This is a genomic window from Pediococcus acidilactici DSM 20284, assembly GCF_000146325.1.
In the GTDB taxonomy this organism is placed as follows: domain Bacteria; phylum Bacillota; class Bacilli; order Lactobacillales; family Lactobacillaceae; genus Pediococcus; species Pediococcus acidilactici.
Map to the genome: position 1 here is coordinate 780261 of NZ_GL397067.1, position 57671 is coordinate 837931.

Sequence of the window (57671 nt, forward strand, 5' to 3'; positions counted from 1 at the left end):
AATTGTCGCTGTCCTTGCGAAATGTTAGATGCCGCCTCATTTAAGACCGTGTCATAGCCGTCTGGTAATTGGCGGATGAAGCCGTCCGCGTGGGCTGCTTTGGCTGCCGCGTACATTTCTTCGTCAGTAGCCCCTTCCCGACCATACTTAATATTTTCCCGAATGGTTCCGGTAAACAGCCAGGTATCTTGCAATACCATGGCAATGTGTTTCCGCAGCTCGTTGCGGGACATGTTACGAGTATCTTCTCCATCTAAATAAATGGTCCCGGAGTTAACGTCGTAAAAACGTTCTAACAGGTTAATGATGGTGGTTTTTCCAGCCCCAGTTGGTCCAACAATTGCAACCATTTCGCCCGGTTCAACCCGCAAGTTAAAGTTACGGATCAACGGTTTGTCCGGCACGTAACGGAAATCAACGTCATCAATAATTACCTTAGCACTCGTATCAACCTTGGCAACGTCCGTATGGGTTTCTTCCATTTCAGGTTGATCCAGCACTTCAAAGACCCGTTCTGCAGACGCCATGGTCATTTGCAAGGTGTTGGCAATGTTGGCCACTTGCGTAATCGGCTGGGAAAACTGTTGTGTGTATTGCAGAAATGCTTGTACGTTACCTAATGATAACCTTCCGTGAGCTACCTGAACACCACCTAATACGGCAACCATCAAGTAACCCAAGTTCTTAACAAAGTTCATTAACGGCATGATCAGCCCACTGATAAATTGGGCTTTCCAAGCTGACCGATAATACTTAACGTTTTCTTTTTCAAAATCTTCAATGGCTTTTTGCTCGTGGTTGTAAGTTTTAATTACCGTGTGTCCGGCATAAGTTTCTTCAACCTGGTCGTTCATCAATCCTAGATGCTTTTGTTGGGACTTGAAGTAACGTTGTGACTTAGGAGCAACGATCGTTACCACAATCAAACTTAATGGAACGGTAGCCACGGCTACTAAAGTCAATTTCCAACTAATCGTCAACATCATGTACAAAACACCGACGAATTGCAAAGCACTCGTGACCAACTGGGTCAAACTTTGTTGCAACGTGGAACTGATATTATCCATATCGTTAGTCATTCGACTCATGATGTCCCCGTTTGAATGGGTATCATAGTATGAAATCGGTAATTTTTGCATCTTGTCTTTAAAATCGCTCCGCAATTGGGCAACTGCCTTTTGCGAAACCCGGGTCATTACCACTTGTTGAATAAAGCTGAAGGCTGCGGAGAGTCCGTAAAGAATTCCTACCGTAACCAAGATTTGGAAGACTTTATCAAAATTAACCGGAAAATGATGAACGGGCATCCCCATCTTCATTTTCATAGCGCCCTTCATCACGCCTTTAAAAATTTCGGTAGTTGCTTCTCCTAAAACTTTCGGTGCCCGAATTTGCAGAAGGGTCGAAAGTGCTGCGAGGATCAACACGACGATAAAGCCAAACATCCAAGGAGATAAATACTTTGCTAACCGAACCGCTGATTTCCAAAAGTTCTGCGGTTTTTCAATTACCCCACCGGGGCCGCCATGTCGTCCAGGACGAGGTGCATTTACTGGTTTTGTTGGTTTAGCCATTTGCTTGGTCTCCTTTCTTGATTTGGGAATCGATAATTTCTCTATAGGTTTCGTTGTTAGCCTTCAATTCAGCATGCGTTCCTTGGCCAACAACCTTTCCGCCGTCCAAGACGAGGATTAAGTCAGCATCCGCAACCGTTGCAATCCGTTGGGCCACGATAATCACAATCCCCTTTTTGATTTCTGGATCTTCGCGTAACGCCTTCCGTAAGTTAGCGTCGGTCTTAAAATCGAGTGCTGAAAATGAATCATCAAACACGTAAACTTGGGCCTTTTTAACCAACGTGCGGGCAATCGACAAGCGTTGCTTTTGCCCACCAGAGAAATTATCCCCGTTTTGTTCTACAAAGGTATCCAATCCATCGCCGTCCCGACTAATAAATTCGGTTGCTTGGGCCACTTCCAAGGCGTGCCAAATTTCCTCATCGGTTGCCTTAGGGTTACCGTAACGCATGTTTTCACGAATCGTTCCCTTGAAGAGCACGGCCTTTTGTTGTGCAAAGGCAATTTGATCGTGCAATACGTGCTGGCTGAGCTGGCGGATATCAACTCCGTCCAGTTCCACCTTTCCTGCCGTCACGTCAAACAACCGTGGTAGTAAACTAATCAAGGTTGTCTTTCCTGAACCAGTTCCCCCAATGATTGCCACGGTATCACCTGCTTTAGCTTGGAAATTGGCGTTATCAATCGAAAGTCGTTCTGCGCCAGGATAGCGGAATTCTACATTCTTATAAGCTAGCGTAGTTGCTGGTTGGGCTGGTAAATCCGTTGTCTTTGCTTGGTCGTTAACGCTGTTTTGGGTTTCCAAAACTTCGTTGATCCGGGCTGCTGAAGCAGAAGCCCGCGGAATCATTACGAAAACCATCGAAAGCATCATAAAACTCATTAAAATTTGAGTTGCGTACGTCATGAAGGCCACTAGGTTACCAACTTCCATCGTCCGATCGGCAATTAAATGCGCCCCGTACCAAACGATTCCAATGTTAGTTCCGCTCATGATTAACGTCATGATTGGGAACATGAACGAGACGATGGTAAATACCTTAATTCCGGTGCGCATGTAATCATGGTTAGCATCGGCAAACCGGTCTTGTTCAAATTGGTCTTGGTTGAACGCCCGGATTACCCGCACACCGGTTAAGCCTTCCCGGAAAACCAAGTTAATCCGGTCAATCTTCTTCTGTAATCCTTTAAAGAGCGGAACCGCGAAGTACATTACCAAGCCCACAAAAATTGCCAGCACCGGTAACGCAACGAGAAAGACGCCCGTGAGTTCTGATTGTTTCTGGTAAGCCATGAAGCCGGCACCCACTAACATAATTGGGGACATCAGCATCATTCGCAAAATCATTACCACTACGTTTTGAATTTGAATAACGTCGTTAGTGGTCCGGGTAATTAATGAAGCTTCCCCAAACCGTTCGAATTCATAGTTAGACATGAAGGAAATCTTTTTAAATAAAGAACTCCGCAACTTATTGCCAACCTTTTGTGCTTGGGTTGCGGCAAAATACACGTTCACCGCGGCACCAATTAACCCAATCAAGGAAACGCCTAACATTTTAAATCCTGAGTTCCAAATGTAGTCGATATTGTTCTTAGCAACCCCGTTATTGATAATGTCCGAGGTGATGTTTGGTAAAATTAAATCGCCAACAATTTGAACGACTAAAAAGACGGTGCCGATTAAAACAGCTCCCCAGCTTAACCGTTTTTTCAATATTTTCCACATAAACTACTTTTCCTCCGTTCTTCTTACGCCATATTCTAGCCAATCCAAGTTATGTTCAATTTCTTTTTGCACCGTAGCAGGTTCTTCATCCGTTTCATCAGCGTGGATAAAATAACTAGCAAATGCATGAAAGAAAATCATCATGATCAACTGTTGAATCATGGCTTGGTCTTTTTGACTGGTAACTTTCAATTGATCCCAGTCGACTACCTCTCGTAATTGGGAACGCAATTCCCGCATCCGTTTGGAGTGGAAGACGTTAAATCCGGTGCCCGGGTGATGATTTTCACGGGCGCGAATCGAAGCGTTAGCTCCCAAAAAGAAATTCCGGTAGAAATCGCGGTGCTCGCCCGCAAGGATCTCTTCCAAAAAAACGCCCGCGTACTTTCGCACCGCAGCAAAAATGTCTCCGTGATTTTGGCGAACCTCGTCAATGAGTCTCGCTTGAATATCTTCCAAAATCAAACTAAAATAATAGCCATATAAATCAGCAATATCCTCAAAATATTGGTAAAAACTCCCCCGGGGAATTTTAGCTTCTTTAATGATATTGTTGATGGAGCTTTCATATAAAGGGTGGTGACTAAATTCACGTCGCGCCGCCGCGATAATTCGGCGCTGCTTTTCATCCTTTAAATTAAAGAAAGTTTGTTTTGGCATGTTGCACCTCCCAAAAATGACAACTTGTCATAAACAGCTATTATACACTGGTATACACGAATTGCAACAACTTTAAGCCAAAAAATAACCGTTACAGAAAGGAACTTACCATGGCCACCAATTCTGATTCTTTGTACAATGTTTTATACCGGATCGACAATAAACCTGAAATGGCACGGATCAATCCGCTAGGCTACCGAAACGTTTTAAACATGACTTTCCCAGATAGCACCCCCGTCGCTAATCCGGAGGTTTATTTCCCGGATAATAGTTTGCTAGTGGACCGCTTTGCTGACGACTTTGTGGCCAAAAACGGGGCATTATTGGGACGGTTCCTTGCTAAAACTGAAGCACTTGATCACGGACTTGATTCAGTTTGGGTCACCACTTCGCATATTGTTGACCAACATGAATACATGATTGAACTAACTTTTGAATCTTCACCAATGTAAAGGACCTGAGCATATGCAACCCCAATTCGTACCGATGACTAAAACCGGATATCAAAAGATTCAACAAGAGATTGCTGATCTAAAAAAGACCCGCCCCGGCTTGATTAAGGCGTTAGCGGACGCCCGCGCACTGGGTGATTTATCCGAAAATGCGGAATATAGTGCAGCCAAACGGGATTTACGCCGAATGGAAGGCCGCCTACGCTATCTGGAACGGCAGATTAACTACTCCAAGATTGTGGAAAACACGGATCGTACTAAAATTGACCTCGGCAGCAACGTCACTCTCCGATTTTTGGATGACGACTTCACCGTCACTTACGAAATTGTGGGTAAACATGAAGCCGACGTGGCTCAGCAAAAAGTTTCTTATCAATCTCCGCTAGGCGCTGCCCTACTACACCACCACCTTCATGACGTGGTGACGGTTAACGCCCCCGATGAGCAATATCAGGTGGAAATTTTAGCAATTAATTAACCATTTTTCGCTTAGTTTATTGACGAAATGCAAAATTTAGTGTAAATTAATATAGTAATTTGCCCGCTGGTCAAATTGGTTAAGACGTCGGCCTCTCAAGCCGGAGTTACGGGTTCGATCCCCGTGCGGGTGATTTATTGGCCATTCGCCAAATTGGTAAGGCAGCGGACTCTGAATCCGTAATTTACTGGTTCGAACCCAGTATGGCCAATCATTTAAAAAGCTGTCATCCTCAAGATCAGAGGGTGGCAGCTTTTTTGTTTAACCACAAAAAAATCCGTTGGCATTTAGTTTACACGCTTAATACCAACGGATTTTATTTTCGCTTCCTAAGCCTTCCGTTCAGCTCCCGCAATTTTTAGCTGAACGCCGACTTGTTGACTTAACTTTTCTAATAATGCCTCCCCGCTTTCCAAAGAAGGGTTATCTTCTGACATGATTGCAATAGTACAACTGTTCTCGCCCTTGCCTAAGTAACCAACGCTGTTAACAATCCAGTGCCCGTTAGGCATCTGTTTCCAACCATTCTTTAGCCAAGCATACTCGGAACCTGCTGAAATTCCCCAGTCTTGGTCGTCGGCAACGTTAGCCATCAAATTTTTAGTATAGGCCTTTGACTTATTTGAGATATAGCCGTTCTCGTAAAAAATCTTGTTTAACACCTTAATTTGGTCACGGGGGGTGGTGGGTGTCAGCGCCCACCCACTTGCTAACGCAGTCGAGTTAGTCATTTTTAAGTTGTTAAACAATTGCCCTAAACCTCGCGCGCTGCCGATATCATTGTAGATACTCGTGGCCGCATCGTTGTCACTATTTTCAATCATCTGTACCGTCGCGTTTTGCTCTCCGGTGGTTAAAGCGCTGGCTTTTTGGTGACGCTGATGTAACAGTTCTACTAAAAAGTCGGTTTTAATAATACTTGCCGAAGGGAAAGTAGTCTGCTTGGTATTGGTTGCCTCATAAAGCTGATGGTCTCGTTTTGAATACACTGCAACCGCAACCTTTGCATTTGTATTCGCTAAAAACGGACGTAATTGTTCAGCAAATCCCTTAGCGGTCGCTTTATTGACGGCTTTCTTCATTGGAACTTGTGGGTTTGTCGCGGGTTGATGCTTAGCCGAACCCTTTTTGTTTACTGGGCCGCGTGGCGATTGTGATTGCGCAACTTCTTGGTGTGCGCTAACCCGTAACATTTCTAAGCCCACTACACTAGTTATCAAGACCAAGATGGTTACCATTGAATAAAATCGCGTCCAATTTAATCTTGGGGAAGGCTTTTGCCAATTTTGCTTCATTTAATCTAAACTCCTACTCAATAAACTTTAATACTGGATCCCAAGCGCAACAGCTACTCAAGTTGTTCAATCACCCGCACAAATTTAAGAAACTTTTGCAAAATTTGTTCAAGAAAAGCCACCATTCTTGCATCCCGCAAATCACCGGCTTCATTGAAAGCTGTTTTTGCACTACTTAGCAAAAACTCATTGCCCGATATAACGATCCCATTGACGTATAAGCGCCTCTAGGATCTGTTTCAAATGCAATTGAGTGCAGGAACCCCCTTGTCTATACTGTCACCCGGATTGATTTCCCATCGGGTAATTTAAACGAAAACCATTTAATAAGTTTTTTCAGAGCTGCAGGGATAGCATGATTATGTTCTGGAGCGGCGAAAATTATCCCATCGGTCGCATTATTTTTTGATTTAACTCCTGTAAAACGAGGAGGGCGCTTAGGTCTTGATCCTCGTTAAATAGGTGAACTTGCCGAAGATCTAGCACTTCAATTGTCACGTTTTTTGAAAATATTGCCGTAAATGCTCCACTAACATTCGTTTATATGATTGCTCGCCAATCGATCCGGCAATTACCCCAAATTTTATTTTATCACACGCCCTCTCGAGGGCTATCGCCATTTTGGCGCACAAATTACTTTAATTCTGTTTCATAGCTTGATGAGCATGGTTTAACTGCTGGACATTTTTAGTTTGATCAATTAAATCACCACGTTCATCAAATACTTGTGGAGAATTCTCCAACAAAAATTCAGTACTAGGCAAAATCCGGGCTTTCAGTTCTGATGCGCCTAAAATTTTCCGTAGCTGAGTATACGCTCTTGAAGCGCCCAAATTACCGTAAGCGGCAGCCGTGATTATTAGTGATTTATCTAAAATGCGATGAATGCCGTGCGTTAATCCCCATATCGCAACAAGTTGTTTCATTTCGCTAACCTCCTCCAAATTAGCTTTGTCCATCAAACCGCTTTACACTTCATTACCATTATACGACTCCTAATGTAAACGCTTAACCTATTTTTTGACGAATTCGATTTTTTATAAAGTTAACCCCATTTACAAAGTTAAAAAAACGTGGTACCTTGATCAACAAATAACTACTAACATTGCTGGGGTGCCACGCGGCTGAGATTATACCCATTGAACCTGATCTAATTAGGATTAGCGCAGGGAGCAGTGCATTAGCCAAGCTACGTATAATTGTGTTTTTACTGATTTTATGTAACCAGCGGTGTCCTGCTTTGCGGGAGACCGCTTTTTAACTGGGCTTTTTAGGTAGCATCCCCTAGCTAAAATTAATTTTGGAGGAATTACCATGCAAAATAAAACCACTTTACGACTGGCCATCGCTGCTTTACTGATCGCCATCGACGTAGTTACTTCCCCGCTTTTTCGGATCGAAGGAATGGCACCCATGTCGAGCGTGCTAAACGTAATCATTGGCTGTTTGGTCGGCCCCTTTTACGCATTCGCGATCACTTTGATGACCGGAATAATTCGGATGCTCATTCTGGGAATTCCCCCGCTCGCCTTAACTGGCGCAGTATTTGGTGGCGTTCTTTCCGCCCTCTTTTACCGGTGGACTAACCGGGTCGGCGGCGCTTGGCTAGGGGAAATCATCGGTACCGGAATTATTGGCTCCCTGCTAAGCTATCCGGTGATGATTTTATTCACCGGCAGTAGTAACGGCTTGTATTGGTTCATTTACACTCCGCGTTTCCTCGCTGCGACCCTTTTTGGCGGCTTAGTGGGCACCATTTTAACTAAGATTCTGCTTAAGAGTCCGCGTTTTCTACGATATCAACAGCTGTTTAGCAAATTAAAACTGTAAATAAAAAATCCTGACCACAATTTTTAAATTGCGATCAGGATTTTTAAATACTAGCCTAGTTTAAAATTATTTTAAACGAGCATTTAATTCTTCAGTCTTATCTTCGTAACCTGGTTTACCAAGTAAAGCAAACATGTTGGACTTGTATGCTTCAACACCTGGTTGGTTGAATGGGTTGATTCCGTTCAAGTAACCAGAAACGGCAACGGCTGCTTCAAAGAAGTAAATCATGTAACCAAGCGTGTAAGCAGTTTGGTCAGGGATGTTAAGCGTCATTACCGGAACGCCACCATCGTTGTGTGCAAGGGTAACCCCTTGGTAAGCTTTCTTATTAACTTCGTCCATTGTCCGACCTTCTAGGTAACGGAGACCATCAAGGTTTTCTGCTTCCTTAGGAATGTCGATGTCATGGTTTGGCTTTTCAACGTTAATTACAGTTTCCATCAAGTCGCGACGACCTTCTTGGATGTATTGTCCAAGTGAGTGTAAATCAGTTGAGAAGTTTGCTGATGAAGGGTAAATGCCCTTTTGGTCCTTACCTTCGGATTCACCCATCAATTGCTTCCACCATTCGCCAAAGTATTGTAACGTTGGTTCGTAGTTTTCAAGCAATTCGGTAGTGTAACCCTTCCGGTAAAGGATGTTCCGCAATGCGGCATACTTGTATGCGTCGTTTTTGTTAACGTCAGCATCTGTGTATTCCTTGCTTGCGTCTTCGGCACCCTTCATTAATTGATCGATGTCGCCACCAGCTACGGCAATTGGAAGTAAACCAACTGCAGAAAGTACTGAGAAACGTCCCCCGATGTCATCAGGCACAACAAATTCTTCGTAGCCTTCAGCATCTGCTTCAGTCTTCAAAGCACCTTTTGCACGGTCAGTTGTAGCGTAGATCCGTTTCTTAGCTTCTTCTTCACCGTATTTTGCAATCAATTTTTCCTTCAAAACGCGGAAAGCAATTGCAGGTTCGGTAGTTGTACCCGACTTAGAAATTACGTTGATCGAGAAGTCACGGTCACCAATCAAGTTCAAAACGTCTGCAAGGTATGTGGAACTAATTGAGTTACCAGCAAAAATTACTTGAGGTGCACCGTTACGTTGTTCCTTAGTCAACATGTTGTAGAACGTGTTGTTTAAGAAATCAATTGCGGCACGGGCTCCCAAATATGAGCCACCAATTCCGATTGCAACAAAGACTTCGGAATCTTCGCGAATCTTTTCAGCAGCTTTCTTAATCCGTGCGAATTCTTCCTTATCGTAGTTAGATGGTAAGTCTAACCAGCCCCGGAAGTCGCTTCCTGCACCAGTACCTTTGCGAACTAATTCGTCGGCAGCGGTAACCATTGGTTGGATTTCAGCAAGTTCATTTTCATGAACGAAATCAGCCACGTTGGAACTATCAAATGAAATGTGTGCCATTTTAAATACCCCTTTTATTTAGAATTCCCTACTATTATACAATAGTTTGCCAGACTTTGAAGAACTTTGGACAACTTGAAGCGGTTAAATTTTCCTTAAACAAATTAGCGTCCGTCAGCAAGTCACTTTAAAAATTAAGTTTTTCTAAAGAAAATTGGTCTATATCTTTTGTTGAATTCTACGCAAAAACTCCTCATGTTTTTATATGATTGCATAAAAAAGACTGAGAATTTTATAATCCCAGTCTTTTTTCTTCATATTAAGATTTCTATTTTAACGTTGCTAGTAACGTTTCACCGATAATAATTAAAATCGAGCCGATAATCACGAACTGCATTTCGCGATGGGTCTTACGCTCGCCTAGTAACCAAATTGATCCGAAAGTAGAAATTACAATTCCAGCTTGTGCTAAAGAGTAGCTAATTGCTAGTCCAACTGATGGAATTGCCAAGAACATGAAGATGTTCCCGATTCCCCAAATCAAACCAGTAGTAATGTTTAAGAACGTTGGTTTCTTTGCAATTTGATCCGTTTCTTTAGCAAAGAAAACAAATAAGAAAGCTCCGAGCAACATTCCAACTGCTTGTGGGAAAATAATTGCCTTCGCATCAACATTTGCAAAACGCACGATTACCGTATAACCGATGTACCCAATCGTCGAAATTGTCAGCGCTTGAATTCCGGCTGGCATATTTTCGTCATCGTTTTCCGTCGTGGAATCGCTCTTATCTTTTAGCGACGTTAATGCCGCACCAACGATTAAAGCGATTACCGCGATGGTACCAACCATAATCATATTACCGGAAGTCCATTCGTGCCAAATCAGTACCCCTGCAAGGGCGTTCCCTGCCAACTGTAAGCCGGTTGAAATTGGCACTGTCTTAGAAACCCCAATGTGCTTCATTGAACTAAACTGGTTAAATTGCCCAACTGCCCAAAAAAGGCCGGAAATCAAACCAGCAATCCAAATCTTACCGTTTAACGTTGGCTGGTAAATCACGAGGGTCACTAAGGAGAAAATCACCGCACCCATCGTCATTCCTAACGTTTGCTGCGACGCACTCCCGCCTAAGCGGCCACTCACTAAACCAATACTTCCCCACATAATTGCGGGAACCAAAGCGAGTAAAATATTCATATCAATATCTCCTATATATTTATCAATCTCTGTCTCTCTCATAAGACAAAGTATTATTGTACCAGTTATGAAAACGAATTCCAACATTTTTTTTGAAATAAAAATGGTATACTTCATTTTTCATTTTTTGAAACTCGTTATGAAAATAACCATTAGATGCATTAAAAGTAATCGAGTAGTTTTATGAAAACTCGTATAAAATTTTAAGGTTTTGTGCTAGAATAGAAGTGTTGCGAAGAGGAGAACTCTTTGTCTGTATAAAAATATTGGGAGGAACCAGTTTTATGTCATTTATTAATGGTACAGAAACATTTGCAGCTGCTCGTAAGGGCCACTACGCTGTAGGTGCTTTCAACACAAATAACCTTGAATGGACTCGTGCTATTCTAGCAGCAGGTCAAGAAACACACACACCAATCTTGATCCAATCATCAATGGGTGCTGCTAAGTACATGGGTGGTTACAAAGCTGTTAAGAACCTTGTTGAAAGCGAAGTAGAATCAATGGGCATCACTGTTCCAGTTATCATGCACTTAGACCATGGTAACTACGAAGCTGCTAAGGAAGCTATTGCTGCTGGATACAGCTCAGTTATGTTTGACGGCCATGACCTTGATTTCGAAGATAACTTGGTTAAAACAAAAGAAATCGTTGCTTTGGCACATGCTCAAGGTATTTCTGTTGAAGCTGAAGTTGGTTCAATCGGTGGTGAAGAAGACGGAATCGTTGGTGCTGGTGAATTAGCTGACGTTGAAGAAGCTAAGACACTTGCAGCTACAGGTGTTGACTACCTTGCCGTTGGTATTGGTAACATCCATGGTGTTTACCCTGAAAACTGGAAAGGTTTGAACTTCGATCGTCTTCAAGAATTAGCTGACGCTATCGACACACCACTTGTATTGCACGGTGGTTCAGGAATTCCTAAGGAACAAATTGTTAAGGCAATTTCAATGGGTATTTCAAAAGTTAACGTTAATACTGAACAACAAATTGCTTGGTCAGAAGCTGTTCGTAAGTACTACGAAGAAGACAATGACAAGAAGCCTAAAGGATTTGACCCTCGTAAGGTTCTTGCTTCCGGTACAGAAGCTATCAAGAACACTGTTAAGGAACGTATTGAATGGTTCAATACTCCTTCAATGTGGTAAAAATAAACCTTTAATTAAAAAGCTTGGCGGATTTATTCGTCAGGCTTTTTTCTTTGTCACAAAATCAAGCCCCACTGTTTAACTAAATGGCAGCAAAAATAAAAGGAGTTGTCCAAGAACCTAAAGATTCTCGCCAACTCCTTAGTATATTGCCTTTAACGATGTTGCCACGTACCCTATATTTACAACCCAAGCCCCTATTGATCTTCGGATGCTTTAGGAAAATGCAATTTAAAGGTGGTCCCCCGGCCTGGCGCGCTTGAAACTTCAATTTTACCGCCGTGAATTTGGACTAGTTCGTGCACGATTGCCATCCCCAAACCAGATTCACCCTTCGTCTGGATTCGCGAAGCATCTGCTTTGTAGTACCGTTCCCAAATATTTTTAATTTGATCCTCGGTCATTCCAATCCCGTTATCGCTAATTTGAATATTGGTTCCGTCACTTGCATTCTGCGCACGCACCGTGATTTGGCCGTTTTGGGTAAATTGAATCCCGTTTTGCACAATGTTGAATAGAATTTGAATTAACCGGTCGGGATCTGCGTACACCACCACGTCACTATTCATCTCTACTATAAGCTGGTCATTTTCCTTTTCCGCCTTTTTGCCCAGCTGTTCTACTACGCGAAGAACAGCTTGTTTTAAGTTAACCATCTGGCAATCTAATTTAATTTTATTGGTGCGAATTCGTTCATAGTCTAAGTTGTCGTTAACCAACCGAATCAATCGCTTAGTTTCCCTTTGCATCAGTCGAATGCTTTCTTCCTTACTATCTTCCGGAATGGCGTCGTATTCTAAGCCCTCTAAAAGACCGTTAATTGTCGTTAACGGTGTGCGCATTTCATGAGCCGCATCCGCCATAAAAGCTCGCCGTCGTTCTTCTTGACGCTTAATTTCATCATTAGATTCTTTAAGTGACTTAGTCATTAAGTTAAAATCGGCACTTAATTCGCCAATTTCGTCCTGTCGACCAGGATCTAATTGCACCTCGAAATCTCCTTCGGTAACTCGGTGAGCTGCTTGACGGATTTGTTGAATCCGTCGAACCATATATCGTGACAAAAAGTAGGAAGCTACGATTGCTACCAGGATTGCTAAACCAAACGTGACCAATAAGTTCTTTTGTACCTGTTGAATATCAGCCTGCACCCTTGCCAAGGGGGAGCCCACCGCAATTACACAAACTAACTTTCCTTGACGGTCAAAATACGGTTTTTTAAGCTCCGTCATGGTGATTCGGTGTTTTACCTGCCCGACCGCCATGCGGGATTCTTGACGAAGAATATTACCCTTGTTCAACTCTTTCCACTGTTTTTTACTGATTTGCGTCGCGGTATTGTCATTAGGGTAGCTAACCCGTTCGCCATTTTCCGTATAAATGGTGAAATGAATGTGCTGATTATTTAATAAACGCTCCATCCCCATCAATTGATCTACCCGAACGGTCGTCACCGACGAATCTTGTGGGTCTAGGACTACCGATTGCTGGAAAATGCTATCTGCATATTCTTGCAAAGAATGCCACTTAGTGCGGTAAACTGAATCACGTGTAAATTGAATAAATACTAAACCAACAATTAGTAGCGTCGCCACGGTTACCGCTAAGAAGGCCATCATTTGTTGAAAAAACAACTTCATTAGTTATCCCTCGTCAATTTTACTATCATCGAATTTGTAACCAACGCCCCAAACCGTTTGCACTACTTGTGGGCCTACTGCCTCAAGTTTTTGTCGAAGCTTTTTAATGTGAGCGTCCACGGTTCGTTCATCACCATAATACTCGTAATCCCACACCATTTGTAATAATTGCTCCCGGGAGAAAACTTGCATTGGCTTTTGCGCCAAGGTTTTTAGTAGATCAAACTCTTTCGGCGTCAAATCTGAAATTAATTTTCCGTCTAAGTAGACTTCGCGGGTTGCCGTGCTAATCTTTAAGTGCGCCGTCCGCACGTCGAATTTACCAGCCTGTTGCTCCGCATTACTATTGTGTTTATTCATCAAGACCCGGCGGTGTAATGCCTTAATCCTTGCAATCAGAGTAATTGGGCTAAATGGTTTAGTAATGTACTCGTCTGCTCCCATTTCTAACCCTAATACTTGGTCACTTTCAGAGTCTCGGGCAGTCAACATTATTAGCGGCACTGTACGTGAAGTCCGTCGTAATTCTGCTGCCACTTCCATTCCATCTTTTCCTGGTAAATTTAAATCCAGCAAAACAATGTCCCATTGTTGCGGATCCGCCTTAAAAATTTCTAACGCCTTGACCCCGTCATAAGCAAAAGTAACTTTCCACTTTTCCTTCTTAAAAAACATTCCCATCATATCAGAAACTGATTTATTATCTTCAATCATTAATATCTGCATTGAAATTCCTCCAATTTCATTTACATCACTCAGTATAGTCTTTTTTAATCGAAAAATTTATGAAAAATACGGAAAAAGACCCTTAGTTTTGGCCGTCCCCTTTTATGATAACGAAATTAAAGGCGCAAAAACACCTTAAAAAAGTCGCTTTTAACGTTCAACAAGTGGGCAGATCACGTAATGCTTCAATTGACGCAAACCGTCCGAATACAGGCATTATCGCTAAAATATTATATTAGACTCCTTACTAAATCGTTCTCCATCGCATTTTCTTTAAAATCTAGATAAAATTATAAAAAGCTAAAAATCCTTTCAAGAACGAAAATTTTCCAAAAATCATTTTGCCGTCTTGGCTTTAATAACGCCCAAACTTACGTCAAAAGGCATTTTATACTGCTTAACTAAAAATCGACCATTATGCCCAAATTCGGCATAATGATCGATGTCTTAGTTAGTGCTCACAAACTTCTCTGACCTTTTTTCCACTCTACAATTATTAAATTTGTTGACAATTATGCTTGATCTAAACATTGATTGTCACATAATTTCGACATAATTTTCGTTAGCAATTATCGGTTAAATTTAATTCTTACTTACGAGCGTTACTATTCAAAATAGCTTTGCACCGTTTATTAATCGAGTAATGCTATTTTGGAAATCCTACACCGTCCCTAAAAACCCCATTACCTTATCTAAAAGTTGCTCGGTTTCCTCGCTGGGTAAAAATGCCCTTTGTTTAATTACTTTTTTCCATTTTGTTTTTGGCTCCAATTTTCTCGAATAAAAGTTGATGACGTCTGGCGCTAAGACTACCCGAAATTCCGTTTCTCCAAACTGATTACCAGTTTCTTTCATGATTAACGCCTGCAAAAGCAAGTGTTCGAATAGATCGCAATAAACTAGTTGTTCTTTTTGCTGGAGTTCGAAGGAGTATTGATATTTTTTTATCCATTCTAGATCCGCTAAATGCTCATGATGATTTTCATTTATGTGATGACAATATAAACCTAACGCTGTTTTTGAAAAATTTCCTTTTTCTGGGAATTTTATTTTCCCATTCAAAAACCGCTCATAAGACTTCTCGCGAAAATAGTCGTCTTCCACCATTCCATACTTTTCTTTTAACTGTGCTACCGCTTCCGCGTAGCTATTTTCCAACAGTGATTCGTAGTACGCAAGTTTAACTCCATATTCCTTATCCATCCACGCATCTCCTAACGGGTTATTTTAAAACTATTTTTCCTAGGCACAGCCAGCAACCATTACTATCTCAGCATTGAAGTGCCTTCTTTGATAACCAGGTTTCCACTTCTAAACGAAAACAGAGACCAGAATTTCGTAAATTCTGGTCTCTGCCATGGTTTGGGACTATTTTCCCAGTTTTTAACGTATAAATATTTTTATTTTAGTACCAACCTTGTGACACCCAAGCGTTCTTAGCAGCACTCCAGCTACCGTAACGTGACTTAACGTAGTTGTCAGCAACACGTTCTTGGTTAGCTGCGGAGTAGTCACCATTTAAGTATGATGAAGATAATTGATACTTACCAACGTATTGCCCGTTACGAGCTGTGTATGAACCACCTGATTCGCGCGCAGCGATCCAAGCTTTAGCAGCAGCTTCATTGCCAGTTGCGTTTGATGAGTATGAGCGATTGTTGTTAGTTGTGCTTGCTTGACGAACTGGAGCAGCCTTTTGAACAGGTGCTTGGCTAGTTTGCGTTTGTGCTTGAGTTTGAGTTTGAGTTGTTTGTGCTTGGCTTGCGCCAGCAGCGTTTGTGTTTTGCTTTACTTCAGGAAGTTGTTGAACATCTTTGTTTGTAGCTTGCTTGATGTCACCATCGTTAGTGATCTTCAACTTTTGACCAACGTAAATTACGTTTACGTCAGCAATGTTGTTAGCCTTAGCGATGGTGTTGTAATCACCGTTTAAGCCAAATGAGTAACTAATTTCTGAGAGTGTATCGCCAGATTTTACTGTGTAAATTTCATCAGCGCTAGCACTACCACTGGTAGTAATCATAGCAGCACCAATTGCGGCACCAGAAAGTAATGCGATTGACATTTTAGAAATTTTACTTTTAATTGACATTTAATTATTTCTCCTTATTTTTAAAAACACTTTTTTCTTCTTTGTTTCAACATCAGTAACTTTACACGATGATTATTACAGAACTATTTTCGAATTCTGATAAATCACTGAAATTTTGTAAAGTTAAGTAACATTTTGTAACAAACCAACCCGTTAGCCTTGCTATCATTGCTTTTTTACGCTTAGGTTAATTGTCAAAAATGAAATATTATTTTCTAAGATCCGATATTTATCAGCTTATTCTCCCCAAGCTGATAAACCTTGTGCGTTATAAACGTTAGTTGCCATGTTGATTTGTTCAGCAACTGACATTCCAGCATGTTCACCGTGACCTAATAATTGGAACAAACCGTAAGCTCCGGAAGAAGCGTTAGATACGTTAGCGTTCCCGCCAGATTCACGCATGATAATTTGTTGCCACTTAGCAGCAGAAACTCCCGTCCGGGATGCCATTTCGTTAGCAACTGAAGATACTGAGCTGTTTCCACTGTAACTTGCTGTTTTAGTAGAAGTTGCCTTTGGTGTAGCAGTCTTTGCCGGAGTTGCTTGCTTAGTAGCTGCTGCAGCATTAGTATCTTTATCAACTTCTGGAAGCGACTTGATTTCTGACTTAGTAGCCTTTTGAATGCTTCCGTTATCCTTAATTACTAATTTTTGACCAACCGTAATGAAGTTAACGTCTTTAATGTGGTTAGCTTGTGCGATTGCATCGTAGTTACCGTTAAGGTTAAACGCGTAGCTGATTTCTGAAAGAGTATCACCAGATTTTACAGTGTAAATTTCGTCCGCATTTGCACTACCACTTGTAATTGCCGTTGCACCGATTGCTGCACCCGCAAGTAAAGCAATAGATAGTTTTGAAAATTTACTTTTGATTGACATATAGATTAAATATCTCCTTTATGTTTAAAAAATCATGTCCGTGTTTCTTTCGTTTCAACAGGTTATTACTTTACCGAACCTATATTACAAACATATTGGGATATTTTGGGAAATAGGGATATTTTGTAAGATTCTGTAACATTTTGTAATAAAAACTCCGTCATCCCCCAACAAATTAGGATTCCATCCTTTCAGAGATATTTGCAAAATGAAATATTTTTTTTGCAAAAAGCCTTATTTCTGCCTTTTTTCTCCTAAATTTCCATAAATAAAGCGTTTTCTGTACAAGACTTCTTAGCGGATTTTTTATAAAAAAACGTGATAGAGAAACTAAAAAAGACTTCCCAAGAAGCTAAAAATCCTTGAAAAGTCCCTCTAATTTATCAAACATCACAGCGCTAAACCTTGTATCCATAGTCAATTTATATTGTATTAGACGGTCGCCGGCTAACCAGATCCACCAGCTAATCTAAGTTTTTTAAAAAATCTTGTGTATTCTCGAAACATTCTTTACCAGCCCGGCTATCCAAATCAAACTGGTATTCATGGTTAACTTTTCGTCCTTTACCGAAAAATAACGCCTGCGTAGCCACTCCTTCCTCACGTAATTTATGGTATAGCTCTTTTCCTTGGGCTTCAAAAGATCCATTATTACCATCTGTAATAAAAATCGGTGGGAATTGCTTATTCACGTAATTCACCGTGGAAACCAACCGCCCCTTTGCCGAACTTTTCCAATCCTTGTCGCCTAGGTATGCCCAGCCGACTTGATTAACAAAAAGTTTCGTCATGGTATCTACGTGCTTTTTATTTACCATTTGTTTAATATCATACGGCCCACAGTATAATAATCCGCCAACAATTTTTACATCTCTCAAATGATGATAATTTATTGCGGTAGCTAGCTGATGGTTACACTGCGCGGCAATTACTTGAGACGCAATATGGGCCCCAGCTGAATCACCACCGACGACTACTTTTTGCACATTTAATTGTTTTGCATAGTTACGATGCACGAATTGAATGGCTTCCCGCATCTGGTTCACTTGGGTGGGATACTGGCGATCCGGAGCAAGCGTGTAGTTAATTGACACGACGTTATACCCATTTGCCGCCATTTTAGTAGCCCAATAAGTGGTTCCCGACTTATCGCCAGCAACAAAGGCACCCCCGTGCGCCCAAATAATCGTTGGTTTAGTACGGTTATCCTTTTTATAAAAAATATCCATGGTGTTTTTAGCGGATTGCGATGAATATCTGACATCCTTTTTAATGGAAATCTGATCCCGATAACCCTGATACGCGCGTGGCCTAATTGCAGCTTCGTCTTTTGCAGCGTGATTTAAAAAGAAGACGAATGGTCTCGGAGAAACATTAATTGCAATAGCAATCGCTAAACCAGCTCCCCCAATTAAGATTAGTAAATATTTGATGATGCGCTTAAAAAGCTTCATGCCTACTCCCCTAACTTTACTACTGTATCCTAAATAAATTATTCACCGTTCTTTGGATTATTAAATTACGTTGATTGTTCCGTAATAACGTAGTTTTTAACTCTAAAATCCATCTTATCAAAAACTTTCTTTCCTATATAGTAGTCTCCAACAATATGACGATTTTTTGCTAAACACCCTTTGTTGATGTAAATAGTCGGCTTGATGCAAATTAAAAGGACTTGGCCATTTTTAACCAAATCCTTTAATTTTTCTATCTATTAAATTATTTTTTTAGATTGTAATTATTTTTCAACGTGAGTACCATCTGTAATCGCGTTATACCACTAAACTCAGAACTAATACTCCTGCTAAGCCTACTACGGAAATTACCGTTTCGAGCATCGTCCACGTTAGGAGGGTTTCCTTAACAGTTAAATCAAAATACTCTTTAAACATCCAAAATCCAGAATCGTTAACATGACTAGCCGCTAAACTACCTGCTCCAACAGAAAGAACCATCAGTGCGGGATCGATTCCCGCTCCTTGCATCAAAGGTAGTACCAAGCCTGCCGCGGTGAGGGCTGAAACGGTAGCTGATCCTAGTGCTACCCGCAAAATCACGGCAATTAGCCAACCTAAAATTAATGGTGAAATGCTTGAAGAAGCAAACGCCGTTTTAATGGCGTCGCCCACTCCCCCGTCAATCAAAACTTGCTTGAAGGCACCGCCCCCACCAATTACGAGGAGTAACATCGCGATTGACTTTACCGCGTCTTCTAAAGTATTCATAATCTCACCACTAGGAATGTTACGGTGATAACCCATTGACCAAATTGCGAATAATAAGGAAATTAACATTGCAATACTTGGCGAACCGATGAAACTAATTAAGTTGTCTAAGAAGTTTGGATGTGTAGGTGTGACCCCGTTGTGAACCACAAGGTCATAAATCGTTGTGATGGCCATCAAAATTACTGGAAATAGCGAGGTTAACACCGCCATTCCAAAACTTGGCGTCTCTGACAACTTAAATTCCTTTTGGGGACCCAAAGCCTTTAAATTACCCGTCCGTTCAAAAGCGCTTGGCACCATTTTACGTGCAATCTTAGTAAATAAAATTCCCGCAACGTAAACCGTTGGAATGGCCACGATAATTCCGTAAAGCAGTACCTTACCCGCGTTAGCATTCAAAACTGTCGCAATTGCGGTTGGTGCTGGATGGGGTGGTAAAAACCCGTGGGTAACTGATAAAGCCGTTGCCATTGGAATCCCTAGCGCGAGAACTGAAACCCCGGCTTCAGTAGCAATTGCAAACACAATTGGAACTAAGAGTACAATGCCGACTTCGAAGAACAACGCAATCCCAATAATAAAGGAAGCCACTACTACCGCCATTTGCAAGAAGCGCCGGCCAAACTTATTAATTAAGGTATGGGCAATGCGATAAGCACCACCTGCGTTGGCAACTAACCGTCCTAACATTGCCCCAAAACCAAAGACTAGTGCTAATTCGCCCAGCTGACTGCCAATCCCGTTTTGAATGGTGTCCGCGATTTTACTTGCGGGCATTCCCAGTCCCAGTCCCACTACTACTGACGTAACGATCAATGAAACGTATGTGTTAAATTTAAATTTAATAATTAAAGTGAGTAATAAAATAATTCCAACAATTAGAACTATAAACTCCATTGTTTTCACTCCTTATCAGCGCTAGGTAAGCGTTTGCATGCTTTTCCAAAAATACAGGAGACTGAAAAACTTCCTATTTATAATAGTTCATTCAGTCTCCAGTTTTTTGAATCGCGGTGCTGGTAGCTTACGATTGCTACTTTTTAAAATTTCTGACTAAATTACGGCCCTACCTTGACAATTAATCTTCTTCCGCAATTCGCGCGTGAGGGTTAGGGTGTTTGCGCTGGAAGTCCGCAATGCTGTCATATTCGCCTGCTAATTCGTCCGTTAACCGGATCCAAATTGGTAATAGTTCCCGGTAAACCCCGAAGTTTTCTTGGTTAGGATGGTGTTGGTGTGTAACCCCCACCATTGATTTAACGGCACTGAGATCGTCAATAATTCCCAAACTCTTCATTCCGATTACAACCGCTCCAAGTGCTGAACTTTCAAAACTTTCCGGAATGTTAACGTCTTGCTCGAAAATATCTGCTAGCATTTGCCGCCATAATTCGCTTCGCGCAAATCCGCCGGTGGCTTGAATTGATTTCGGTTTCCCCGCAACCCCTTCGATCATCAGCATGACCATGTAAAGGTTATAAACAATTCCCTCTAGTGCAGCCCGGACCATGTGTGCTCGGGTATGTTGCCGCGTAAGTCCAAAGAAACTACCCCGGGCGTTAGCGTCCCAGATCGGTGCTCGTTCGCCACCTAAGTACGGGTGGAATAATAACCCGTCAGCGCCGGCGGGAATCTTAGCGGCAATGTCAGTTAAAATTTCGTACGAGTTAACTTGCATTTGTTCTGCAGTAATTTTTTCTGGAGAAAACAGCTGGTCGCGAACCCACCGGAAAACAATTCCGCCGTTATTTACCGGTCCACCAACTACCCATTTGTTATCGTCAAGGTAGTAGGTGAACAAGCGTCCACGGGGGTCAACTACCGGGTGGTCAACCACTACCCGTACCGCACCCGATGTACCAATTGTGACCGCCAAAACTCCTGGATCAATGGCGTTCACACCTAGATTGCTTAAGGTTCCGTCACTGGCTCCTAAAATAAATGGAGTATCAGGATTGATTCCGGTCACCTCTGCGTAAGAACGGTCCATTCCAACTAATTGTTCTTCTGGGGTAACTAACTCAGGAAGTTGTTCCCGACTAATTCCAACGGTTTCTAAGGCTAAACTGTCCCAATCCTTTTCAAAAATATTAAATAAACCAGTTGCGTTGGCTAGTGAATAATCCTGGACGTATTTGCCGTATAGGCGGAACAATACGTAGTCCTTAATGCCAATAAAATGCTTAGCTTTTTTAAATAATTCTGGTTGATCTTTTTTTAACCAAAGTAGCTTAACCATTGGTGACATTGGGTGGGTAGGTACCCCGGTGCGCGCGTATAACTTGGCACCTAAGCCGTTTTCCTTAAGTTCTTCAGCTTCTCGGCTAGCCCGGTTGTCTGCCCACGTAATCACCCGAGTTAACGGTTGGTCGTTTTGATCCATTAAAATCAAACTGTGCATCGCACTGGAAAATGAGACCCCAGCAATTTGGTCAGCCGCAACTCGACTTTTCCGCATTACTTCCGTCAAGCCACTGATTACCGCGTCAAAAATTTCTTCCGGATCCTCTTCCGCCATGTCAGGAGTTTCTTGATACAAAGGATATGGATTATTGGCGTACGCAATCGATTTTCCCTTTAAATCAAATAAAACTACCTTGGTACTGGTAGTCCCCAAATCAACACCAATCATGTACTTCATCTGCTTCATCCCCTATTTTTCCTGATGGTCAACTGCATGACCGCCGAATTCATTTCGTAATGCCGCAACTACTTTTCCGGTCATCGTATCGTCTTTTTCCGAACGGTAACGCATCATCAATGCACTCGAAATTACCGGAGTAGGCACTCGCAACCGCAACGCCTCTTGTACCGTCCATGCTCCTTCACCAGAGCTATGCATTACACCCTTAATTTCATCTAAGTTAGCATCTTTACTAAAGGCATCTTGGGCTAGTTCCATAAGCCAGCTCCGGACCACCGAACCGTGGTTCCAAACTTTAGCAACCGCTTCGTTATCATAGTCAAATTGGCTTTCACTCAAAACTTCGAAACCTTCCCCAATTGCTTGCATCATGCCGTATTCAATTCCGTTATGCACCATCTTTAAATAATGTCCTGAACCTGCTTTACCGGTATACAAGTAGCCATCTTCAGCGGCAATCGCTTTAAATAGGGGTTCAATTCGAGCAAAGATTGGTTGAGGCCCCCCAATCATAAAGTTACCATTTTGCCGTGCCCCAGCCTTACCACCTGAGGTTCCAACATCAAAGAAGTGAATTCCTTGTTCCTTTAAAATTTCTGCATGGCGAATCGAATCTTGGTAAAACGAATTTCCACCGTCAATTACCACGTCGTCTTCGTCTAGCAACTCACTGAGTTCTTTAATTGTATCGTCAGTGGGTTTGCCAGCTGGTAGCATTGACCAAACGATTCGGGGCTGCGTTAGTCCCTTTACTAAAGATTGAAGGTCGGTAACCGTCTTGATTTGGGCCTTGGTTGCCGCTTGGCGCGCCTCGGCAAACAGATCAAAAGCAACCACCTCAATTTGGTGGTCACGCATATTCTTAGCTAAGTTAAGTCCCATCTTGCCTAAACCGATTAATCCAATTTCCATAATAACCCCTCGCTTATCTTCGTATAATTAATTCCATATTCATTCTATGAAAATATTTTACATAAATCAAGCGCTTTCATGAAATTATTTTTCTGAGCTAGATTTAGTGATATACTGAACATAAGTAAACTTGATGGGAGTATCTACACAATGTCAAATTTTGCGTTACGTATTCAGGCGTGCCAAAGCAACTTTAGCGATAAAGAACGCCAATTAGCGACGTTTCTTTTAAAGAATCAAAGTCAAATTAGTCACGCCACCATTTCTGAACTAAGTCAAAAAACTGCGATTTCTACCGCGACCATTTCACGCTTCGCTAAAAATTTGGGGTTTAAAAATTTTCAGGAGCTAAAGTTAAGTCTCGCTCAGACCGAAAATTCCGATAACCTTTTTGCAGAGATTAGTCCTAGTGATTCCCCAGTCACCGTTGCCGAAAAGGTTTTTGCGGCTAACGCAGATGCTTTAAAAGCCACGGTGAAATCCCTTAGCGAAACTGACTTAGCAATCTGCGTTCAACTCTTATTAGACGCCCAGCAGGTGGGCATTTTTGGACTGGGAGCTAGTAACATTGTTGCCCTGGATGGCTATCATAAATTCCTGCGAACCCCGCTAGACGTGGTTTACGCAAATGATTTTCATATGCAAATCATGGCAGCAACTCGTCTAACTGCTAAGGACGTAATGCTTTTGATTTCGCATTCGGGCGAAGACCGGGATGCGATTGCCTTAGCTAACTTAGCGTTACAACACCAAGTTCCCTTAATTTTAATCACTAGCTCTGCAAACGCCACCCTAGCTAAAATGGCGGACGTTACCCTAATTTCGGTTGCTGAAGAAGCACTATACCGTTCCGAAGCTCTTCACGCACTAATTGCGCAGATGAGTATTATGGACGCCCTCTTTATGTCGGTAGCAATCAAGACCAACCATAAAATTGCTTTGAAAATTCACCAAGAAATTAAAAAAACTCGTAAAAATGACCCGTTGTTTTAAAACCAAAAGAGTACGAGACCAAAATTGAGTAATTTACGAGCGTTAACTAAAAATTGACCATCACACCTGAATTGGGCATGATGGTCAATTTTAGATTACGCGGAACAAACTGACTTTTGGCTCTCCTGAAGTTAAATCACAAAACAACTTTTTAAAAATCTTTTCATCCTTGAAAAGCAATCTTCAGTTTTTCCCAGCTGCTCCAGAACTTTGAAACAAAAAAATTAGCGTTTTTTAGTCGAGGCGTAATCCTTCAAGCGCCTTAACCAGCATTTCACGATCCGCCTTCTTAAAGAACTTAAATTGGCTTGCTTCTAGTTCGTTAAATTCTTCAATCAACATGTACGCCGTTAAGTAACGCTTTAGTGCGTCCTTGCTTGCGCGAACATCATCGGGATTATCTAACTTAGAGCCGCTGATTACTGCCAAAGCGAATTCATTCGGGTTAATCTTAATTTTTTTCTCAGCCATCCTTCATTCTCCTTAACGTATATATTTGTGTCTCCGGTATTATATTCCTTAGTTTCTCACTTTTCAAGTAACCAAAAAAATGAGTGGACCTTCCTCACTAACTAAGGATTGCACCACTCATTAATTTATTGTTTAGGTTCGACTTTAGAAACGTCTAAACCTAGATCAAGCATTTTTTGGTAGTCTTCGCTACTTACCACTACGCGTTGAATGTAGTCGATATGATTTTCCATGATTAGTTTAAGATTTCCCTTTACTTGCCCACCTTCAAAAGCCGGTTCTTCCAGATAAAGTGTATTTTTAGACTGGGTATTTTTCAGAGCATCTAATTCAACGCCTAAATAAGTAATTCCGACTTCGTCTTCAGGTTTAACAATTTTGGCAACTTGTGCAGCTTGAAATTGCGCCATGTTATCGTACTTTTCAATAATTTTCTTAGTTTTGGGATTTTCTACCGTAATAAAGTTAATTTTCCCTTCATAAAAATAAAACCGCAAACGAACGTCACCATTATCATCAAAGAAATCAATTTCTTGCACTTTATCCTTATAATAGAACAAGTTACTAAAGAGTTTTCCATCAAAAGTGTACTCCTCTACCATATCCCGAGTACCGTCTTCATTAAAAAATTTGATATCTTGAACTAAACGACGTGAACGAGGGAAAGTACGCATTTCTCCGAATGTAACTCCATCTTTAATGAGGGTAATTACACCATCATGGTTCATAAAAATTTCGGCACCATCTACTGTAGGCACTTTGTCGAAGAATAGAGAATTATTTTCGTCGTACGTCCTTTTGGTAACATAATCAACGATGTTAATCATCTTTGGATATTCTTCTTTTTTTAAACGAACGAAAAATGGCTCCGGTAATAAAGTAATTAAGGTGCTGTTATTCTTTTCTGCACGTTCCTTTTGAGATTTCCAATTATCCGTTCCTGGTCGTAAAATACTTACTAACTCATAGTTCATTAATCAAATTCCTCCATTTATCAGCAATCACATGATCACGGTAATTATCAACAGACTTATAGATATCATCTTTCATTTCAGAGATGTCACGTTCCATTAATTTTTGGATACCCTTTTCTAATTGACTAACATCAAATTCGTGATCTTCTCGTTTAAAGGTCATCAAGTAACCATTCTTTCCATCTTGAATTAATTCTAGAGAACCAAAGCGTGCAGCAAAAGTAACAACTGGTAGTCCTGCATTCAATGCTTCAATATAAGTTAATCCAAACCCTTCAGAGAAGGACGCTGAAACAAAGGCATCATATTTAGGATAAACTTTATCGGCATGATGCGTTAAGCCTCGTAATTTAATGTATTTCTTAGCTTGAACTTTTTCGATTAATTCCTTCAGTTTCTTCTCTTCTTCACCGGCGCCATAAATATCTAGGCTAACTTTATGACCTTGCTTATGTAAGTTAGCTACCGCTTTAACGACTAAATCGATATGCTTTTCAGAAGCTAGTCGAGAAATCGTAACTAATTTAAAGCCCTTATGTGGAGTTGACTTAATCTGTTTAGTTTCATCATCAATGCCACCAACCGGAATCGTTACAATTTCTTTTTCTTTATTTGGAAAATCAACCAATAAATCTTTTCGCTGTAGTTCAGTAGAAACCACTATCCGGTCAATTCGGTCTAAATGACTAAGGGAGTACTCGTAGTAATTGTTCCAAAATGGTGCCTTAGGATCATCACGATCAGCTAAGTGGTCCGCATGTACAATTTCTACCAATTTCCGGTTTACATTCGGTACGTCTTCATCCATTAAAGCAACCTCATTCATTTCCCCACGATCCAAGACAAAAACATTTTTACCCGAATAAAGGCGTTCAATTTGATGAAAAAAATATCTCCGTAATTGTACTAGATTGGGGAAAAATAATTCTTCAGGCTGGTTATATAAATGAATGTTTTTAATTACAAAACTCCGGTCGTCGTGTGGATTAGCAAGAAATTCAAACGCAACTTTTCGCAAGTTAGTTTCCGTATCAAATAATTCTACACGGTCAACGCTAACCAGTAATGCTGGATTTTTCTTAGGATTAGGATATTTTACATAGTGCCGAACAATCCTTACCCCTGCTGAGGTAACCTTATTCTCCATACGAAAAGTATTAGTACCATCAATCACGGTCTCACTGCTCAACTTTGTTCGCTTTTTTAACCCGTTTAACGCATAATCATCACCATGCACAAAGTATTCCCAAATATTAATTACTTGATCATCACGCAGATCCCATTTGTCCATTGCTTCATGTAAGTTATCAACTAGTGCCATAAAAATAAATTTATAATCTAAATTGGCTTGGTCAAAACGTTTTGCCCGATAAAATTGGGCATGTTCAACTCCCGAATTACCAATTCCCATTGCTTCATTAACAAAAAAATTCATGTTTTTCCTCCAGATGTGGTTCTAAAAATTTAAATTGCTTTAACGCCGGTAGAAATGCAGGATTTTTGCTAGTTCCATAGTTGTGTAATTTTCTAGTTTAATCAAACTTTCTTCTGGTTCTGATAGTAAGATGGTATCTGGCGATAAAGCATCAAAAGCAAGCTTTCTTTCCTTAACCACTTTTTCAAGCGACTTAGTTGCATGGGCAATTGCATCATGCAACTGTCCTTTTTGCCAATTAGCCCTACTATCGTACTCTACAAAAATTCGCAAAACATTCTGCTTCCCTAAATAAGATCCTGAATACAGCAGTCTTCTACGTAAATATACTTCTACTTTTTCAAAGAAATGGTCCCGTCGGTCCCATAAACAAATCACATTCATATTGCCATCAATCGTTGCAATCTCAAAAGTACTTTCTACTGGTCTGATTATTAAATCTTCGAACTCCAACGAACGATTATTTAAATTAACCAAACTTAATTGGTAATGATCCATCTCTTCAGGGACTTCAAATTCGCCATCTAAATCAATTGTTAATGGACCATCAATAATTTCATTCTTTACATCAAAAAAGTCTAGTTGAATTTGAACCGAATTTTCCGGTGCTATTATTGCCTTAGTAATAATTTGATATTTAGCTTTTCGCTTCAATAAGGGCAACTGCGAATATCCTGTATCTAGTTTGTCGAAAACAACTTGTGATTTCCAAGTATGGATGCGTTCACCAGGGCTCATTCTTTCGTTTTTAAAATAGATTTTCCCATTTTGATAATTAATCACTGAGCCATAGCTATACGTATCATTCATATGAACTGGCCATCTAATTACAAAGTAACTACTCTTCATCTTCGTCATCCTCCTGCGGACTAAAGTCTCGACCGTAGTTGGTTTCAAGAATATTTCGATATTGATTTATAAACCAGCTACTGAGAGCCCCAGACTGATCATTATGCCTTCCAGTAAAGCCCTTATGAATAATCCGAGAAGTTGGTGAATGCTTTCGTAAAAAACGTTCCAGTTTTTCAAATGCATCTCCATCATAATCGTCATCTTTCATATAAACGATCACAAAATTTGTTTTGGAATGATCATGCTTGGTAAATGAACCCCAAAAAATATCATTCGCTTGCTTAATATTTTCATCCGCAATTCCACCAGTTAGTCTTAACACTACATCCAAAGAAGTTGGAAATCCACCAGGGCGATTAATACGCTCATTAGCGGCAATGTCCCCTAAACTAGTTAGTGGTTTACCAACAATTACCCAATCTGGATTAAGGAATGATGAATAGTATAAGCTAGCGAAAGTCCCCATCGACAATCCTGAAAGAATTAGTTCGTTTGGTTTAAATCCCAGTTTCTTTAAAGTTGTTTGAATCAACTTAATAATTTGGCTTTCCAGTTTTTCACCACCAACGTAAAACGAGCCCCCTAGGATACGAAAATCTTCAATTAAAAGCGTCGGCCCTTTTAATCCTCGCATCATGAACATCCCTTCTACTCCGGGGTTAAACCGAAAACCAGAAAAGTAAACCATCAACGGTGGTTTAAAATCACCTGGATCAAAGTAGTGGTACAAGGGTTCCCCCATTGCTTCGTCATCGATTTCTACATCTTCACCAATTAACAAGGTTCCTCGACCACCACGGCTTTCGTTAAGGGTAATTGCTCCCATTGTTAAATCAATATTTTGACCCTTAACTAGTAATTCAACAAGGATGAAAGCACCATTATGATCAACTTTTAGCGGAATCAAATTTTTTAAATCATCGTTATCCACCTCTGTTGAATAGTAGATTTCACTAGTAAATGCACTTATTAACGAAACTCTTAAACGTACATTAGTTGAAGGCGTATTTCTCTTAAATTCGGTTCGTATTTCCCAAATTGAGTTTTTAGCTACCCCCAAGGGACCTCCCCAATTAGCTACTCGTTGATAGTCCTTAATGTCATTATCTATGATTTCTAAATAATTGTGTCCCAATTGTTTTACAGTACCCTTAAAAAAAGAGTCAAATTGGATATTATCAAATTTATATTTATACCCTAATTGATCGTTATAAAATTCCTCATTAAGTTGCTTTGCTAAATCCTGTTCACTTTCAAAGTCAATAAATTGAACATTCTTTAGAAAAAAGGCTTGCTTAGCTTCTTCGCTCAGCTGAAGCCTGCTATCGATGATAATGTTGTTAGCCGGCAATTGCCTCAAAAAAGAACTTTGACCAGATTGTAAATATTCCGATTGAGTAATAAAAAACAAATCATGGCGAAAAACTAGATTTAGTTCCCCTTTAATAAGTAATTTATTCTTCTCTTCTCCAATTGGTTGATCTACAAACTCAAACGGAACATCGAAAATATCGAACTTCCCCTCAATTAACTCTGCTAATCCTTCAATTTCGGGACCCAGATGTATAATTTTACCTTTGCTCATAACGCATCCTTCTCTCCCACCAATCGGATTGGCGTCCAAATTCTAATTGTTCCATATACTTAGCAGTATTCACCAACGCAATATTCCAATTACCTAATTTTCCTAAGTAAAAATCAAGTCCATCTGTCAAACTGTGCCCTTCTTTAACAATCCATCCATTCTCGCTATGGATAACGAACGGACTCTCAACCTTAATAATTTGTGGTATTCCAGCACTAATAGCATTAAATTGTGTTCTAGTATCATAGGGTTCTCCCATATCCACTACAATTCGAGCCCTAGCCAAGTCAGCAAAAATTTGGTAATCACGAGACCCTACCCGAAATAAAACGTTGGACATATCTTCAACAAATTGTTCCCAATCGATTTTTTGACTCTCGGGAATTTCATCTACCGTTATCGTCACTTCTCCATCTTTAATTGGATGCTTAATTTCCCAGGCTTTCCATAGTCGAAGTTTTACCCGATATATCAGTTTTTGCATTTCTTTTCCATTGTTTTCGTTGAACATAATCTTATTTATGATTTTCCAGTCTTTTTCACCATCCAGAAAGTCATAATGGTTTAATAATTTCTGCAAAACTATTGAAAATACCTGATCAGCCATTTCATTATTAAGTGTTGAAATTATTAAGCCAGCACTCTCATGCTTTAGGTAATAGTCTAATAATTCATCACTTACGCCACGAACACTTTGGTCATCATTTGTATCACCAATATTCCAGTAAATAATTAGTTTTCGTTCTTCATTACTGTTACCTAAACGCATATCTGCACCATAAGGATAACCTAAATCTAGATGTGCTCTACACAATTCATTAACTTCGAGTTGAAATTGCTCGAATATTGCATAATTAGGGATTACAAAACTGCTGCAACCCTCCATTTGTGGGACCAGTTCTTGAATATCTACTGAACTAATTTTTCCAGGGTGATCTAATAAATAAGTAATTGGTATTTGTTTTTGCATCTTTATCATTAACGAACGCATTCTTTTATTGCTACTAGCAATTACCCCATCCGTACGTTCATCAAATTCATTAGCAAACTTTTTGTTAATGAATTCCATGAGTAAATCATCTAAACTATCATACTCAGCGCGGTCAAAATTACTGTAATTACTTAAAATTTTTACCGTTACTTCAGCCTGTGGCTCATAGCGTAGAATACATTGTCCGACTTCGTTGAACCAAATCTGCTTTATCAAACGGTCATCCTTAAAATATTTGGTTGCAGCTTTAAAACCTCGGTCATCATATATGTCCACATGATAAATATCATCATCTAAATACTCCACCGCTTGAATAAAGCCCTGTTCATTGCCAATCACTCTTGCTGCCAACTTATTCCCACGATACCCCACAACCGAACGAGTTCCTTGGGCTGTACGAATATCGGCAGGCCACTCCAAACTTTCCGGGCCAAGAGGCATGCCGTCGGTCCGTTCAATGTTTAGAATTGCATCCCACAGATTCCAAAATGGAAGGTTAGTTAGCCCGTTTACGTGTAAAAGATACCTTAAATTGGGTAAAAAATTTAACACCAATAATTTCACCGGTTTGTCGCCGTCAACTAACAAACTCATTACATTTTTTAATGGGTCGCGATTTAATTCCTCAATATTATTTGTCCATGCTGGGGCAATATAAAACATTCGCTTAACTCCTTATCACTTACAAAAGATCATATTGGGTTCTTAAGTACATTGTCTTCAATTGATCTAACGTAGTATCCATAATCGTTACCAAAATCAATATGCTGGCATATGCAAACGTAAAGTTAGTAACTCCCGGTACGTATAACCCAATTATCAGCGGAGTGGCAACTACTACTAAAAAGTAACCGTTAGCCGCTGTACTTAATCTCACCACATGATGATTCAAATATCTTTGTGTGTCTTTTCCTGGAGTAATCCCAAAAATATAATCTCCAGATTTTTTTAAATTCTCTGCCTGTCGTTCTGTTTGAAGATTCATAAAACTAAATGCATAACTTAAGAACACAACAACTCCACAATAAATCGTAATTCCTACGGGGTTATTAAAGTTAATATATGCTTGAGTAAACCTACTAAACCCACTATCAGGACTAAAGTTAGCAATATAACTAGGAATCATAAATACCGTGGTAGTAAACATAAAGGGCATGCTTCCTGAGGTTAGAAAACGAATTGGCAAATACGATTCGGAAAAATCATTCTGGACATTAGGCCTCTGTAATGGGATTCTTAATTCTGCCTTATTGAAAAATACTGTAGCAACAAAAACCACTAACACCGAGATTCCTAAAGCTATCCATAAATTAGTCGAAAATGATGTTACTTGATTAGTACCTAGCCCTGGTCCTCGAAAAACCATCAATGGTAAATTAGTAATAATACCAGGCATAATTAGAACACCAGCGCCTCCTACTCCAAACTTAGCCGTCATATCTGACATCCACGCAACAATCATTGCACCGGCAACCAAGATCATAAAAGACACTACTAAATTAAAATCAAACCCAAAAATTTTGTCACCTGCGAGAGTAATATTTTTTTTGATTGCAAAAATAAATTGCAGAGTTTGCAATATTGCAATTATTAATGTTATCCACCGCTGAATAAACCCTCTTTTTTGGTCGCTAATCTTGCTCATTGCATCAACATTAATCAATTGGATTGCTTGGAACAAAATCATTCCAGTCATGTATGGACCCAGTCCAATTGAAAATAGTGATGGAAATCTAGACTGCCCACCAGTAAGCATAGTAACGTTTCTTAATAGTGGCGAAGCATTAAGTGCTTTACGACTTAAGTCAGAATCCAAAGCCGGAATAGCAATCTGTCGCCCCAGCTCCATTAAAACAATCATAAACAACGTAAACATGATGCTAGCAATTAACTCGTTTTTTTCACTTCTTTTTCTCATGGAAATTCCACCCTAATTGATTCATTTTTTCCAACAATTAAATCTGACAGTAGCATATATTTAATTGTATTCTGCCAAAATGCTTTTCTCATTTGCCTAAACGAATTCATAGCCTCTTTTTCATATTCAAATATTGGATTATGTTGGCCTGTAGAACGACTACTTACCACAGTTTTTAACTGTGATAAATTGTCTACCTGTTCAATCCAAGCCACATCCAGCGCTTTCAAAATTGATAGCCGCTTTAAATAGTTCTGCTTAAATTCATTATCGAGAATTAATTTTTGGTCTTCCCACTTCTGTTTTGCAACTTTTAAAACGTATTGTTCCACTTGTTCTGGGTCCTCTAGAATTTTTGAGTCAAATTGCTCGTCGCTATAATTGTAATCTAAGTTATTAATTATAAAATCGCTTAGTTTATCTCTTGTAATACCCTTACCGCTCGAATATAGTTTAAAAAAGTCATCCCAAATTCTTTGGGTAATTTCACCTAAATCCCCGTTAGCCATCACGTAGTCACGAAAATCGTAAATCATTTCGCGTTGGATCCGTAAAATATCGTCCATTTTAACGGAACTCTTACGCGCTGATTCAGCCTTTGTATCTGCAGCTTGTTGGGCACGTTCTACGATGTTTTTAGCACGTCGTCCTCTTAGTGGCTCCCCATACTTGCGTTTTCCTTCTTTAAGAGCCTGCGCTAACCGCATCCGATACTTATCTACCCAGTCAGGAGCATTCTCAATAACCACTTTATCTTCAAGAGAAACCAAAAAAATACTCTCTCCTGGATCTCCTTGTCGCCCTGCACGACCACGTAACTGATCGTCTACTCGACGACTATTCATTCGTTCCGTTCCGATTACCAACAAGCCACCCTTTTCTTTCACACCGGGGCCGAGCTTGATGTCAGTACCACGACCTGCCATCGAAGTAGCCACAGTAATCGCTCCAGCTTGACCAGCATCAGCAACGATCATAGCTTCTTTAGATTCACTTTGTGCATTTAAAACGTTATGGACAATCCCATTTTTCAATAAAACTCTTGAGTAAAGTCTCGACAACGACAGCGAACCAGTTTTTAGTAGAACTGGCCGTTGAACTTCGTATGCTTTTTTAACCAGCTTCACAGTAGCTTCGATTTTTTCATCCATAGTGGCATAAACAATGTCTGGCCGGTCAACTCGGATGTTAGGCTTATGTGTGGGAACCTTTAAAACCGGTAAGTTATAAACATCCATGAATTCTCGTGCGGATGTAACCGCAGTTCCGGTCATCCCAGAAAGCTTTTTAAACATTTTAAAGAAATTCTGTAAAGTGATTGAAGCCATTGCTCGGGTTTGCTCGGTAAGTGGAACTTCCTCCTTGGCTTCCATTGCTTGATGAATCCCGGATTCCCGTTTCATTCCAGTCAGCGCTCGTCCATTTTCACTGTCTAACAGCAGTACTTCATCATCTACAACAACATAATCCTGATTACGCTTTATCGTATAATTAGCTTGCAACGCTAACACTAAATGACGATACAAATCAGACCATCTTTTGGAAACTAAGTTAGTTATCCCTAAGTAATCCTCCAGGTGTTTAATGCCTTCTTTCGTAAACCATACGCTCGTTAAATCTTCACTAAACTCATAATCCTTATCTTTTTGTAAACTTTTTACAATACGATCCGTTGAGTTAAAAAGATTAGATTGTACTCGGGGAGAACCCGAAATTACTAGCGGAGTTTGTGCAGCATCAAGTAACACTGAATCTACTTCATCAACTAGTGCAAAATTTAAATCATTAAGTTTCTTATCCGTGGCGTTTTCCACAAGATTATCAGTTAAGTAGTCAAAACCTAATGCACTATTGGTTGTATAGACTATGTCATTATTGTAAATAGCTTGCATATCTAATTCTTCTTCATCAGGACTTACTCCCGCAGCACTAGTCAGTCCCATCCAATGGTACACTTTACCAATTTCTTCGGCGTCTCGGTTAGCTAAGTATCCGTTGACCGTAACTAAAAAATTCCCTGGACCAGTCAACCCATTCAAATACATTGGCATCGTTGCAGTTAAAGTTTTACCTTCTCCAGTATTCATCTGGGCAACCATTCCATAATGAAGAATTACCCCACCTAACACCTGATTTTCAAAAGGCTTTAATCCTAAGATTCGGTAGTCGGCCTCACGAATTGTGGCATAAGCCTCAACCAAAATCGATTCTAAGCTTGCTCCTTCTGCTAATTTTTCTCTAAATAGAATGGTTTTGGCTTGTAATTGTTCGTCCGTCAACTGCTGATATTCTTTGTCTAAAGCTAAAATTTTTTTAGTGATTTTCGAATACTTTCTAAGTCGAAAGTCATTAAAATCGAATCTCATCTGTCTACCTCTATTCTTTATCGTACATCAAATGTACCACAATGCATAAATTTTTTATAGCCGCTATGTTACATAGGATTAATTTTTAACTTTTTCAATTATCCTATTTACTTTTAAGAAAAAAATTGTTTAAATAGCATCAAGAGCAACTCACAATAAAAGGAGGTCTTTATCATTAATAATTCATCTAATCAAAAAAGCCACCTACTTGAAAAAGACATCGAAAAAAGGGTATCTTATGAAAAGGATATTCAAACTCCTCCACATTCACGAAACAAATCTCATACTAATGCGCCGGAAAAAGTTATCTCTATCGTTTTCTTTCTAATTATTTTGAGTAACTTAGTTTACATGGGAGTTTCCTTTATGAACCACTAATCGCTAAGCTAATTTTCACTTACAAGCCACTCTTAGTTAGTGGTTTTTTTATTACTACTTAAGTTTTTTATGCAAACCAATAAACGTTTCTATAAATTAACATTCTTAAATTATATTACCCTTTAATGTTACACCCGTGATTAAGATCTTCTGTCTCAAATTTTAAAAAAAAGGCATAAAATAGAAAACTAATTTTTATTAACATCTAAATCTCCCCTCTTGAATTACTTTGTTAAGCAAAAATAGCTTTAAAATTATTGGCATCTACGCTAGTTAATTTTAAAGCTATCTGATTCTAGTAATATTAATGCAATAGCTAACCTAATTCATACCGATCACTAAATTGTGTTTGTAGTACTGCCTGAAATATTTCTTCTTCAGCCCTATTATCTTCAGAATTAAGTAGATGCTGATTATTTTCCATCAGAACAGAACTTAGCAATTCTAGGATGGGCGCTCGATTACCTGTCAAATAAGCTATTGATGAAGGTCCACAGTCCTTGCTAATTAATAATTGATGATTCTGTGGTAATTTAACTTCTAGTTTTCCTGTATTGCTAATAATAATTTTTTGTAACTGAGGATGTTGGATAATATATTCAAAAGTATCACTAAAAAAGTTGTATGAAGCAACTTGATGATTACTTATTTTAATATTAAAACCTAACCGGCTTAAATCGTGGATTAAATCTAAAGTTACAAATTTACGAGATGTTATAAACACTTGAGTGCCACCTAAAAAGTACGGATGAGACTTCCTCTTGTTAGTGCTCTTCTCACAAACTAACGCATCCCCCTTTGCTTCACCAGTTAAAAAGATTCTTTGAATGCCATTAATCCATTCTATTGGTATATCAACACGTTGATTTTCGTTTCCATTTTTATCTAGAATGACGATTTTTTGTTCTTCTTCATCAAAGTCCCACATCGAATATTCGTTAGGTTTAAAGGGGACTGCCCCTGGGAAAAGTATTCTTCCATCTTGTCCAAACTGAATCAAAAAATACGCTCGCAGAGAGTCTTTCTTAAGAAATATCGCTACAGAATCGTTTTTTTCGGTATAATGCCGGTATTCCCAATAACGGTCGCAAATTAATTCTTTTACCGTTTTTTTATTCATTGCCGAAAGCCTCACTTATGCTTAAACCAAGCACTACTTATTTCTTGATGTCCATTAAAAATAGTACTAACCTCACGCCCGTGAATTAAGCGGTTACTAAAGTAACGGTATGCCACGTAATTGGAAATCAGCATCTCAAATTTTCCTAATCGATAAGAGTCATCACCCTGCTTGATTTTTACCTCTGCCTCGGTAATTAACTTAACCATAATTCCCAAATATTCAATTAACACATCGCGAGTTCCCACCATTATTCCTAGATTTAGAATTGGTAAATTGTTATTTTCCCAAATAAAATCCTTCATATATGTTGGAGCATCACTATTGATGATGATTGCAGTATTAAATAATGAGCTGGTTTCATCGCCGATATAAAGGATTCCTTCTCGGACACTATCAAAAGGGTAATTGAGCATTGTCACATCACCGGCATCTGTTAACGCGGCCTTTTCAATTTCGGGATGGTCCTTTAGAAAGTCAAAAGCCATTAGAATCCTATAAAAATACAAAGTCAAATCTGGATAATGCTCAAATAAATCAACATGAGTAATTGTTAGCCCCTTCTCTAAATTTTCCTGACTTGGTCCGTTCGTTAATACATAATAAGGGACTTTAAAATTCGCTAAAGAGTCTGCCTGTTTTTTCACTTTTTCAGAAATATCTATTTTACTATTGTCTTTGTGATACAGATCGTCAGTCATGTTGACGATGAATTCACTTATCACAACATTTGGTTCAACCTTCATGTAAAACTCCCTCATTTATACTTCGGCTTCAAAATTGTAATGGCCGTTAAAATTCTATCTCGTTAATTATAACTTCTATATAGTGAATTGTCCACGTCACCAATAAGAAATCCATTTTTTTAATATAAAAATGTACTTTGTTACTTGCAAACCCAATTTTTTATCTTGTAATAATAAATATGTATTTCCTAATAAAAAAGCTAGGAAAGTTTGTCAACTCTCCTAGCTTAATTAATCGTTATTACCCTTGGTAACCAATTGTCATCCCGATAATTAGAATAATTAAAACAATTGTCGTAATCGTTACGTACAGTCGATCCCCTTCCTTAGCAAAGGCGTAGATTGACACCACGACTCGCAAGACAGGGGTTAAAATTAGCAGAAAGATTCCCAACATTAAAACTGCGTAGGGCTTTAATTGCATAGCTCCTTGGAAAATTATTCCCAATCGGGTTGGTAAGGCACCGGCATAACCCGAACCATTTTTTACTAACCATAAACCGATTCCGCAGATAATGACGATTGCGGAAATATAAACCCCAACTTGTAAAATACGGCCAATCAATAATTCGACGTGATTCATTTCTTTTTGTTTAGCGTTCATCTAAAAGTTCACCCCAAATCCTTTTAAAACCATTTGTAAGCCCATGTATAGCAATACCGGAATGAAGATTAACCGAATCCACCGGGGACGAAGGCGCTGCATAATTCGGCTCCCTAATTGGGCACCAAATAAAATTCCAATTGCTAAGGGACCCGCAATGTCAGCATGAATCGAGCCGTTGAAGAAGTAAACCATCGCACTAGCCGCAGCGGTGACTCCCATCATTAAGTTGCTAGTGGCGCTAGAAGGTTTTAACGGCATCTTCATGATGTTATCCATCGCCATCACCTTAAACGCGCCGCTTCCGATTCCTAAGAGTCCGCTAGCTAATCCAGCGCCAAACATCACTGCCGAACCTCCTGGAACATTTTCCACTTGGTAATCAATTTGTTTTTTCAGCGCCTTATCGTAGTAACTGCCATTAAGGTTAAGTTGGTTAGCTAAGCGATCATTCTTTGCGCTACCTTCTTCACTGCCCCCTTGACGGAGTTTTCGGTACATGTTCCAACTCGAAAAAACGAGAAACGATCCAAACAGTACGTAGAGGACCGTCGAATTAAAAAGCCCGGTCATGATCGCCCCCACAATCGCTCCGACCGTGGTCGCAATTTCCAAAAACATCGCTACCCGCAAATTAAGCATCTCGTCCCTTAAGTAGGCAATGGTAGCACCTGAACTAGTCGCAATTACTGCGATGATACTTGCCCCAATTGCGTATTTAATATCGAGTCCCATCCCAATGGTCAAGACCGGGGTGATAATCATCCCGCCCCCAATACCAAGGATGGCGCCAAACACTCCGGCCAATAGACCGACCAGCAGTAAAATGATTAAATGACTTGCCATAAATCAAAGTCTCCTTCTAACTTAATTAAATTTTTAAAGCTCCACGATTCTTAACTAGTATTTTAATCTAAAAAACAAAAGAGGTTGGGAAAAATTTCCCAACCTCTCCATGCTAATTCTTAATTTTGTTTGGGCTAATCGTGAGTCCCTTAAATTGTTAATATCTATTTATCTTCTTGGGTAGTAGTGTCTGCGGAACTACTTCCTGAATGACTGCTATCTTCCGAAGAATTGTTGCTTGAAGAACTCGAACTAGCCGCCTTCTCTTCATTTTCTGGTAATTCCGGTGCATCGGTTACGTAATCGTCAATCGTTGACCGGCCGTGATTTTGTTCGAGCAAACTAGTCTTGGATTTTTGCGCCTTCTTTAGATTCTTCAAGGCAGTTTTCTTAGTGTAGCTGTAATCCGCCTTATTGACCTTCTTAAACCAGTCTAAGTCTGCAAAGCGCAACAAATCACCATTAATGATTCGATCGGAATAATTCAACTCATTATTAACGTACTGTTGAATTTGTTTAACCTCCCGTTTTTGACTAGCCGTTTCGTCAGTAATCTGCTCCCCAGTAGCCGTGTAGTATAAATCACCACCGTACTTGGTGTACTTCTTAGAAACGAAATCCCCGTTTCGGAACGCCACAATTTGGTTATACTGCTTAGAATTAATGTCGTGACCAAATTGATAAGCTCCTGGCGTATCAATTCCTAAGAGGTTCAATAGGGTTGGCATCACGTCAATTTCACCACTGTAGTTGTGGTTGACGCCTCCCTTTAGACCCGGAGCATGAATCATGAACGGTACCTTTTGGAACATAGCCAAATCATAATTAGTAACCCCTTTTAGACCTAAAATCTTGGCAATTGCGGGTTTATGATTGTTTGAAATTCCATAATGATCACCGTACATCATGATCAAACTCTTATCGTAAAGTCCGGTCTTCTTCAAGTAACTAATTAGTTCCCCAACCGCTTGGTCAAGGTAATGGGCCGTTTGAACGTACGGGTCAACGGTTGAATCCCCCGTCTCCCACGGATCAATAGAAACGTTTTTCTTTTCGATTCCGTAAGGATAGTGGTTAGAAACCGTGATTAATTTTGCATAGAACGGCTGTGGAAGCTCTTCAAGGAATTTCGCGGACTGTTGTAAGAACAACTTATCCTTCATTCCATATCCACTTACGTACCCCTTCTTCAACGAGTAGTATTGCTTACTGAAGAAGTACTGGTAACCAAATGATTTATAAGCGTTATCCCGGTTCCAGAAACTAGCTACGTCCCCGTGGAAGGCTGCGGTAGTGTAACCGTGCTGATCCATAATTGCGGGCATGGATTGGAAGGTGTTGGTAGTACCATCCGTAACCATCGCTGATCCTTCAGGTAATCCAAACAACGAATTTTCTAACATCATCTCGGCGTCGGCCGTCTTTCCTTGTCCAACTTGGTTAAAGAAGTTGTCATAAGCTAGCGTGTTCTTATCATTGTAGAACTTATTGATGTTAGGAGTAATTTCCTTTCCCTTCCACTTTTGGTTAATGACAAATTGTTGCAAACTTTCCAAGTGAATAATAATTACGTTCTTACCCTTCGCAACACCCTTATATTCGATGTTGGCGGGCACGTTATTCTTCTTTAAAAACTCGTTAATTGGTTTTAATTGAGAACTTTTGGCTTCTTTCTTTTTATTACTATTCTGAACGGTCTTAACGCCGTCATACAGGGTGAAGCTTTGTAATCCCAAATACTTAACAATGTAGTTATTATCAAACGTCCGGGTCAGCAATCCGGAACGGTTTGAATAAGCAAGGGCTAAGTTAGCGGCTAGGACTCCAATTGACAAAATCGTGACCGCTAATGAATTAACCAGCTTGAAACGCTGTTGGTCAATTTTAACAAAACCAAACGCTAAAATTGCAATGACGAAGATTACATCCACAAACACTAAAAAGTCGGTTGGTCGTAAAATTCCCATCAAGCTTTTTCCCAGGTTATCCGAAGCGGCACCCGAGCCCTTGATTAAGTTAAAGGTGATAAAATCTGAAAACTCTCGGTAGTATAAAATGTTGGCAAACAGCCAGGTTGATAAGATTGCATCCATTACAATCATGTACCAATAGGCCCATTTACCCCGGATATATAATCCAATTCCAAATAATAGAATGGCAAAGCCAAGGGGGCTGATGGCTAAAATTAATTCCTGCATCCCACCTTGAACACCCAACGTAAACTTAGTTTGGTACGCAATGTATGATTTCAGCCAAAATAGCCCGGTAATCAACATAAAGAACCCAAACTTGGTGTTCACACCCCGGCGAAACTTACCCCATAAACGATTCATGCTATCGTTCCTCCACATGATATTTCTTAAATAACTTATCCATTATAGCCCATAATTTACCTAGTTGGCTGTTTGAATCGGTTACTTTAGAAAGTTTTATTTTTTAAAGTTTTGCGGTGAGTTCTACGTCAGGATACTTGCCTTTGAACCAACGTTCCGCGAATTGATTTTCGAATAGGAAGAGCGGTTGTCCAGCGCGGTCCTTCACCAACAAATTCCGGGAAGACGACATTTTTTCGTCCAGTTGTTCCGGATTGATCCAGCGGGCAATTTTCTTGCCCATTGGTTGCATTACCACTTCCGAATTGTATTCGTTTTGCATCCGGAATTGGAACACTTCAAATTGCAATTGACCTACGGCGCCAAGGATGTAATCCCCCGTAGTGTAGTTTGTGTACAACTGCACCGCACCTTCCTGCACCAATTGCTGAATTCCCTTATGGAAGGATTTTTGTTTCATTACGTTCTTTGCAGAAACGCCCATGAATAATTCTGGAGTAAATTGCGGCAGCTTTTCAAATTGTACCGGTTGCTTGCCAGCGTAAATTGTATCCCCAATCTGGAAATTCCCCGTATCGTATAAACCGATAATATCTCCAGCAACCGCACGTTCAACATTTTCCCGTGCATCCGCCATAAATTGAGTTGAATTGGAAAGCCGCAACGTCTTACCAGTCCGGTTTAAAGTAACGTCCATTCCCCGATCAAATTCTCCGGAACAGATCCGTAAAAAGGCAATCCGGTCCCGATGGTTAGGGTTCATATTCGCCTGAATCTTAAAAACAAATCCGGAGAATTCTTCGTCAGTAGGTTGAATTTGTTCGCCGTCCGCCACTTTATGCACGGATGGTGCCGGAGCAAATTGTAAATAAGCATCTAGGAAAGTTTTTACCCCAAAATTAGTTAAAGCTGAACCGAAGAAAACCGGAGTCAATTCACCCTTGGCGATCTTAGCCTCGTCAAATTGGTTCCCCGCTTCCTTCATCAAGTCCACTTCCATCATTGCGTCTTGGAAGACACTTTCTTCTTCAATGGGATTAGGTTCTTTTAGTTCACCATTACTATCAAGCGCTAAATATTCGGGCTCGTCAGTATGTAGTTCAATCCGGTTGTTGTAAATGTCATACAAGCCTGCCAGACCTTTTCCCATCCCAATTGGCCAATTCATTGGGTAAGCGTCAATTCCGAGAACTTCTTCTAGTTCATTTACTAGGTCGAGAGGTTCACGGCCGTCGCGGTCCAACTTGTTCATAAAGGTAAAAATTGGAATTCCACGCATCTTACAAATTTGGAATAACTTTTTAGTTTGGGGCTCAATCCCCTTTGCGGAATCGATCACCATCACCGCGGAGTCCACGGCCATTAGGGTCCGGTAAGTATCTTCCGAAAAATCCTCATGTCCAGGAGTATCCAAAATGTTGATTCGTTTTCCTGCATAATCAAACTGCATCACTGAACTAGTTACGGAGATTCCCCGCTTCTTTTCAATTTCCATCCAGTCTGACTTAGCGTAGTTGCCCGTCTTCCGAGCCTTAACCGTTCCGGCTTCTCGCACTACGCCCCCAAACAATAGTAATTGCTCGGTAATGGTGGTTTTCCCCGCATCCGGGTGAGAAATAATCGCAAAAGTGCGTCGCTTATCGACCGCCGCTTTTAATTCTGCCTGGTTCATATTCGTTCCTTTCCCTCTAAAAAATAAGATTGGAATCATTTTGATATCCCAATCTTAACTGTTGTCTTAATCTTTTTTATAATCACCAAGACCTAAATCACGCTTGATTTTAGTTGTCGAGATTCCTTCGGTCCGTGGTAAATAAATAACTTTACAGTAATCCTTGAGAAAATCAAATTGACCCTTCCAGTCGTCGCCCATTACGAAAATATCAATATCATTTTCCTTAACGTCATTTATCTTTTGATCCCATCCGCGTTCTGGAATCACTTCGTCAACATATTTAATCGCTTCTAAAATATACTTTCGGTCTTCGTACGGGGTGTAAGCTTTCTTGCCCTTAACCGCATTAAACTCGTCCGTTGATAAACATACTGTCAAATGGTCGCCTAATTCACGTGCCCGCTTTAACAACCGGACGTGTCCTTTATGCAACAGGTCGAAAGTCCCGTAAGTAATTACTCTTGTCAAGATTTTTTTCTCCTTGAAATAATTTATCTAACTCTGTAGATATTACCATATTAATAGCAAACTACCAAATTTAGCCTATTTTTCTGGCTTAACCTTTTCTTCAATCTTATCTCGGTCTAAAACCCAGATATGGTGGATAAAGTTAATTAAAACTTTAACAATTGCGTAAGTCGGTACCGCCAAAATCATTCCCAAAATTCCTGCAAGTTTTCCCGCTACCAACAATAAAATAATGATGGTTAACGGATGAATTTGCAAGGACTTGCCAATCACGTTCGGGTATATTAGATTTCCGTCCACTTGTTGGACAATTAAGACCACGATGATCACCGAAATCACCTGTTCGGGAGACTGGGCAATTGCTACTAGTAGCGAAGGAAAAATCCCAAAATAAGGTCCGACATACGGGATGATGTTGCAAATCCCCGCAATCACGCCGAGCACCAACCCATACGGCTGATGGATAATCATATAGCCAATCACGGTAAAGGTTCCCACGAAAATACATTCAATTACTTGTCCAGAAATGTAAGAAGACAGCGTGTCACTCATTGAATAAAATAAATTTAACACACTTTTGCGGTTGTGTTCTGGGACAATCCGCGAAATTGTCGGGATTAATTTGTAACCGTCCTTTAACATGTAAAACAGAATAATGGGCACCGTAATCACGATGACTGTGATGTTAGTAAGCGCCGCGATAATATTACCGATGCTGTTAGTCATGTTCGCCAAAAATTGCTCTGCGTATTGGCCAATCTCATTATTAAGATTTTTTAAATACGGGTCAAAATCAACCTTGCGAAGCCAGGAATGGTCGACTAGCTGAGGAATGGCAACCTGCAGTTTCTTGGCAATCATTGGTAAATTCCCTAACATTTGGGAAATTTGATCGATCAAACTGGGCAAGAAAGAGCTGATTCCCCAAACAATTAGGAGCAGGAATCCCACAAATACCAACACCACTGCCCAGGTACGCGATATCCGAAACTTCTTATAATGGACCTTCATCAACAACTTCACCAACGGATGGAGCATGTAGTATAAGAAGGTCGCCAAAATTAACGGCATGAATACCGTGCTAATAAACGTTCCAATCGGGCTAAACAAAAAATCAATTTTAGTACAAACCCACAGCAAGGTCGCAATAATTAACAATTCCAACGACCAGTACATTAAGGGCGTTTTACGAAATTTCTCAAACATTTACCAGACTCCTCATTTTCATCTATGTTCAGTGTATTCTTTTTTAAAGAAAAGGGAAGTGCTCTTCACACCTCCCTTTTTACCGAGTATTGCGCTCCGCTATATTCAGATAACGTTTGTACCAAATATTAATAAACTCAACCGAAAACGGTCCACGCTTTTTATTTATCCAATCCGTCAGTTCCCGTACACTATCCAGCAAAATCTGAATCGTGTCCGCGGAATAGTGCCACTGCCGACTGAACTGCTCGAATTCGTCCGTATCCAAAAGGCGCCGTTCGCCATTGGGAAACACCTTAACATCTAAATCGTAATCAATGTACTTGAGGGCTTCGCGATCCAAAACATATGGTGACGCAATGTTACAGTAATAGGAAACTCCGTTATCCCGAATCATCGCCACCACGTTAAACCAAGTATGCTTATTAAAATAAACCAGCGCCGGTTCCCGAGTCACCCAGCGGCGGTCGTTATCCTCAATCACCACCGTGTGATCATTACAGCCAATAAACTCGTCTTGACTATTTTTTAGAACCATTGTTTCACGCCAAGTCCGATGCAAACTACCATCATGCTTATAGCTTTTTATCGCAATATACTCGCCTTCCTTTGGTCCATCTGAGTATTGAGACATAGCATAAGCCTACTTCCTACAGCTGAAAGCTTTCAATTTCTCTTCAATTATACCAAAGTGGACTTTAATTTTGCACTATCCATTCCAGAAACTTAAGAATCATTTTCGTTTAAAAAACGTTCAATTAATTCCATTTCAAAGCCTTTTTGATATAACGACCGTTTAATTTTAGTGGTTCGCTGGTATTCCGGTTGCCCCTGGTACCGACGTAACAGTCGTTCACCCAATTTACGTAGCTTTTCGTATTCTGCATCGCTATCGACCGTAAATTCGATTTCAGCAAGTGCTTTTTCGATAATTTCGCTAGTGAAACCCTTTTGCATCAAATTTTGCCGAATTTTCAACTGTTGTTGCCGGAGTGCTTGTGCCTGATGCCGTTTTTGCAGTTTCTGTCCGACCCGGACTGCTAGAGCCACCTGTTCAGCATCAGTAAATAGCTGCAATCCCGCTTGCAAGTCATTTTCCAGCACCCCTTTTTGCCGTAAATGATTAATTAGGTACCGGGGCCCCTTGTCGCCCGTCCGCATCATCGTGCGCACGTAGCTTTTGGCATACTCCCGATCGTCTAATAGATTCAAATCAGCTAGCTTAGCAATCACCGCTTCGATTACCGACTCCTCGTAATCCTGCTGACGTAATTTTTGGCGTACCTCATTTTCCGTACGCAACTGCCCGGTTATATAGGTTAGCGCAATATTATAAGCCTCGGCATTAGTTTCATACTCGCCAATTTCCTTTAATAAAGTGCCGTTCACGGCCATCCCCTTACCTAACCGAAAGTGAATGAAGGTTTCCTCGCTAATTGGAAAAGCGTACTCGCCATCCAAAAAAACGTTGTAACGCCCCGCCCGTTTTTGTGCGGTAATTTTAGTAATTTTTTTAGTTTCTTCAGAATTAATGTTAATCAACTCCTTTTTTGCTATACTTTGATAGGAAAATATTGGAAAGAAGGATCAAACTATGCCAACTGCAAAAGTTGTTTTTGCTACCATCACTGGTAATAATGAGGACTGTGCTGACATCATTACCGAAGCTTTAGAAGATTTAGGCGTGGAAGTTGACGAAACCGAAATTTCACAAACCGATGCTGCCGAACTTAAAGACTACGACATTAACGTCATTGTCCCCTACACCTATGACGAAGGAGCACTGCCCGAAGAGGGTCTCGACTTTTACGACGACCTAGCCGACCTTGATTTGAGCGGCAAAATTTACGGAGTCGCTGGATCAGGAGACACATTCTACGAAGAATTTTATTGCGTCGCCGTTGACAAGTTTAGTGAAGCTCTCACTAAGGCTAACGCAACTAAGGGAACTGCCGATCTTAAGATTAACTTAGCTCCCGAATCGCAAGAGGATCTCGATCACCTAGATCAATTCGCCCAAGATTTGGTTGACGCCTATAATGCCCAAAATTAATTCTTGTATGTAGCAAAGCGTAGAAGCTGAATTTGGTTCAGTTTCTACGCTTTTTGGTTTGCAAACTTTTACTGCCGAATCCTAACCACCACGATTAAAGATTTCCTTCAACTATATTATAGCAAAGGTACCCACTAAAAAAGCTAAACCCGTCACTTAAAGACGGAGCGCCTCGTAATCGTGACGAGTTTACTTTTCAAGTTAAGCTAATTGCCCGGGAAGAACACGCTTTTCTTTTGACGGAAATTGCTGGTCAAATTTATTAACGTCGCTTTCACTGACGTAATATGCTGAAGGCGTGTAGTAGAGTGCTTCTTGTGCTTGCTCAAAGAAGCCTTCCCGTAATTCCTTTGCCAAAAAATATGGGATTTCTCCGTTTTCAGGTTCACCCGCGTAACGAATTCCCTTAGTAGTCGCAACTTCAAAACCAGCGTGTTTATAAAAGGCTAAGTTACCTTCAATGCATAGTACAGAGGCCCCCCATTTACGCGCTTGAGCAATGCCATAATCGAGCAGCTTTTTCCCATACCCCTTCCGTTGGTAAGCCGGGGCAATTGATAATGGTCCAAATGTTAAAACGGGCACTTCATTCCCGTTTTTATCAACCATTTTTGCCTTCACAAAGCAAATTTGACCGATAATTTGGTGACCTTTTTCCATCACCAAGTTAAGCTGAGGAACAAACTCGGAGCTTTTGCGTAAAACATGTAATACGTAATGTTCATAACAACCTGGCCGATAAACGTTCCAAAAGGCTTCCCGCACCATCGCTTCCGTTTCCCGGTAGTCAGCTGGTTGTTCTAAACGAATCAAATAATCTTTTTCCATTTTAACGCTCTCCTTAAGAATTGAATTCAATGGCAATTCCAGAAGATTTGTAGGCCAAACCTTCTGGCTAACCTACAATCGCTAAGGTGCTGTAATTAATCATTCAACCTCTCCTTAATAAATTTGTTTTGAGCTTATCAAAGAGGGTTAGGAAATTCAAGAAAATACCCTACAATTACAAATTTCCAGAATCATTTTAATTGTCATTGGCGTTATTTTGGCTAACTTAGCGGGTAATCATTAAAATAACTGCCATATGTAAAAAAGTGTGCCCCTAGTATTCAATAGGGGTACACTTTTTAGTTTGCTAAACATTTTAATTATTTTTGCCTTTTAGTTTCCATTTGCAGAAAACTCATTATTTCTTCGTCGCTTAGCTCCTCGACATTACTGTGACGCTCTCAACATGCGGCGTCTGCGGGAACTGGTCCACCGGCGTGATTGGTTGATCCACCTTGTAGCCTTGAGCCTGGAACCGGTCGATGTCTCGAACCAGCGTTGCTGGGTTACAACTGACGTAAACCACTCGTTTAGGAGCCATTGCCACGGTTGCGTTAATCACACTTTCGTCGAGGCCTTTGCGTGGCGGATCCACTACCACAACGTCTGGTTGCATCCCTTCAGCTTGCCACTTCGCCATTTGGTCTTCCGCCTTGCCGACCACAAATTTAACGTTCTTAGCTTGGTTTTGAACGGCGTTAACCTTCGCATCCTGGACGGCTTCCTTAACAATTTCGACTCCGTAAACTTTCTTGGCGGCTTGCGCCATCGCTAGGGAAATCGTCCCAATTCCACTATAAACGTCCAAGACCGTTTCTTTACCAGTTAAGCCGGCTTTTTCGATTGCTAGCTGGTAGAGCTTCTCGGTTTGCACTGGGTTAACTTGGTAGAAGGAATGTGCTGAAATGATGAATTTTTGACCCAACAATTCGTCGTGAATAACCGATTCACCTGCCAACAGGCGATCTTCCTTCCCCATAATAACGTTAGTCTGCTTAGGGTTAATATTTTGAATTACGCTAACTACCCCATCAATTTGATGAATAGCCGCAGCAATTTCGTCTAAATGGGAAACTGAGCTGGTGCGGGTGATCAACACCACCATAATTTCGCCCGAACGCCGGCCCCGACGGACCATGATATTTCGCACTACGCCGCGTTGGTTAATTTCGTCGTAAGGTTCAATTTGGTATTCGCGTAAAATGTCTCGAACTTTGAGGATTACTTGGTCAATTACCGGGTCTTGAATGTAAAAATCTTCAATCGGCACTAAATCATGCGAGCCGCGCTTGAAAAAGCCGGTGGCTAACTGTCCCTTAACTTTTCGAACCGGAACCTGCGCTTTATTTCGGTATCCCGTTGGATTTTCCATCCCGACCGTTTCCGCAACTTCAATTTGTTCCAAGTGAGACTTTTGCAATAAGTTCTTAATTTGAGTTTGCTTAAATTTTAATTGCGCGGGGTACGCAATGTGTTGCAACGGTGCAATTCCCGTTTGCGTATACGCGACATCATTTCCCGCAACCCGGTCTGGGCTTTCCACTAGAACCTTTTCTACCCGGCCAAACGCAAAATTTTTCTGCACTTTAGTGATTTTGACTTGAATTTGTTCGCCTGGGATACTGTCGGCAATGAAAATTGGAAAATGCTCGATTTTAGCTACGCCCATCCCTTGATAAGTTAAGTCGGTAATGGCTACCATATACGTTTGGTTTTTTTCTACTGGTGCTTTAATTTTCATTGATTTCCCCTTATTGATAATCTAATAAACAGAGTGGGACAAAAGCCGGGTAGTTTGTGAGCATTAACCGGAAATTACCGGTTCCGACTGATGTTGCCGGAATTACCGATTTCAGGTTAAGCGGAGCAAACTGACTTTTGTCCCACATTTTAGCTTCATTTAAGTTAATGGTTCAAAATGCTTTTCAGTGCTTTATGGATCCTTGAAAAACACTTTTGATTTTTAATGCATGACGATTAGCAGTGATCAACCGTAGTTAGTCACGGTGCATGATCACTCTTGATCATCATCCTGTGATAAATTTTGAACTTCAGCAACAAATTGTTCTTCAACTTGGCGATACTCATCGTCTTCCGGTTCGCTGACCGGGACGCTATCTAAATTAGTAAACATGTCGATATGCCGTTTTAGGTTCTTGAAAATCATTGGGGCATCACCACCATATTCACCATCTAAATTAACCATGACCCGTTCATTAACCGGATTAACGACGACCTTACGCGCCTTTCGGTAAATAATCCGCGGGTCGTCAACGTGCTTGCCGTTAAGCGCCTTGACCATCAAGTGTAACAAGTCAGGTAAACTGCTAGATTTCACGATGATCATGGTGAATTTTCCATCATCTAACGAGGCGTCGGGCACAATTTGTTCAAAGCCCCCAATTGAATTGGTTAATGCCAAGAAGAACATGGACGCTTGCCCATGGAAATGTTCTCCATCGTACTCAATATCCATCTCGACCGGCTTCACCCGGGGCAACATTTCCGCCCCCTTCACGATGTAAGCTAAGTATCCAAAAATACTCTTCAAGTTGGATGGCACGTCGTAGGTCAATTCGGTCAGCAAACCACCCGCTGCGATATTAATGAAGTAGTTATCCCCGGCTTTACCAATGTCCATCTTCATCCGTTGATTTTGGAGCACTACCTTTGCGGCCGCCACCGGATCTTCCCGTGGAATCCGTAAAGCCCGGGCGTAGTCGTTGGTGGTTCCAGCAGGGATGATTGCCAATTTAGGCCGCCGGTGGAGCGGAGCGATCCCGTTGACCACTTCGTTAATGGTCCCGTCGCCGCCCGCTGCCACAACTAAGTCAAAACCATCCTTAGCAGCTCGGTGCGCTTCGTTTTTGGCAGAATTAGGTTCCGGAGTTGTTGCAAATGCACTGGTCTCATATCCCGCCTTCTCAAATACCGCCAGAATTTCAACTAAATGCTGCTTGATCATTTCCCGACCCGAAGTCGGGTTATATATAATACGCGCACGTTTTCGCATCGCACGTTTTCCTCCGCTTCTATTCCACTAACGAGCGTTGAGCTCTTGCATTAAGATTTGATTTACCACCTTCGGGTTCGCCTGTCCCTTAGTTTGTTTCATGATTTGCCCAACTAAGAAACCAACGGCCCGATCTTTTCCGTTCTTAAAGTCAATTACCGATTGTTCGTTATCATCAACTACTTGCGTAATGATTGGCTTCAAAATTGCTGGATCGGAAAGTTGTACCAAGCCCTTTTCCTTTACCCAGCTAACTGGTTCTTCGCCCTTAGTAATTGCCTTGAAGACTTTCTTAGCAATCTTCGAAGAAATGGTTTCGTCACTGATCATCTTAACCATGCTAGCAAGGTGTTCTGGCGTAATCTTCGTGTCTTGTAAGTCAACCTTTTGATCGTTCAAGTAGGCGTTTACGTCACCCATTAAGTAGTTAGCAACCAACTTAGGATCTGCATCAAAGGCAATTGCTGCTTCAAAGAAGTCGGACATTTCCTTCGTTTGGGTAAGCACCATGGCATCGTAGTCACTTAAGCCCAGTTCGTTAACGTAACGCGCACGCCGTTTACCAGGCATTTCCGGCATCTTGTCTTCTACCGCCTTGATCCATTCATCACTGATGGTGATGCTTGGTAAATCTGGTTCAGGGAAGTAACGGTAATCGTCCGCGCCTTCCTTAACCCGCATTAGGATGGTTTGACCAGTGGCTTCATCGTAACGCCGGGTTTCCGGACGCACTTCTCCACCGGATAATAAAAGCTTTTGCTGCCGCTTTTCTTCGTAAGCCAATCCCTTCCGGACGAAGTTAAAGGAGTTGATATTCTTCAATTCGGCCTTGGTACCATAAGTATTTGAGCCTTCCGGACGGATGGAAATGTTAACGTCCACCCGCATGGAACCTTCTTCCATCTTCACGTCTGAAATCCCAGTAAACTGAATCCGTTGCCGAAGTGCTTCCAAATATGCGTAAGCTTCGTCCGGTGATTCAATATCTGGTTTAGAAACAATTTCAATTAGCGGGGTTCCCTGCCGGTTCAAGTCGACGTAGGAGTAGCCGTTAGGGTTATGGGTATTCTTACCGGCATCTTCTTCGATGTGCATTTCGGCAATCCCAACTTTTTTCTTCTTGCCGTCTACTTCGATTTCGATCCAGCCGTCCGTTCCAATAGGCGTATCTGCTTGGGTAATTTGGTATGCCTTAGGATTATCTGGATAGAAGTAATTCTTCCGGTCAAAATGCTGGGTCCGAGCAATGTTAGCATGTAATGCCTTGGCAGCCATCATTCCGGCTTCCACAACCCCTTTGTTAGTTTGGGGCAAAACGCCGGGATATCCCCAGTCAATTACGTTAGTATTTTCGTTCGGCTGATCCCCAAATTCTACGGGTGAAGGACTAAATATTTTGGAATTAGTTTTTAATTCGATGTGGACTTCAAGTCCGATAGTGGTTTTAAAATTCATTATTTGTCCTCCGTTTCAGGGTGTTTTTGGTAAAAATTAGTTGCCGCTTCAAAAGCAGCCCCTGCTTGATACATAGTTTGTTCGTCAAATGGTTTAGCAATCATTTGTAAACCAACCGGCATCCCTTCGCTGAAGCCTGCTGGTAATGACATTGCTGGCAATCCCGCTAAGTTAACTGGGATCGTCAACACGTCGTTCATGTACATGGTCGTTGGGTCATCAACTTCCGCACCAATTTTATAAGCTGGAGTTGGTGCAGTTGGCCCAATGATTAAGTCGTAATTTTCGAAAACTTTATTGAAGTCGTCGATGATTAAAGTCCGCACTTGGGCAGCCTTCTTGAAGAATGCATCGTATGATCCAGCTGAAAGTGCGTAAGTTCCCAGCATGATCCGGCGCTTAACTTCATCGCCAAATCCTTCGGAACGAGATTTTACGTAAACGTCTTCTAGGTTCTTTACGTCGTCCGCCCGGTAACCGTAGCGAATCCCATCAAAACGTTGCAAGTTGGAAGAAGCTTCTGACGAACCAATGATGTAGTAAGCCGCCACCCCGTAGTTACTCCGTGGTAGGGAAACTTCTTCGACCGTTGCTCCTAAATCTGTTAACGTTTGAACGGCTTGTTTGATGGTTGCCTTAACGTCTTCGTTAATTCCCTTGCCAAGGTATTCTTTAGGAAGGGCGATCTTCATCCCTTTAATATCTTGTCCAATCTTAGCCGTGAAATCGGGAACTTTCTTGTCCGAACTAGTAAGGTCCCGTTCGTCCATTCCAGCAATGATGTTCAATAAGGCTGCGTTATCCTTGACCGTTCTCGTCATCGGACCGATTTGGTCTAAGCTTGAACCAAATGCGATCAATCCGTAACGCGAAATCCGACCGTACGTTGGTTTTACCCCAACAATTCCGGTATAGGAAGCTGGTTGGCGAATGGAGCCCCCAGTATCTGAACCAAGTGCGGCAATCGAATTCCCAGCCGCGACCGTGGTTGCTGAACCACCAGAAGAACCACCGGGAACTTTAGTGTGGTCCCATGGATTCCGGGTCGTACCGTAAAAAGAAGTTTCTGTTGAACCACCCATCGCAAATTCATCTAGGTTAGTTTTTCCAATGACGATTACGTCGTTAGCCTTTAAACGTTCAATTACCGTCGCGTCGTAAATGGGCGTAAAATTACTCAACATCTTTGAAGAAGCGGTCGTTTTTAAGCCCTTAGTAACGATGTTGTCCTTAACGGCAATGGGAATTCCTGCCCATAAGTTGTCAGGGTCAACGCCCTTTTCGTCAATCGCTTGTGCTTGCTTTAAAGCTTCGTCGCGGTTAATGGTGACAAAATCGTTTAAAACGGCTTGGTCAGCTTCGATTTGGTCTAACGTTTGGGATACCAACTCCGTAACGGTTAATTCCCGGTCAACCAATTTTTGATGGAGTTCGGTCACCGTAATATCAAAAAACTTCATTATGCTTCCTCACTTTCATCAAGAATTGCGGGAACCCGAATGAACCCGTCTTCAGTATCGGGTGCGTTATTTAAGAGTGCTTCCTTATCTCCTGAACGAACGGCTTGATCTTCGCGCATCCGGTTCAATTGATCAGTTACGTTGAACGTTGGTTCCACGTTAGTCGTATCGACTTCGTTTAATTGCTCAACTAGGTCGATGATATCTTCGAATTGATTTGTAAACTTTTCTAATTGGGCATCATCTAATTTTAATTTAGCCAACGTAGCTACGTGTGCTACGTCGTTTTTGGTAATGTTATTTTCAACTGTCATTGCTTGCTTCCTTTCAGAATTAATAGCTTGTAAAGACGTGCGAACTAAAGGTCTTATCCTTTGATGAACGGGATAAGAAGCTTTGAACGTCGTCACTCGAACGAATCGTAATGTCGATATTTACCCCGCTTGGCAGGTATTTTTCTGCCTGGGTCGAAACAAACTGCGTGAAACTATTAATTTCTGTCTCACTATAGAATTGAGTGGTAATCGTCACGCTCATTCCTTGCATTGAATCCCCTTTGTAACGAGCCTTCGCGGTAATTCCGCTCAAGTTAGGGAAGAAACTTTCCACTTGAGTTTTGAAATTATCAAAAGCAGTCGAATCGTTGCTATTCGGCGTACTTTCGTTATCCCCAATTGGGTAAACCACGTTCTTATAATCCAAGTTTTTCCAACTAGCTAGTTGATTACCCTGGTTATTAGAATACCGGATAAAGGTTCCCCCGGTCAAACTATCATTAGACGCTTGTTTATAAACGGCAATCACGATCGGGATATCTTTGAATTCGTCTTTCTTCCGCAATCGTTGCAGTACTTCTTTAGCAATCCGCGTACTTTGCTCTTTAATTTCCGCGTCCGAAATTTTAGTTTCGTATTCTGCACCATACTGCTTCTTTTGGTAATAGTCGACCGTGTTCATTGCTAGTCCAATCGTGACCCCCTTCAACTTCAAGGAGTTCCCCGATTTTTGCATGTAGTCTTGTTCTTCAAGTGCCTGCAAATAAATCGGGTTTCGCTTATCAGGATCTTTAGAACCATTATCCTTCGGATTGAGGCCATCAGGGTTCTTCTTGGACTTTCGGTCTAGCCAACTTTGAACCGTATCCGAACTAAGGTATTGCCCCTCTTGGAAAACGTATTTAGATGGCGCGAAAACTTCTTTGGAGACGTCTTGCAAGCCCGTTTCAAAACTCTTCGTATTATTTACGTTGCCATTTTGATCCGCAGTTAACCCACGGGACTTGCTGACCACGTACTTTCCATTTTTTATCACTCCGGCGTATTGTCCAGAAGAAGAGCCCGTTGTTTGATAAGTTGTCTTTTTATTTTTTTCACCGGTCACGTTATTGGTTGCCGACGACATAGAAGAATTATTTAATCCCCCACAAGCCGACAAACCGACTCCGAGTAATAACGTGGCAACTAATAAGCTGATTTTTTTAGTTACTTTCATAGAAAAGTTCCTCAAACTTTCGTTATATACCTAATTATACCGCTAAAATAAATCACATCTTGTCTAAGGTTAAGCTTAGTCCGTAACCCGCTTAATCGGTGCAAAGGCTGCTAATAGACGCTTAATCCCCTGATCTTTAAAGGCGATGTCTAATTCCACGTCTTCGCCAGTTTCAGAAACCTTAACCACCGTACCAACACCCCAAGCTTTGTGTTGCACTTTATCACCAGCCGCCCAACTAACTTTTTCTGCGCCAGTACCTTGGTTAGTAGATACTTTAGCACGTTGAGTACCGTAAACACTAGCAGTTGCCCGGGCGTTTCGTTCCCGATCAAACGGATATTTATTTCTACTGCTTGAGCTGAACCCTTGAACTTGTTCGTTTTCGTCTTGTAAATATTCTGCGCTAATTTCCCCAATAAAGCGAGATGCAGGATTATTTTGCGTCCGCCCGTATAACATTCGGGAATAAGCGTTCGTTAAGTATAACTTCTTTTGTGCACGGGTAATTCCCACGTAAGCCAACCGGCGTTCTTCTTCAAGTTCGTCAGGATCGGTAGCCGCCCTAGATAATGGGAAGACCCCTTCTTCCATTCCGACTAAGAAGACTACGGGGAATTCAAGCCCCTTCGCCGCGTGCAAGGTCATCAGCGTTACTGCCGATGGTTCTTCTTCTACATCGTCTTGGTCAGAAACTAAGGCAAGGTCTGCTAAAAAGTCCACTAAGCGAACGTTATCACCATTTTCATCGGCAACTTCGGTTCCTTCCGCGTCGTTTTGTTCGTCAAATTGCTTAGTTACCGTGAGGAATTCGTTGATATTTTCTAACCGAGCTTCCGCTTCCATGGTTCGGGTTTGTTCCAAGGCTGCCCGGTAGCCGGTTTTATCTAGTAAAGTTTCCGTTAATTCCGTGATGGAAAGAAATTCGGCGGACTTCCGTAAAGCATCGATTGTCTTGGCAAAATCTTCAATCGCGTTGCGCGTGCGCCGAGCAATTCCGTTAGCAATTTGCACGTTGCGCGCCGCTTGTAAAAGCGACCAACTATTTTCGTCCGCAAACGCCTGTAGCTTAGCCATTGAAGTTGCACCAATCCCTCGTTTGGGTTCGTTGATTACCCGTTCAAAACTCATGGAATCCTCTTCGTTAGCGATTAGCGTGAGATAACTGAGAACGTCCCGAATTTCCTTGCGGTCGTAGAACTTATGTCCCCCCACCATGGTATAAGGAATGTTGGCCTTCACGAAGGTATCTTCAATCAACCGGGATTGGGCGTTCGTCCGGTATAGGATTGCAAAATCACCGTAATCAAAATTATTTTCTTCAATTTGCTTGCGAATTTGTTGAACAATGAAATGGACCTCATCATTGCCGGTTTGCCCCCGGTAGTACGAAATTTTAGCCCCTTCAGCATTATCCGTCCACAATTGCTTAGGCTTGCGTTCCACGTTGTTAGCAATCACGTCGTTAGCCGCGTTCAAAATGTTTTGGGTAGAACGGTAATTTTGTTCCAACATCACCGTGTGCGCGTCAGGATAATCAGATTCAAAATTCAAAATATTTTGCATGTCGGCACCCCGCCAACCGTAAATACTTTGGTCAGAATCCCCCACTACGCATAGGTTCCGAAAACCTTTTGCCAACATGGTAACCAGTTGGTATTGCGCTTGGTTAGTATCCTGGTATTCATCCACGTGAATATAGTGGAATTTGTTTTGGTAAAATTGCAACGTTTCAGGACTTTGTTCAAACAACCGAATTGTTTGCATGATTAAGTCGTCAAAGTCCAACGCTTGGTTGGCTTTTAACCGTCGTTGATATTCGTCATAAATCTTACCAACCGCCTCATCATGCGGGTTACTTGCATTTTCTTGGTAATCCGCCGGAGTCATTAAATCGTTTTTGGCGTTGGAAATCTTTCCCAATACCGACCGAGGATCGTATACTTTTGGATCGTAATTCAAATCTGCAAGTACGTGTTTGATCAGCGTCCGTTGTTCACTAGGGTCGGCAATTGAAAAAGCCCGGTTGTACCCGATCTGTTCAATGTCGCGCCGTAAAATTCGTACGCACAACGCATGGAAAGTGGAGACCCAAATTTCAGATGCCACTTCGCCCAATAAATTAGCCACCCGTTCACGCATCTCCCGAGCCGCCTTATTGGTAAAGGTAATGGCCAAAATGTTCCAAGGATTTACATCCTTTTCTTCAATCAAATAGGCCACCCGGTGCGTTAACACCCGTGTCTTTCCACTACCAGCACCCGCCATGATCAGCAACGGGCCCTCCGTTGTTTGGACGGCTTGCTGTTGCATATCATTAAGACCTTTTAATAAATCATTTTCAGGCAATTCGTTCAATCCTCTCTATTTGTAACTAAAAAACAACCACAGACCATTATAGCAAAAAAGCCGGTTCATTAACCGACTTTAAAGCGACTTTTACCAAACATCTGTATTATCAATTTGCTCTTGAATTTGCTTGACGTTGTCGCCATCCGCCAACACGTAGCCCACGTGATTTTCATCCTTGTGTTCGCTAACCTGCGGATAGAAATGGAAGTGCCAATTATCTTTGATTAACCACTGTGTTTTAATTTTTTGCATTTGCGGTTCGGCAACGTTCAACATGATGGTCGGCACTTGAAGCCGAATATCACTGATCACCATCCCACTGAGGGCCCGCAAGGTTTCTTCGTAAACCGTCGTATTCGAAGCTAAGTTAAAGATATTTTGGGAACGGTGAATTCCAGGAATCAACCGTTTTAAGTAAATTTCTCCATCTTGGACGTAGAACACAATTGAAAAGACCCCTACGTATTCAATTGAATTGGCGATTTTCGTTGCTTGTTCCAATAGGTTATTTTGAATCCGCGGATCAATATCTACTGGAACCCGAGTTTCTTTTAAGTGATGGTTTTGATAGATATTCTCCACCATTGGGAACATCTTTTGCCGGTGATTTTGGCCCTTCACTACGCTTAACGCAACTTCACGACCAGTGTCCGGCCATGATTGTAGTAAATAAGTCCCCCGTTCGAGCAATGGCGCCGCCTTGGGAACGTCAATTTCACTTTCCAACAGCAAGCTTTGTTCATTTAACGGATCTTTCAAGATTGGTTGTAAAATTCCGGGATACCCAATCTCATTAACCGAATCGTATAGATCATCCAAATCGACGATGGTAACGTATGGTGCCGTTTTAATTCCGAGTTGTTCCATCGTGGCCTTTTCAATGATTCGATCTTGGTTGAGCTCAAGCAACTGGGTTCCTTGAGGGATGGAAACAAATTGTTGTAGGTATTTAATGATCTTAATATCGACCATCTCGGATTCATACATCACGATTTTGCAGCGTTCCGCAAATCGTTGAAGCTTTTCCCCATCGTTTAAGCTTCCCACGAAACTTTTATCCGCATAGTGAACCACTTCATTTTGCTCCGACGTGACGTAAACGGAAACTTTAAAGCCCATCGACTTAGCGGTGGTTACCAATTGAACACTGGAACGCCCTTCGCCGATAATCCCTATCATATCGCCTGGATAAATAATCTTTTTCGAAG

Annotated in this window: 50 protein-coding genes, 2 tRNA genes and 1 riboswitch (2 of these 53 cut by a window edge); of the genes, 8 read left to right on the top strand and 44 right to left on the bottom strand. The window is 41.1% G+C overall.

What is annotated here, in order from left to right; all coding sequences use genetic code 11:
* The 3 genes in view from HMPREF0623_RS03890 to HMPREF0623_RS03900 are tightly spaced (at most 3 nt apart) and all read right to left on the bottom strand, a layout consistent with a single transcriptional unit that may run on beyond the window.
* Positions 1-1574, bottom strand: partial view of an ABC transporter ATP-binding protein gene (locus HMPREF0623_RS03890; RefSeq protein WP_002832160.1) — the 5' portion only. Its footprint begins 298 nt before the window's first position; only the first 1574 of its 1872 coding nucleotides appear in the window; it begins with the start codon at positions 1572-1574; its stop codon lies beyond the left edge, outside the window.
* The gene (locus HMPREF0623_RS03895; RefSeq protein WP_002832161.1) at positions 1567-3306 is read right to left on the bottom strand and encodes an ABC transporter ATP-binding protein; all 1740 of its coding nucleotides are present in this window, start codon (positions 3304-3306) and stop codon (positions 1567-1569) included. Before HMPREF0623_RS03895 ends, HMPREF0623_RS03890 begins: the two co-directional genes overlap by 8 nt.
* Positions 3307-3309: 3 nt before the next feature.
* A complete protein-coding gene (locus HMPREF0623_RS03900) occupies positions 3310-3966 on the bottom strand; it encodes a TetR family transcriptional regulator (RefSeq protein WP_002832163.1) in 657 nt (218 codons plus the stop codon).
* Positions 3967-4076: 110 nt separating this feature from the next.
* Here HMPREF0623_RS03900 and HMPREF0623_RS03905 point away from each other — a divergent pair, with 110 nt between their 5' ends.
* From HMPREF0623_RS03905 to HMPREF0623_RS03920, 4 genes are all read left to right on the top strand, one after another.
* Positions 4077-4418: a hypothetical protein gene (locus HMPREF0623_RS03905; RefSeq protein WP_002832164.1), complete on the top strand. Its 342-nt coding sequence runs from the start codon at positions 4077-4079 to the stop codon at positions 4416-4418.
* 13 nt (positions 4419-4431) lie between these two features.
* Positions 4432-4896 carry a transcription elongation factor GreA gene (gene greA, locus HMPREF0623_RS03910; protein WP_002832165.1) on the top strand — a complete coding sequence of 155 codons (465 nt, stop codon included), beginning with the start codon at positions 4432-4434 and terminating at the stop codon, positions 4894-4896.
* Between the two features lie 60 nt (positions 4897-4956).
* Positions 4957-5029, top strand: a tRNA-Glu gene (locus tag HMPREF0623_RS03915).
* A 5-nt stretch (positions 5030-5034) separates the two neighbouring features.
* A tRNA-Gln gene (locus HMPREF0623_RS03920) sits at positions 5035-5107 on the top strand.
* A gap of 118 nt (positions 5108-5225) precedes the next feature.
* Here the strand turns inward: HMPREF0623_RS03920 and HMPREF0623_RS03925 are convergent.
* The 3 genes from HMPREF0623_RS03925 to HMPREF0623_RS03935 all read right to left on the bottom strand — a co-directional run bounded on the left by HMPREF0623_RS03925 (position 5226) and on the right by HMPREF0623_RS03935 (position 7117).
* Positions 5226-6191, bottom strand: a complete 966-nt coding sequence (locus HMPREF0623_RS03925; protein WP_036671266.1) for an LppW family protein — start codon at positions 6189-6191, stop codon at positions 5226-5228.
* A 271-nt stretch (positions 6192-6462) separates the two neighbouring features.
* Positions 6463-6576 carry an NAD(P)H-dependent oxidoreductase gene (locus HMPREF0623_RS09710; RefSeq protein ID WP_316242202.1) on the bottom strand — a complete coding sequence of 38 codons (114 nt, stop codon included), beginning with the start codon at positions 6574-6576 and terminating at the stop codon, positions 6463-6465.
* Between the two features lie 253 nt (positions 6577-6829).
* Positions 6830-7117 (bottom strand): hypothetical protein, encoded by a 288-nt coding sequence (locus tag HMPREF0623_RS03935; protein WP_002832167.1) that lies wholly within the window; start codon positions 7115-7117, stop codon positions 6830-6832.
* Positions 7118-7290: 173 nt separating this feature from the next.
* Positions 7291-7380: riboswitch (TPP riboswitch) on the top strand.
* Positions 7381-7505: 125 nt separating this feature from the next.
* On the opposite strand from HMPREF0623_RS03935, the gene thiW reads away from it, so the two are divergent.
* Positions 7506-8021, top strand: a complete 516-nt coding sequence (gene thiW, locus HMPREF0623_RS03940) for an energy coupling factor transporter S component ThiW (protein ID WP_002832168.1) — start codon at positions 7506-7508, stop codon at positions 8019-8021.
* 66 nt (positions 8022-8087) lie between these two features.
* Here the strand turns inward: thiW and HMPREF0623_RS03945 are convergent, their stop codons facing one another.
* Positions 8088-9440: a glucose-6-phosphate isomerase gene (locus HMPREF0623_RS03945; protein WP_002832169.1), complete on the bottom strand. Its 1353-nt coding sequence runs from the start codon at positions 9438-9440 to the stop codon at positions 8088-8090.
* Positions 9441-9708: 268 nt separating this feature from the next.
* Positions 9709-10578 (bottom strand): GRP family sugar transporter, encoded by an 870-nt coding sequence (locus HMPREF0623_RS03950; RefSeq protein ID WP_002832171.1) that lies wholly within the window; start codon positions 10576-10578, stop codon positions 9709-9711.
* 284 nt (positions 10579-10862) lie between these two features.
* Between HMPREF0623_RS03950 and fba the strand changes: the two genes are divergently transcribed.
* The gene (gene fba, locus HMPREF0623_RS03955) at positions 10863-11726 is read left to right on the top strand and encodes a class II fructose-1,6-bisphosphate aldolase (protein ID WP_002832174.1); all 864 of its coding nucleotides are present in this window, start codon (positions 10863-10865) and stop codon (positions 11724-11726) included.
* Between the two features lie 197 nt (positions 11727-11923).
* On the opposite strand, the gene HMPREF0623_RS03960 is transcribed toward fba, so the two are convergent.
* The 9 genes from HMPREF0623_RS03960 to gnd all read right to left on the bottom strand — a co-directional run bounded on the left by HMPREF0623_RS03960 (position 11924) and on the right by gnd (position 22850).
* Positions 11924-13366: a sensor histidine kinase gene (locus HMPREF0623_RS03960; protein ID WP_004166058.1), complete on the bottom strand. Its 1443-nt coding sequence runs from the start codon at positions 13364-13366 to the stop codon at positions 11924-11926.
* 3 nt (positions 13367-13369) lie between these two features.
* Positions 13370-14092 (bottom strand): response regulator transcription factor, encoded by a 723-nt coding sequence (locus tag HMPREF0623_RS03965; RefSeq protein WP_002832176.1) that lies wholly within the window; start codon positions 14090-14092, stop codon positions 13370-13372.
* A gap of 660 nt (positions 14093-14752) precedes the next feature.
* Entirely contained in the window at positions 14753-15295 is a 543-nt protein-coding gene (locus HMPREF0623_RS03970) for a hypothetical protein (protein WP_004165471.1), read from the bottom strand.
* Between the two features lie 202 nt (positions 15296-15497).
* Positions 15498-16184, bottom strand: a complete 687-nt coding sequence (gene apf, locus HMPREF0623_RS03975) for an aggregation-promoting factor (RefSeq protein ID WP_002832178.1) — start codon at positions 16182-16184, stop codon at positions 15498-15500.
* Positions 16185-16421: 237 nt separating this feature from the next.
* Entirely contained in the window at positions 16422-17066 is a 645-nt protein-coding gene (locus HMPREF0623_RS03980; RefSeq protein ID WP_004165473.1) for a LysM peptidoglycan-binding domain-containing protein, read from the bottom strand.
* Between the two features lie 464 nt (positions 17067-17530).
* Positions 17531-18520 carry an alpha/beta hydrolase gene (locus tag HMPREF0623_RS03985; RefSeq protein ID WP_002832180.1) on the bottom strand — a complete coding sequence of 330 codons (990 nt, stop codon included), beginning with the start codon at positions 18518-18520 and terminating at the stop codon, positions 17531-17533.
* Between the two features lie 318 nt (positions 18521-18838).
* The gene (locus tag HMPREF0623_RS03990) at positions 18839-20191 is read right to left on the bottom strand and encodes a gluconate:H+ symporter (protein ID WP_002832181.1); all 1353 of its coding nucleotides are present in this window, start codon (positions 20189-20191) and stop codon (positions 18839-18841) included.
* A 181-nt stretch (positions 20192-20372) separates the two neighbouring features.
* Complete coding sequence (gene gntK, locus HMPREF0623_RS03995) at positions 20373-21944, bottom strand: gluconokinase (protein ID WP_004166061.1); 1572 nt, start codon at positions 21942-21944, stop codon at positions 20373-20375.
* A 3-nt stretch (positions 21945-21947) separates the two neighbouring features.
* Positions 21948-22850, bottom strand: coding sequence for a phosphogluconate dehydrogenase (NAD(+)-dependent, decarboxylating) (gene gnd / locus HMPREF0623_RS04000; RefSeq protein ID WP_002832184.1), 903 nt, complete (start codon positions 22848-22850; stop codon positions 21948-21950).
* A 150-nt stretch (positions 22851-23000) separates the two neighbouring features.
* Between gnd and HMPREF0623_RS04005 the strand changes: the two genes are divergently transcribed.
* Positions 23001-23843 carry a MurR/RpiR family transcriptional regulator gene (locus HMPREF0623_RS04005; protein ID WP_004166062.1) on the top strand — a complete coding sequence of 281 codons (843 nt, stop codon included), beginning with the start codon at positions 23001-23003 and terminating at the stop codon, positions 23841-23843.
* Between the two features lie 234 nt (positions 23844-24077).
* Here the strand turns inward: HMPREF0623_RS04005 and HMPREF0623_RS04010 are convergent, their stop codons facing one another.
* The 18 genes from HMPREF0623_RS04010 to recX form a co-directional block, all read right to left on the bottom strand.
* A complete protein-coding gene (locus tag HMPREF0623_RS04010; protein WP_002832187.1) occupies positions 24078-24314 on the bottom strand; it encodes a hypothetical protein in 237 nt (78 codons plus the stop codon).
* Between the two features lie 125 nt (positions 24315-24439).
* Positions 24440-25288, bottom strand: a complete 849-nt coding sequence (locus HMPREF0623_RS04015) for a hypothetical protein (RefSeq protein WP_004166063.1) — start codon at positions 25286-25288, stop codon at positions 24440-24442.
* Positions 25278-26723 (bottom strand): glycosyltransferase, encoded by a 1446-nt coding sequence (locus HMPREF0623_RS04020; protein ID WP_004165475.1) that lies wholly within the window; start codon positions 26721-26723, stop codon positions 25278-25280. Before HMPREF0623_RS04020 ends, HMPREF0623_RS04015 begins: the two co-directional genes overlap by 11 nt.
* Positions 26724-26762: 39 nt before the next feature.
* A complete protein-coding gene (asp3, locus tag HMPREF0623_RS04025; RefSeq protein ID WP_226884828.1) occupies positions 26763-27572 on the bottom strand; it encodes an accessory Sec system protein Asp3 in 810 nt (269 codons plus the stop codon).
* Complete coding sequence (gene asp2, locus HMPREF0623_RS04030) at positions 27562-29160, bottom strand: accessory Sec system protein Asp2 (RefSeq protein WP_004166064.1); 1599 nt, start codon at positions 29158-29160, stop codon at positions 27562-27564. The genes asp3 and asp2 overlap by 11 nt, the downstream gene beginning before the upstream one ends.
* Positions 29147-30814: an accessory Sec system protein Asp1 gene (asp1, locus tag HMPREF0623_RS04035; protein WP_004166066.1), complete on the bottom strand. Its 1668-nt coding sequence runs from the start codon at positions 30812-30814 to the stop codon at positions 29147-29149. Before asp1 ends, asp2 begins: the two co-directional genes overlap by 14 nt.
* A gap of 19 nt (positions 30815-30833) precedes the next feature.
* Positions 30834-32069, bottom strand: a complete 1236-nt coding sequence (locus tag HMPREF0623_RS04040; RefSeq protein ID WP_004166067.1) for a preprotein translocase subunit SecY — start codon at positions 32067-32069, stop codon at positions 30834-30836.
* Positions 32066-34435 carry an accessory Sec system translocase SecA2 gene (gene secA2 / locus HMPREF0623_RS04045; protein WP_004165480.1) on the bottom strand — a complete coding sequence of 790 codons (2370 nt, stop codon included), beginning with the start codon at positions 34433-34435 and terminating at the stop codon, positions 32066-32068. Before secA2 ends, HMPREF0623_RS04040 begins: the two co-directional genes overlap by 4 nt.
* A gap of 694 nt (positions 34436-35129) precedes the next feature.
* A complete protein-coding gene (locus HMPREF0623_RS04050) occupies positions 35130-35933 on the bottom strand; it encodes a hypothetical protein (protein WP_002832196.1) in 804 nt (267 codons plus the stop codon).
* 11 nt (positions 35934-35944) lie between these two features.
* The gene (locus tag HMPREF0623_RS04055; RefSeq protein ID WP_002832197.1) at positions 35945-36679 is read right to left on the bottom strand and encodes a hypothetical protein; all 735 of its coding nucleotides are present in this window, start codon (positions 36677-36679) and stop codon (positions 35945-35947) included.
* 241 nt (positions 36680-36920) lie between these two features.
* Positions 36921-37283, bottom strand: a complete 363-nt coding sequence (locus tag HMPREF0623_RS04060; RefSeq protein WP_002832198.1) for a DUF1634 domain-containing protein — start codon at positions 37281-37283, stop codon at positions 36921-36923.
* Positions 37284-38129 (bottom strand): sulfite exporter TauE/SafE family protein, encoded by an 846-nt coding sequence (locus tag HMPREF0623_RS04065; protein ID WP_002832199.1) that lies wholly within the window; start codon positions 38127-38129, stop codon positions 37284-37286. It abuts the gene before it with no gap.
* Positions 38130-38293: 164 nt separating this feature from the next.
* Positions 38294-40462 (bottom strand): LTA synthase family protein, encoded by a 2169-nt coding sequence (locus HMPREF0623_RS04070; RefSeq protein ID WP_036671268.1) that lies wholly within the window; start codon positions 40460-40462, stop codon positions 38294-38296.
* 103 nt (positions 40463-40565) lie between these two features.
* The gene (locus HMPREF0623_RS04075; RefSeq protein ID WP_036671269.1) at positions 40566-42134 is read right to left on the bottom strand and encodes a peptide chain release factor 3; all 1569 of its coding nucleotides are present in this window, start codon (positions 42132-42134) and stop codon (positions 40566-40568) included.
* Between the two features lie 66 nt (positions 42135-42200).
* Entirely contained in the window at positions 42201-42605 is a 405-nt protein-coding gene (gene tagD / locus HMPREF0623_RS04080; RefSeq protein WP_002832202.1) for a glycerol-3-phosphate cytidylyltransferase, read from the bottom strand.
* Positions 42606-42680: 75 nt separating this feature from the next.
* Positions 42681-43811, bottom strand: coding sequence for an AI-2E family transporter (locus HMPREF0623_RS04085; RefSeq protein WP_002832204.1), 1131 nt, complete (start codon positions 43809-43811; stop codon positions 42681-42683).
* Positions 43812-43890: 79 nt separating this feature from the next.
* Entirely contained in the window at positions 43891-44445 is a 555-nt protein-coding gene (locus HMPREF0623_RS04090; protein WP_002832206.1) for a DUF402 domain-containing protein, read from the bottom strand.
* Between the two features lie 92 nt (positions 44446-44537).
* Complete coding sequence (gene recX / locus HMPREF0623_RS04095; protein ID WP_004165485.1) at positions 44538-45353, bottom strand: recombination regulator RecX; 816 nt, start codon at positions 45351-45353, stop codon at positions 44538-44540.
* Positions 45354-45405: 52 nt separating this feature from the next.
* Between recX and HMPREF0623_RS04100 the strand changes: the two genes are divergently transcribed.
* On the top strand, positions 45406-45864 hold the full coding sequence (locus HMPREF0623_RS04100) for a flavodoxin (protein WP_002832208.1): 459 nt from the start codon (positions 45406-45408) through the stop codon (positions 45862-45864).
* 201 nt (positions 45865-46065) lie between these two features.
* On the opposite strand, the gene HMPREF0623_RS04105 is transcribed toward HMPREF0623_RS04100, so the two are convergent.
* The 9 genes from HMPREF0623_RS04105 to HMPREF0623_RS04145 all read right to left on the bottom strand — a co-directional run.
* Entirely contained in the window at positions 46066-46692 is a 627-nt protein-coding gene (locus HMPREF0623_RS04105) for a GNAT family N-acetyltransferase (RefSeq protein WP_004166073.1), read from the bottom strand.
* A gap of 373 nt (positions 46693-47065) precedes the next feature.
* Positions 47066-48433, bottom strand: coding sequence for a 23S rRNA (uracil(1939)-C(5))-methyltransferase RlmD (rlmD, locus tag HMPREF0623_RS04110; RefSeq protein ID WP_004166074.1), 1368 nt, complete (start codon positions 48431-48433; stop codon positions 47066-47068).
* 273 nt (positions 48434-48706) lie between these two features.
* Complete coding sequence (locus HMPREF0623_RS04115) at positions 48707-49705, bottom strand: diacylglycerol kinase (RefSeq protein WP_004165492.1); 999 nt, start codon at positions 49703-49705, stop codon at positions 48707-48709.
* 27 nt (positions 49706-49732) lie between these two features.
* Positions 49733-51160 carry an Asp-tRNA(Asn)/Glu-tRNA(Gln) amidotransferase subunit GatB gene (gene gatB, locus HMPREF0623_RS04120; RefSeq protein WP_004166075.1) on the bottom strand — a complete coding sequence of 476 codons (1428 nt, stop codon included), beginning with the start codon at positions 51158-51160 and terminating at the stop codon, positions 49733-49735.
* Positions 51160-52620, bottom strand: a complete 1461-nt coding sequence (gatA, locus tag HMPREF0623_RS04125) for an Asp-tRNA(Asn)/Glu-tRNA(Gln) amidotransferase subunit GatA (RefSeq protein WP_002832215.1) — start codon at positions 52618-52620, stop codon at positions 51160-51162. The genes gatB and gatA overlap by 1 nt, the downstream gene beginning before the upstream one ends.
* Positions 52620-52934 (bottom strand): Asp-tRNA(Asn)/Glu-tRNA(Gln) amidotransferase subunit GatC, encoded by a 315-nt coding sequence (gene gatC, locus HMPREF0623_RS04130; protein ID WP_002832217.1) that lies wholly within the window; start codon positions 52932-52934, stop codon positions 52620-52622. The genes gatA and gatC overlap by 1 nt, the downstream gene beginning before the upstream one ends.
* Before the next feature lie 19 nt (positions 52935-52953).
* Positions 52954-54111: a CamS family sex pheromone protein gene (locus HMPREF0623_RS04135; protein WP_004165494.1), complete on the bottom strand. Its 1158-nt coding sequence runs from the start codon at positions 54109-54111 to the stop codon at positions 52954-52956.
* A gap of 75 nt (positions 54112-54186) precedes the next feature.
* Positions 54187-56460 (bottom strand): DNA helicase PcrA, encoded by a 2274-nt coding sequence (gene pcrA, locus HMPREF0623_RS04140; RefSeq protein ID WP_036671274.1) that lies wholly within the window; start codon positions 56458-56460, stop codon positions 54187-54189.
* A gap of 90 nt (positions 56461-56550) precedes the next feature.
* Positions 56551-57671 carry the 3' portion of an ATP-grasp domain-containing protein gene (locus tag HMPREF0623_RS04145; protein ID WP_002832220.1) on the bottom strand. The gene runs 19 nt beyond the window's last position, so only the last 1121 of its 1140 coding nucleotides appear in the window; its start codon lies off the right edge, out of view; it ends in the stop codon at positions 56551-56553.

Coding starts and splice junctions, on each gene's coding strand:
- HMPREF0623_RS03895 (WP_002832161.1), bottom strand. CDS start 3,306: ATGTGGAAAATATTGAAAAAACGGTTAAGCTGGGGAGCTGTTTTAATC.
- HMPREF0623_RS03900 (WP_002832163.1), bottom strand. CDS start 3,966: ATGCCAAAACAAACTTTCTTTAATTTAAAGGATGAAAAGCAGCGCCGA.
- HMPREF0623_RS03905 (WP_002832164.1), top strand. CDS start 4,077: ATGGCCACCAATTCTGATTCTTTGTACAATGTTTTATACCGGATCGAC.
- greA (WP_002832165.1), top strand. CDS start 4,432: ATGCAACCCCAATTCGTACCGATGACTAAAACCGGATATCAAAAGATT.
- HMPREF0623_RS03925 (WP_036671266.1), bottom strand. CDS start 6,191: ATGAAGCAAAATTGGCAAAAGCCTTCCCCAAGATTAAATTGGACGCGA.
- HMPREF0623_RS03935 (WP_002832167.1), bottom strand. CDS start 7,117: ATGAAACAACTTGTTGCGATATGGGGATTAACGCACGGCATTCATCGC.
- thiW (WP_002832168.1), top strand. CDS start 7,506: ATGCAAAATAAAACCACTTTACGACTGGCCATCGCTGCTTTACTGATC.
- HMPREF0623_RS03945 (WP_002832169.1), bottom strand. CDS start 9,440: ATGGCACACATTTCATTTGATAGTTCCAACGTGGCTGATTTCGTTCAT.
- HMPREF0623_RS03950 (WP_002832171.1), bottom strand. CDS start 10,578: ATGAATATTTTACTCGCTTTGGTTCCCGCAATTATGTGGGGAAGTATT.
- fba (WP_002832174.1), top strand. CDS start 10,863: ATGTCATTTATTAATGGTACAGAAACATTTGCAGCTGCTCGTAAGGGC.
- HMPREF0623_RS03960 (WP_004166058.1), bottom strand. CDS start 13,366: ATGAAGTTGTTTTTTCAACAAATGATGGCCTTCTTAGCGGTAACCGTG.
- HMPREF0623_RS03965 (WP_002832176.1), bottom strand. CDS start 14,092: ATGCAGATATTAATGATTGAAGATAATAAATCAGTTTCTGATATGATG.
- HMPREF0623_RS03970 (WP_004165471.1), bottom strand. CDS start 15,295: ATGGATAAGGAATATGGAGTTAAACTTGCGTACTACGAATCACTGTTG.
- apf (WP_002832178.1), bottom strand. CDS start 16,184: ATGTCAATTAAAAGTAAAATTTCTAAAATGTCAATCGCATTACTTTCT.
- HMPREF0623_RS03980 (WP_004165473.1), bottom strand. CDS start 17,066: ATGTCAATCAAAAGTAAATTTTCAAAACTATCTATTGCTTTACTTGCG.
- HMPREF0623_RS03985 (WP_002832180.1), bottom strand. CDS start 18,520: ATGAAGCTTTTTAAGCGCATCATCAAATATTTACTAATCTTAATTGGG.
- HMPREF0623_RS03990 (WP_002832181.1), bottom strand. CDS start 20,191: ATGGAGTTTATAGTTCTAATTGTTGGAATTATTTTATTACTCACTTTA.
- gntK (WP_004166061.1), bottom strand. CDS start 21,944: ATGAAGCAGATGAAGTACATGATTGGTGTTGATTTGGGGACTACCAGT.
- gnd (WP_002832184.1), bottom strand. CDS start 22,850: ATGGAAATTGGATTAATCGGTTTAGGCAAGATGGGACTTAACTTAGCT.
- HMPREF0623_RS04005 (WP_004166062.1), top strand. CDS start 23,001: ATGTCAAATTTTGCGTTACGTATTCAGGCGTGCCAAAGCAACTTTAGC.
- HMPREF0623_RS04010 (WP_002832187.1), bottom strand. CDS start 24,314: ATGGCTGAGAAAAAAATTAAGATTAACCCGAATGAATTCGCTTTGGCA.
- HMPREF0623_RS04015 (WP_004166063.1), bottom strand. CDS start 25,288: ATGAACTATGAGTTAGTAAGTATTTTACGACCAGGAACGGATAATTGG.
- HMPREF0623_RS04020 (WP_004165475.1), bottom strand. CDS start 26,723: ATGAATTTTTTTGTTAATGAAGCAATGGGAATTGGTAATTCGGGAGTT.
- asp3 (WP_226884828.1), bottom strand. CDS start 27,572: ATGAAGAGTAGTTACTTTGTAATTAGATGGCCAGTTCATATGAATGAT.
- asp2 (WP_004166064.1), bottom strand. CDS start 29,160: ATGAGCAAAGGTAAAATTATACATCTGGGTCCCGAAATTGAAGGATTA.
- asp1 (WP_004166066.1), bottom strand. CDS start 30,814: ATGTTTTATATTGCCCCAGCATGGACAAATAATATTGAGGAATTAAAT.
- HMPREF0623_RS04040 (WP_004166067.1), bottom strand. CDS start 32,069: ATGAGAAAAAGAAGTGAAAAAAACGAGTTAATTGCTAGCATCATGTTT.
- secA2 (WP_004165480.1), bottom strand. CDS start 34,435: ATGAGATTCGATTTTAATGACTTTCGACTTAGAAAGTATTCGAAAATC.
- HMPREF0623_RS04050 (WP_002832196.1), bottom strand. CDS start 35,933: ATGAATAAAAAAACGGTAAAAGAATTAATTTGCGACCGTTATTGGGAA.
- HMPREF0623_RS04055 (WP_002832197.1), bottom strand. CDS start 36,679: ATGAAGGTTGAACCAAATGTTGTGATAAGTGAATTCATCGTCAACATG.
- HMPREF0623_RS04060 (WP_002832198.1), bottom strand. CDS start 37,283: ATGAACGCTAAACAAAAAGAAATGAATCACGTCGAATTATTGATTGGC.
- HMPREF0623_RS04065 (WP_002832199.1), bottom strand. CDS start 38,129: ATGGCAAGTCATTTAATCATTTTACTGCTGGTCGGTCTATTGGCCGGA.
- HMPREF0623_RS04070 (WP_036671268.1), bottom strand. CDS start 40,462: ATGAATCGTTTATGGGGTAAGTTTCGCCGGGGTGTGAACACCAAGTTT.
- HMPREF0623_RS04075 (WP_036671269.1), bottom strand. CDS start 42,134: ATGAACCAGGCAGAATTAAAAGCGGCGGTCGATAAGCGACGCACTTTT.
- HMPREF0623_RS04085 (WP_002832204.1), bottom strand. CDS start 43,811: ATGTTTGAGAAATTTCGTAAAACGCCCTTAATGTACTGGTCGTTGGAA.
- HMPREF0623_RS04090 (WP_002832206.1), bottom strand. CDS start 44,445: ATGTCTCAATACTCAGATGGACCAAAGGAAGGCGAGTATATTGCGATA.
- HMPREF0623_RS04100 (WP_002832208.1), top strand. CDS start 45,406: ATGCCAACTGCAAAAGTTGTTTTTGCTACCATCACTGGTAATAATGAG.
- HMPREF0623_RS04105 (WP_004166073.1), bottom strand. CDS start 46,692: ATGGAAAAAGATTATTTGATTCGTTTAGAACAACCAGCTGACTACCGG.
- rlmD (WP_004166074.1), bottom strand. CDS start 48,433: ATGAAAATTAAAGCACCAGTAGAAAAAAACCAAACGTATATGGTAGCC.
- HMPREF0623_RS04115 (WP_004165492.1), bottom strand. CDS start 49,705: ATGCGAAAACGTGCGCGTATTATATATAACCCGACTTCGGGTCGGGAA.
- gatB (WP_004166075.1), bottom strand. CDS start 51,160: ATGAATTTTAAAACCACTATCGGACTTGAAGTCCACATCGAATTAAAA.
- gatA (WP_002832215.1), bottom strand. CDS start 52,620: ATGAAGTTTTTTGATATTACGGTGACCGAACTCCATCAAAAATTGGTT.
- gatC (WP_002832217.1), bottom strand. CDS start 52,934: ATGACAGTTGAAAATAACATTACCAAAAACGACGTAGCACACGTAGCT.
- HMPREF0623_RS04135 (WP_004165494.1), bottom strand. CDS start 54,111: ATGAAAGTAACTAAAAAAATCAGCTTATTAGTTGCCACGTTATTACTC.